At 49.9% G+C, this 57,671-nt stretch carries 33 protein-coding genes, 2 tRNA genes and 3 rRNA genes (1 of these 38 running past the window's edge); 19 read left to right on the top strand and 19 right to left on the bottom strand.

The window, feature by feature from the left end:
* A protein-coding gene (locus tag AB1756_05345; GenBank protein MEW5806753.1) for an alkaline phosphatase family protein crosses the window boundary here: on the bottom strand, positions 1-75 show its 5' end (the start). The gene continues 2,853 nt to the left of window position 1, outside the view; only the first 75 of its 2,928 coding nucleotides appear in the window; its start codon is at positions 73-75; the stop codon falls past the left edge of the window.
* A 258-nt stretch (positions 76-333) separates the two neighbouring features.
* Between AB1756_05345 and AB1756_05340 the strand changes: the two genes are divergently transcribed.
* Positions 334-2,562: a VWA domain-containing protein gene (locus AB1756_05340; protein MEW5806752.1), complete on the top strand. Its 2,229-nt coding sequence runs from the start codon at positions 334-336 to the stop codon at positions 2,560-2,562.
* Positions 2,563-2,649: 87 nt separating this feature from the next.
* Here AB1756_05340 and AB1756_05335 read toward each other — a convergent pair whose 3' ends face one another.
* The 4 genes from AB1756_05335 to AB1756_05320 all read right to left on the bottom strand — a co-directional run bounded on the left by AB1756_05335 (position 2,650) and on the right by AB1756_05320 (position 9,227).
* Positions 2,650-5,886, bottom strand: a complete 3,237-nt coding sequence (locus tag AB1756_05335; GenBank protein ID MEW5806751.1) for a TonB-dependent receptor — start codon at positions 5,884-5,886, stop codon at positions 2,650-2,652.
* Between the two features lie 110 nt (positions 5,887-5,996).
* Positions 5,997-7,241, bottom strand: coding sequence for a tetratricopeptide repeat protein (locus tag AB1756_05330; protein MEW5806750.1), 1,245 nt, complete (start codon positions 7,239-7,241; stop codon positions 5,997-5,999).
* Between the two features lie 143 nt (positions 7,242-7,384).
* Complete coding sequence (locus tag AB1756_05325; protein ID MEW5806749.1) at positions 7,385-7,987, bottom strand: hypothetical protein; 603 nt, start codon at positions 7,985-7,987, stop codon at positions 7,385-7,387.
* A gap of 22 nt (positions 7,988-8,009) precedes the next feature.
* Positions 8,010-9,227, bottom strand: a complete 1,218-nt coding sequence (locus AB1756_05320) for a tetratricopeptide repeat protein (protein MEW5806748.1) — start codon at positions 9,225-9,227, stop codon at positions 8,010-8,012.
* A 406-nt stretch (positions 9,228-9,633) separates the two neighbouring features.
* On the opposite strand from AB1756_05320, the gene AB1756_05315 reads away from it, so the two are divergent.
* The 15 genes from AB1756_05315 to ruvB all read left to right on the top strand — a co-directional run bounded on the left by AB1756_05315 (position 9,634) and on the right by ruvB (position 29,359).
* Positions 9,634-10,266: an outer membrane beta-barrel domain-containing protein gene (locus AB1756_05315; protein ID MEW5806747.1), complete on the top strand. Its 633-nt coding sequence runs from the start codon at positions 9,634-9,636 to the stop codon at positions 10,264-10,266.
* 127 nt (positions 10,267-10,393) lie between these two features.
* Positions 10,394-13,120 (top strand): TonB-dependent receptor, encoded by a 2,727-nt coding sequence (locus AB1756_05310; GenBank protein ID MEW5806746.1) that lies wholly within the window; start codon positions 10,394-10,396, stop codon positions 13,118-13,120.
* A gap of 355 nt (positions 13,121-13,475) precedes the next feature.
* Positions 13,476-15,821 (top strand): tetratricopeptide repeat protein, encoded by a 2,346-nt coding sequence (locus tag AB1756_05305; protein ID MEW5806745.1) that lies wholly within the window; start codon positions 13,476-13,478, stop codon positions 15,819-15,821.
* Positions 15,802-16,764: a tetratricopeptide repeat protein gene (locus AB1756_05300; GenBank protein MEW5806744.1), complete on the top strand. Its 963-nt coding sequence runs from the start codon at positions 15,802-15,804 to the stop codon at positions 16,762-16,764. The genes AB1756_05305 and AB1756_05300 overlap by 20 nt, the downstream gene beginning before the upstream one ends.
* Positions 16,765-16,816: 52 nt before the next feature.
* Entirely contained in the window at positions 16,817-19,444 is a 2,628-nt protein-coding gene (locus AB1756_05295) for an alkaline phosphatase family protein (GenBank protein ID MEW5806743.1), read from the top strand.
* Positions 19,445-19,745: 301 nt separating this feature from the next.
* Positions 19,746-21,303, top strand: a 16S ribosomal RNA gene (locus AB1756_05290).
* 158 nt (positions 21,304-21,461) lie between these two features.
* A tRNA-Ile gene (locus AB1756_05285) sits at positions 21,462-21,538 on the top strand.
* A gap of 55 nt (positions 21,539-21,593) precedes the next feature.
* Positions 21,594-21,669: transfer RNA gene (locus tag AB1756_05280), tRNA-Ala, on the top strand.
* A 109-nt stretch (positions 21,670-21,778) separates the two neighbouring features.
* Positions 21,779-24,823, top strand: a 23S ribosomal RNA gene (locus AB1756_05275).
* A gap of 285 nt (positions 24,824-25,108) precedes the next feature.
* A complete protein-coding gene (locus AB1756_05270) occupies positions 25,109-26,122 on the top strand; it encodes an OmpW family outer membrane protein (protein MEW5806742.1) in 1,014 nt (337 codons plus the stop codon).
* Between the two features lie 19 nt (positions 26,123-26,141).
* A 5S ribosomal RNA gene (gene rrf, locus AB1756_05265) occupies positions 26,142-26,258 on the top strand.
* Together the 16S, 23S and 5S rRNA genes with 2 tRNA genes alongside form the textbook arrangement of a ribosomal RNA operon.
* Positions 26,259-26,399: 141 nt before the next feature.
* On the top strand, positions 26,400-27,146 hold the full coding sequence (locus AB1756_05260) for a YebC/PmpR family DNA-binding transcriptional regulator (protein ID MEW5806741.1): 747 nt from the start codon (positions 26,400-26,402) through the stop codon (positions 27,144-27,146).
* Entirely contained in the window at positions 27,147-27,686 is a 540-nt protein-coding gene (gene ruvC / locus AB1756_05255) for a crossover junction endodeoxyribonuclease RuvC (GenBank protein ID MEW5806740.1), read from the top strand. It begins immediately after the preceding gene.
* Positions 27,683-28,321, top strand: a complete 639-nt coding sequence (gene ruvA, locus AB1756_05250; GenBank protein ID MEW5806739.1) for a Holliday junction branch migration protein RuvA — start codon at positions 27,683-27,685, stop codon at positions 28,319-28,321. Before ruvC ends, ruvA begins: the two co-directional genes overlap by 4 nt.
* A 6-nt stretch (positions 28,322-28,327) precedes the next feature.
* A complete protein-coding gene (gene ruvB / locus AB1756_05245) occupies positions 28,328-29,359 on the top strand; it encodes a Holliday junction branch migration DNA helicase RuvB (protein MEW5806738.1) in 1,032 nt (343 codons plus the stop codon).
* Between the two features lie 65 nt (positions 29,360-29,424).
* On the opposite strand, the gene AB1756_05240 is transcribed toward ruvB, so the two are convergent.
* Positions 29,425-37,407 carry a MopE-related protein gene (locus tag AB1756_05240; GenBank protein MEW5806737.1) on the bottom strand — a complete coding sequence of 2,661 codons (7,983 nt, stop codon included), beginning with the start codon at positions 37,405-37,407 and terminating at the stop codon, positions 29,425-29,427.
* Positions 37,408-37,759: 352 nt separating this feature from the next.
* On the opposite strand from AB1756_05240, the gene larE reads away from it, so the two are divergent.
* Complete coding sequence (gene larE, locus AB1756_05235) at positions 37,760-38,572, top strand: ATP-dependent sacrificial sulfur transferase LarE (GenBank protein MEW5806736.1); 813 nt, start codon at positions 37,760-37,762, stop codon at positions 38,570-38,572.
* Here the strand turns inward: larE and lepB are convergent.
* The 8 genes from lepB to AB1756_05195 all read right to left on the bottom strand — a co-directional run bounded on the left by lepB (position 38,547) and on the right by AB1756_05195 (position 49,171).
* The gene (lepB, locus tag AB1756_05230) at positions 38,547-38,987 is read right to left on the bottom strand and encodes a signal peptidase I (GenBank protein MEW5806735.1); all 441 of its coding nucleotides are present in this window, start codon (positions 38,985-38,987) and stop codon (positions 38,547-38,549) included. The two genes, larE and lepB, sit on opposite strands and share 26 nt — an antisense overlap.
* Positions 38,956-39,990 (bottom strand): ABC transporter permease, encoded by a 1,035-nt coding sequence (locus AB1756_05225; GenBank protein ID MEW5806734.1) that lies wholly within the window; start codon positions 39,988-39,990, stop codon positions 38,956-38,958. The genes lepB and AB1756_05225 overlap by 32 nt, the downstream gene beginning before the upstream one ends.
* Positions 39,983-40,960: an ABC transporter permease gene (locus tag AB1756_05220; GenBank protein MEW5806733.1), complete on the bottom strand. Its 978-nt coding sequence runs from the start codon at positions 40,958-40,960 to the stop codon at positions 39,983-39,985. Before AB1756_05220 ends, AB1756_05225 begins: the two co-directional genes overlap by 8 nt.
* A complete protein-coding gene (locus AB1756_05215) occupies positions 40,960-42,696 on the bottom strand; it encodes a peptide-binding protein (GenBank protein ID MEW5806732.1) in 1,737 nt (578 codons plus the stop codon). Before AB1756_05215 ends, AB1756_05220 begins: the two co-directional genes overlap by 1 nt.
* A complete protein-coding gene (locus AB1756_05210) occupies positions 42,693-44,867 on the bottom strand; it encodes a hypothetical protein (protein ID MEW5806731.1) in 2,175 nt (724 codons plus the stop codon). The genes AB1756_05215 and AB1756_05210 overlap by 4 nt, the downstream gene beginning before the upstream one ends.
* Positions 44,864-46,681 carry a hypothetical protein gene (locus AB1756_05205; GenBank protein ID MEW5806730.1) on the bottom strand — a complete coding sequence of 606 codons (1,818 nt, stop codon included), beginning with the start codon at positions 46,679-46,681 and terminating at the stop codon, positions 44,864-44,866. Before AB1756_05205 ends, AB1756_05210 begins: the two co-directional genes overlap by 4 nt.
* Before the next feature lie 117 nt (positions 46,682-46,798).
* Positions 46,799-47,044 carry a YfhL family 4Fe-4S dicluster ferredoxin gene (locus AB1756_05200; GenBank protein MEW5806729.1) on the bottom strand — a complete coding sequence of 82 codons (246 nt, stop codon included), beginning with the start codon at positions 47,042-47,044 and terminating at the stop codon, positions 46,799-46,801.
* A gap of 171 nt (positions 47,045-47,215) precedes the next feature.
* Complete coding sequence (locus AB1756_05195) at positions 47,216-49,171, bottom strand: arginine--tRNA ligase (GenBank protein ID MEW5806728.1); 1,956 nt, start codon at positions 49,169-49,171, stop codon at positions 47,216-47,218.
* Between the two features lie 135 nt (positions 49,172-49,306).
* Between AB1756_05195 and AB1756_05190 the strand changes: the two genes are divergently transcribed.
* Positions 49,307-51,058, top strand: coding sequence for a hypothetical protein (locus AB1756_05190; protein MEW5806727.1), 1,752 nt, complete (start codon positions 49,307-49,309; stop codon positions 51,056-51,058).
* 63 nt (positions 51,059-51,121) lie between these two features.
* Here the strand turns inward: AB1756_05190 and AB1756_05185 are convergent, their stop codons facing one another.
* From AB1756_05185 to AB1756_05165, 5 genes are all read right to left on the bottom strand, one after another.
* Entirely contained in the window at positions 51,122-51,889 is a 768-nt protein-coding gene (locus AB1756_05185) for a Stp1/IreP family PP2C-type Ser/Thr phosphatase (GenBank protein MEW5806726.1), read from the bottom strand.
* Positions 51,890-52,091: 202 nt separating this feature from the next.
* Positions 52,092-53,192, bottom strand: a complete 1,101-nt coding sequence (locus tag AB1756_05180) for a hypothetical protein (protein ID MEW5806725.1) — start codon at positions 53,190-53,192, stop codon at positions 52,092-52,094.
* Positions 53,193-53,199: 7 nt separating this feature from the next.
* The gene (locus AB1756_05175; GenBank protein MEW5806724.1) at positions 53,200-53,661 is read right to left on the bottom strand and encodes a helix-turn-helix domain-containing protein; all 462 of its coding nucleotides are present in this window, start codon (positions 53,659-53,661) and stop codon (positions 53,200-53,202) included.
* A 157-nt stretch (positions 53,662-53,818) separates the two neighbouring features.
* Positions 53,819-54,580, bottom strand: coding sequence for a hypothetical protein (locus AB1756_05170; GenBank protein MEW5806723.1), 762 nt, complete (start codon positions 54,578-54,580; stop codon positions 53,819-53,821).
* Positions 54,581-54,646: 66 nt separating this feature from the next.
* Positions 54,647-55,999, bottom strand: coding sequence for a glycerate kinase (locus tag AB1756_05165; protein ID MEW5806722.1), 1,353 nt, complete (start codon positions 55,997-55,999; stop codon positions 54,647-54,649).
* A gap of 143 nt (positions 56,000-56,142) precedes the next feature.
* Here AB1756_05165 and AB1756_05160 point away from each other — a divergent pair.
* The coding region (locus AB1756_05160) for a M28 family peptidase (protein MEW5806721.1) at positions 56,143-57,671 on the top strand (1,529 nt) is incomplete at its 3' end.

Genomic DNA, 57,671 nt, shown 5'->3' with positions numbered 1-57,671 from the left:
GACAAAAGAGAGGTATGAAGAAATCAGGATAAGTGCACATATGATGATGATCAGGGTGATAATGATCTTTTTCATACTTGCCTATTATTAAATCATTTAATTTTTCATTTAACAATAGCCAGAAAAATGATCAAGATTTGTCCGGGTATATGTGGCATGTTATAATCGAAAAAAATGAAAATGCATGCCCGCAAAGGACGAGATGCTCCTGTTACTATATTGCTGATTACTCTTTTTCTACTTTTATTCTTTGCCTTTTCAGCGGCGAGTGATCAAAAGAAAACTTCCGAATCTCAGAAGGACAGGCCGATTAAGACAGACCTGACGGAGAAAGTGGATGTCAGTCTTGTCCTCCTCGAGGCGATAGTTCATGACAAGAAGCGAAACCATGTCCGCGGCTTGAAAAAAGAAGATTTCCAGGTTTTTGAAGAAGGAAAGGAACAGAAGATCGCTGTTTTTGAAGAGGTGGACCTGACGAGGAAAGAGGCCTTTGAAGAAGCCGTGGAGAGCAAAGCTCCCGGTGCTTTGAAAGAAGACGTGCAGCGGGATTCCGCTGAAATAAGCTCTCCACTGGAGCACAAGGGGCGCGTCTTCCTATTCCTATTCGATGTTTACAACAGCCCTTCCGCCCTCTTTGTGAGCCAGGCGAAGAAGGCGGTCAGGGATTTCATGGAAACCAGGTTCAATCCCGGCGATATTGCAGCGATCTATGAACTGACTCCAGAGCTGATGATGACCTGCGAGTTCACATCTGACTGGAGGGAAGTGATTGATTCGCTGGAAAAGGTGCGCTTCTTCCCGGGGAAAAATATTGGAGAGCAACTGCTCGAAGAGGCAGCAAACTTCAGGATCCCCTCGAAGGAGGATTCCCAGTGGAGGATCGCTCAGGCTGCTGCTTTGAAAAATCAGATCTTTCGCCAGGAGAGGCAGAATTTCTATCAAAATCTCGGCAGCCTCTCCTTCACTCTGGCCGAGTTCCCGGGAAAGAGGATGATCGTTTTATTCTCAGGTGGCTTTCCGATGACGGTTCCTGGTGATATTAACGACGATTTTGGAGGCTTCACCCCTGCTTTCCGCGATCTCATTGCCAATATGGCTAAGAACAATGTCTCCATATACACATTTGACGTTGGAGAGACGCTGAGCTTTGCCGATGCCACGCAGAGCGTGGATTACAGGATTGCCCTCGGCAAGCTTGGGCTTGGCGAAAATTTCTTAGAGGAGATCGGGCTCGGAGGCTCCTTCTTCAGAGATTCCACGCAGGTGCGGAAGCAGATCCTTGCCGTCTTCGGAAATGAGACGGGGGGAGCCTTCATGATCAACCCCGATTACAAGGAGGGACTCGCCAGCCTCGATGACGATACGAATCATTACTATCTGATTGGATATTATCCAGCGGAAAAGGTTGAGAAGGAGAGGTACAGAAGGATAAAGATCAAAGTCTCAATGGAAAACACGACAATCATTTCGAGAAGGGGAAGATTCGCGACGAAAGGGGAGCATGATAATAAGAAGAAGATTGCTCCCGAATCCACTCTGCAGGATGTCAGGAAGCTCCAGATGGATATAAAAAGATCGGAAGATACAGTCATCCCCTGTGCGATTTCGACGATATTCTCTCCTGCAGAAGAGGGGAAGACCAGAGTCACTTTTGCCATCCAGATCCTTGACCGGATCGAACCATTCATCAACGAACAGGGAAACGGAATCGTGGACATGACCCTTAGGATATTAGCCAGCTCGGGGGAAGTGACGATAGGCTCTATCGAGAAGGATATCAAGGCGATTCTCAAGCCTGAAGGAGCTTCATCTCTATCCGGAGGTTTTCGCATCTTGGAATATATGGATCTCGTTCCAGCCATCTATGATTTTCAGGTTTTTCTGAGGTTGAACGGGATGGGGAAGTACATGCTCTGGTCCAAGGCGCTTGAAGTTCATAGTTTTAAGAGTGGGGATCTCGATCTGGGCTCCTTTTCTTTCGCCTTGGCGCAGTCGTCCCCTCTCCTCTTTGATTCCTACGCGGATGAAGTGGCAGCCGTGAAGAGACCGGAAGAAGCGAGAGAAACAAAGGAGGCAACCGAAACAGAAAAGATGAAAGAAGAGGCTGGCGAGACGAGAATAACACAAGAAGCCAAAGAGACAAGAAGAGTATCTGAAGCGGGTCAAAAGGCTGTCAGCCACCCCTTCGAATTGAGGAATGGGTTCAGGATTGTCCCTGTAGCGATCCGAAACTTCCGGAAGGGAGAAAGCATCTATCTCTTCTACAAGATCATGAATGCCCAGCGCCTGGAAGGGAACGGAAAACCCGATCTTGATCTGGATTTTAAACTTCTTGAGCAGGAGGGGAGCCAGCCGCCAGCAGGGCTGAAGCCATATGCGGATATTCAGGCGACACTTCTCTATTTCGGACCAGAGAAGGAAGGGACGAACTTAGATGCTCTCATCGAGTTAAAGATTCCAGGACAGGAATATAACCCCGGTTTCTACCGGTTGCGGATCACCGTAAAGGACAGGAGATCCGGCAGCACTATCACCCATGAAGAAAAAATTCAGCTCCTGTAAAAAAGAGATTCATCCTGTAAGAAGAAGTTCAAAGGGACAAAAAAAGGGGCACCTGAGTGCCCCTTTTTAATAGCCTCTAATCCGCAACTACCAGGACCACCTTGCACTGAGCCTTACCGTCCTTGGTGACTGATATTCTATAGGTACCAGATAATCCGGGTCGGTCAGACCGGCCTGATATTCCACGTTATCGTTGAAGCCTGTTACGGCCTGTGAATTGAAGAGGTTGAAGACGTCGAGCATGACATTCAGGTCAGTCTTTCCGATCTTGAACGGGTAGGCGAGATGGAGACCGAACGTGGCAGTATCTGGCGTCCTTCCGAGATAACCTCTCGACACTTCCTTGTAATCCTTCAGGAAGACCCAGGAGGAGTAAGCATCAGGATCATTGAAGTAGTCGTAGAGATTATCGGTTTCTCTTAGTCTCAAATCATCAACAGTGCCATCTGCGTCGGCGTCTATCAATACCCAGTAATTGTAGATCGGATCGGCACCGGGGATCTCCCCGGAGTTCTGATAGTTCGGATGCGCGAGGAACGGAGTTCTTGGCGTACCGGATTGCCAGTTGAAATTGACACCTATGGACAGGCCGATCGGAAGCTTATAAGAAGTGTAGATGTTCAAGGTGTGCGGCCTGTCGGTGTTGAGGTATCCAGGATTGAACTGACCCCTCATCATGTAAGAGTTGGGGAAGTCGAAGAGCGATGTGATGTTGGGGTCGCTCTGGCCATTGTCGTTCCTGAACAGCCCCTCATAGTTACCGATCAGTTTGGCATACCGGTAAAAGGCATAGAGCATCCAGTTATCGGAGAACCTCTTGTTGAGGATGAGCTCGAGAGCTTTATACTCCCTCTCAGGATCGAAGACTGCTGCTGCTGGAGTGTTTTTCCCTGGATTGGCGAGAACATACTCTCCGAATGGAGCGGCAGGGAACGTTGTGCTTTCAGGGCTTGAGAGAGAACCTCCAAATGGGTCGTATGGATATCCATAAGAATATCCATAGTACCAGTTCTGGATCGATTCCAGTGGCGTGTACTGGACATCCTCGAGGACGCGGCCCTGCTTCCTGAATATGGCTCTCGCTTCCACGGCCAGATCTGGAGTAAGCTGCTTGGCATAGCCGACGAGGACTTCATCGACATACGGGAGCTTCGTCCCATCCTCGATCCTGGTCTTTTCTAATCCCTGGAAGTAGATCGTTCTACTCCTTCTGGTTGTCAATGCCTTATCAGTGAACTCCATTCTGCTGATGCCGACTTCATTGCTCAGAGAGCGGACAGCCAGGTCATTCGGGATCCTTTCATAGTATCTGGCCATATTCGCGTAAATCTTATCCTTGCCATTGGCAAAGAGGTCCCAGGTGAATCCTGCTCTTGGCGCAAATGCCCAATCGAACTTATAGCTCGATGGCTCATAAGTCTTTGGTATCGGGCGGAGAGTGTGGACGACCGGATCCTGTGAAAATGGAAGGGTGTAGGTACCGGCACCGGTGATCTCCTGCTGGGTCGCTCTCAAACCGAGTTTGAGGTTGAAGTGGGCGCCAAGCGCTAAGGTGCTCTGAACGAATGCGTTCCACTCTTTTGTCGTTGTGGCCGGTGGTTCCGGGTGCAGACGGCATCGGGTGATCCTGTAATAAGGCGATGCCCAGCTCCCCCTGATATCCACGTAGGCGCCCGTTGTCGATTGAACGATCATATCCGTCAAATCATCGGTGTAAGACCCATCCCCGTCAACATCCATCGGGAGCGGAAGGTTGAGATTCGGACCGGAGTAGTCAGGCTGATCGGTGTAGCTGATGTCATCGTAAGTTACTCCGTATTTCAGCTCGGCGATACCCAGAATATTCGTGAACTTGAGGGCGTACTGTGTGCTTTCGTCCGTATCGTTGGAGATGAACCCGACTCCGCCTTCATAAGTCCTTATTGGAACCGAGGTGGAACCAAAGAACCAGTCGAAGAACCCTCTCTGGTCTCTGTATCTCCACAGACCAGTCGTATCCGTTTCCTCAAATTTAGCGCTGCGATCCGCTATCATGAATTCCATGAAGAAGTTGGAATAGAATATGGCGTCATATTTGATAGAGAAATTGTTTCCGCCATATTTCGTCTCGCTCTGGCCGCCGCCGATTGTAGCGTAGTCTGAATAGAGCAACGAAAGTGAACGCTGAGGTCCTTCTTTTCCCTTTGACGGATCGCCGAACGCCGTGAACTCCAGCCTGTGGTTTGGAACCACATACCATGTCAGCTTCCCGGCATAGTTGTAGTTCCATCTCTCTCTTTCCTGAAGCCCCTTATCCCACATCGGATAGACATGGGTTCCTGCGGCATATGGACGACCAGATACATCTTCTGGCCATACGGTGTCAGGAGCGATGAAGGAATCTGTCGTCACGATGGGGTTGATGGCGGCAAACCAGAAGAGCTTGTCTTGAATGAAGCGGCCGCCTGCCGAGAAGCCCAGGTCGCTGTTATCGCGTTCTCTGAGGTTCACGGATCCGGAGGCAGTCCTCACCCACTCTCTGGACCCTTCAAGGCCGCTCGGAGTAGCGTAATATCCGATATTCCCGTGGAACTCATTGCCACCCGTCTTGACGATCGTGTTGATGACACCACCGGTTGCCTGTCCATACTCGGCCTCGAAACCGCCCGTTTTTACCTGGACCTGCTCCAGGAACTCGGATGTGACTCCCGTTCCGAGTGAACCATATACGATGTTGTAGGCGCCTATCCCACCGTAGCCGGTATGGGTGACATTGACGCCATCAATCAGGTAGCTGTTCTCGAGACCGGATGATCCGGAGATGGAATAGTTGCCAGCACCTGTACCACCGCCGCTCACAACGCCTGGAGAGAGCGTGAAGAGTCCCATATAACTTCGAGGAACAGGGACATAATCCACGAACTCAGCCAGGTTGATCGTGGCACCTGTCGATGTCTGTTTGAGGTCAACCATGGGAGCCTGAGCGGTTACCGTGATGGTCTCCACCTTACCAGCAGGAAGAGCGAAAGGCACCTGTGTTCTCGTGTTAATCGAAACCAGGATGTCGCTCTGAACCATCGTGGCATATCCGGAAGCCTCGGCCTTTACATCATACTTCCCACCTTTGACGAAGGGAATGATGTAATACCCCTTTGCATCGGTAGTCGTCGTAAGGACTCCGCGGGGCCCGGCAACCGTGATAACGGCGTTGGCTATGGGATTCCCCTTTTCATCCGTAACCTTTCCTTCAAGGATTCCAGTCGTCGTTTCCTGTGCCAGGGTTACAGATGCCATTCCCATGGCAAGCAGTGCCAGTGAGAATAAGATCAGTAATCTGTTTTGCATCTAAAACCTCCTCTTTTAAAAGATTAATACTTCCCTAAAGAGCCTTCCGTTTCTCTAAATATCACCCCCTTTCTTTCCAGGAGCTATCTAAAAGCCAATCAATAGCCGTTCTAGTTTGATTCCAGATTTTTAATGATCTGCTCTATGTCATCCCTGTCGGGTGCATCCAAGGCAAGTTCGAGATATTTTTTGAGATGAAGGATTGCCTTTTCGTTCTCACCCATATTGAGCATTGAAGAAGCCAGAAGCTTATAGGCAAGAGCATAATCTGGCTTGATATCGATGACCTTCTGAAATTCCTCCGCAGCTTTTGGATAATTCTTTCTGTTGTAGTAGCTTACGCCGAGGTTGAAATAAATGTCAGGGTTTTGGCTTCCGATCTCTTGGATCTTGCTAACGACCTCTTCGGCTTTCTCCGGCTTGTTGAGCAAGGTATAGATGGTGGCCAGCTCGCTATAAGCGCTTATCTCCTTGGGATTGATTTCGATAGCCTTTTCGAACGCTCCTGCTGCTTTTTCCAGGTCTTTGAGATCTCTGTAGATGATCCCGAGATTGAGATAAGTGGGCGCTTTGACGGCAGGATTATCGGTGGAAATCTGGAGCTCCTTGTTGAATTCCTCGATGCTTTCGTTCATCTTCCCGCTGTTGTAATAGATCTGTCCCAGGCTGAAGTGAGCACCTTCCTGATCGGGATTAAGCGCCAGCGACCTCTTGAGACAGGTCGTGGCTTTTTCGTTGTCTTTGAGATAGAGGTAAGCGCTACCCTGAAGATAATGAGCGGTAGAGTTGTCAGGATCGGTCGAGAGAATCTCTTTCGTGATGTTCAGGACCTCTTCGAATCGTCCCTCATTCAGAAGGCTGCGGGCCTGCGAGATCTTCGTATTCGCCAGTTCCTGGATGACTTCTGCCCTTGGCCGCATGGTCAGGTTGAGTGTGATGAGGACGTCGGACTCGACCCCGATCGGAGGAGGAGGAGTTTTTTCAGGAGAGATCATTCCTTTGGCTTTTTCCTTGACCTTCTTCTCGTCATCCATGATGACGATCTCTGCTTCCGAGAGGACGTACTCTTCTTTTTCTGCCGTGAAGCCATAATTATCCGGCTTTACCATCCCGAAGAAATAGGTGCCGTTCTTTTTCGACTTTACTTTTAAGGTTGGCAGATTGTGTTGCTCGGGCTGCAAAGTGATTTCCACTCCTGCCAGACCGTTTCCGTTCTCATCAACCACTTTTCCCTGGATCTTTGCATCGGCCGCTGTTGCCGGGAAAGAGATAGTCACGAGAGACATTGCCAGAAGAAAGATAAAACAGATCGAAAGGGAATCCATGCTTGTTTTTTTAAGAAATAATTTAAACACAATGCCTCCTTGAGAGGCTAGCAATTTCAATACCATATTTTTTCATAAAAATACTTTGTAAAATCAAATGGTTACACGCTCTTCTCCTTTGGGACTTTCCATTAATTCATAATATTGGTTTGGCATTCAAAAAAGTGGATTGATCAATCGATACTGCGCTCAATCATAAAGCGGACTTCTATCGGTTTTTCAAGACTTTTTGATTGATAACGAAGAGTCAATATTCTGCCCAGAAACTTTTCGGGTCTCTTGAAGTAGAGCAGGTCTTTGACCCATTCGAATTTTCTAAGTGTGATTTTATCTATGGAAACACCTTCGGTCGTGGCAGGATATAGGTTCAGGTAAGCACGGTAATAAAGGTCAAAGACCATGCCTTCAGGGAAAAATATTCCATCCAGCCGTGCCTTATCGCTCTCAAGCTGCCTGTACTTCTCTTTGATCTCGGACAGGGGGACGACTGGATGGTTCTTTCCTCTTTCATCGATAAGCGTGAAATTTTCGGCATTAACCGGCAAGCCTGCGTCGCCGGAATTCCCCAGCGCAAACAGGATGGGAAAATAATCATCTCCGGCATGAAACCTTGCCAGCTCAATATTGATCAGCAGGATGGTGGTTTCCGTCTGCTCTTTGAAAGTGAAGCGGCTGTACTTGGGGCTTAATTTCTCCTTCCTGGCCGCAAAAACAAAAGCGACAAGTGAAAGAATCATTAGAAACAACACTGCGATCCTTATCGATCTTTTTTTCATGATCCTTGAACCTCACGTAAAGTCATTTTAGTAGCTCACCGAGCCTCTTCCGGATGGCCGCGGCGTTGGGTGCATCTGGATTCAATTCAAGATACTTGCTGAAGTTTGCGGCAGCTTCCTGTTTTTTGCCGAGCTTTTCCTGAACGTGCCCGACTTTTTCGTAAAGATTGACGATCTCCGGGTCCATGGAGATGGCTTCCAGGAATAACTTCTCCGACTTTTCCCATTCCCCTTTGTTTGCATAGTAAGAGGCTACTTTGATGATCATGTTGACATCCTTAGTTCCGACTTTTGCCGATCTTTCAATGAACTCAAGAGATCTGTCTGGATCGTTTGCCTTCAGGTAGAGATCCGCGAGTTCGCTGTAGACCGTAAGATTCTGCTTGTTGATCTTTAAGACGTTTTCGAAAGCTTCTATTGCCTCTTTGGCATTTCCTCTATCCCTGTTGATGATGCCCATGTTTATGTAGCATCTCTCGAGCGTGCCCTGATCTTTCGAGATGCCAGCCTCTTTTTTGAATTCTTCCAGGGCCTTATCGTTTTCCTTCATCTGGCTGTAGGCGAGACCCATGGTGTAGTGGACCCCTTCTTTATCCGGCTTCAGCTCGATGGCTCTCGTGAGGGGATCCATCGCCTGAGCCGGCTCTTTCATCGCGACATGGGAATAGCCGAGATAATAGAATGCATCCACATTTTCAGGATCGACGATCGTGATTCTTTCAAGCAGGGAGATTGCCTCGTTGAGCTTCTGGCTGTTGATCAGGTTGATAGAATTACTGAGCTGCCTGGATATCTCGCTCATCACCGCTGGTTCTTTCTCGGAAAGGACAAGGATAACTCTGGCCTCACATCCCTCTTTGATTTCAAAGGAGGGGAGGTCCTCTTCCAGGGAGATCTGTTTGTTGATTTTAGAGATCTCATCCCCCGCCGAATTCTTCAAGACCATGTTGGTGGAGGAAAAGATAAAACCGCTCTTTGATGGGATGATGTGGTAGGTGCCATCTTCCACGTTCTCGAAATGATACTTGCCTCTGAGATCCGTTTTTGTTTCGAGAACTATCTTACCGTCGATTGACTCGAGAGCGACATTGACGTCAGACAGGGCATAAGCCTTCGAGTCGCGGGTGGCTCCGTTTATCTGAGAGGCGGAGAAAAAAGAATGCGGGAAGAATAAGAGCAACAAGAAAGAAGAGAAGAAAGCTGGCAAGAAAAAAGATGAGACATATTTTTTTATTTGCATGGAATGCATCCTCCATATCATCGAATGATATTGCTAATAATAGCATAAGAGTTGCCAGCGAGCACAAAGATTTGTCTGAAGAACTCGAAGAGTCTTGAATCCTGAAATTATGGATGACTGATTCCCTGCTGTAGATAAACAAAAAATTGGATAAGAACCATAAAAATGGATATTTCGCAGAATCAGGATAAATTTCCACAGCCTAACATATTGAAAATATAAAGCAATATTAATAAGAAGCCATGGTACGGATATTGCTCAAGCATCAAAAGAGCCTATGTGTTTGCATTTGGGAAAAATCAACATTAATCTGCGAGGGGGTGATGCAAGAGAAAAGAATCTAAGGAAGCAGGCAACTTGGATCTTCATTAACTCTTTTTGAAAATTTCTTTAGGAGAAGAATGAGATGAGAAAAAACATTCTATTCATTCCGCTTTTAATTTTCCTGGCCGGAACATTTGCCTTTGCCGAGCAGAAAGAAATGAGCTTTGATGTGAGTCCCTTCTGGGGCTGGGAGAAGTGGGATTCCAAATTCAGCACCAATGAGGATATGATCGGGGGGCTGAGATTTGCTTGGAACATCACAAAGAACATCGGATTGGAAGCTCATTACGATCTTGCAGAAAGCAACATGTATCCTGTCAACTATAGCGTCGGGGGAGATAAGTACAAAGAGGAAATCGATTACACCCTAGCGACCTATGGAGTGAACTTTCTCTGGAATTTTGAAACAGAAATCGAGAAATGGGTTCCCTATGTCACTGTTGGAGTCGGCATGGCAAACGTCGAGGGTGATTGGAGCCTCTCGATAAATGGCACGAAAAGTGATGCATTATCCGATGACGATTCGGGCTTCATGTACGATTATGGAGTTGGTGTGAAGAAGTTCTTCAACGACTGGATTGCTTTTCGGTTCGATCTGAGAGGGTTGACCTACAAGGTATGGGATAGTGCTGATGCCGTTCTATATCAGTGGGATGGAAACACGAGGAACCTCCAGGCCTCCATTGGAGTGACCATCCAGTTCGGTGTAAAGTAAACATGTTCAATGAAAAAGAAATGAAAAAGAAAGGTAGTTTTCAAATGATTTATGAAAGGAGGTGGGCAGGGAGAAGAAAAATCTATAGGATGAACCTGTTTAGTATTATAAATGGGAGGAAAAAGTAATGAAAAAATTTCTAATAACAATAGTTTCAATTTTCCTGTTATCATTTGCCTTTGTCCCGGCAGATGAGACGACAGGAAAACTGACGGTCACGGTTACGGATGAGGCCAATGCGGCGCTTCCGGGTGCAACCGTATCGGTTACGAGTAGCAAGTTGCCAACAGGGCGAGCAATCATCACGGATGCTGATGGAGTGGCACGCTTCATTCTGCTTCCACCCGATGACTACGATATCAAAGTCCAGATACCCGGTTACTTCGTAATTGAAAAGCAGAAGGTTGGAGTCCGCCTGGGTGGCAACACGACCATAACCGTTGTGCTTCCCAAGGGTGTCCAGGAGCAGGTCACTGTCTATGGCGATAGACCGCTCATTGACGTGAAGGATGCCACGATCGCGGAGAATGTTGATTACAGTTTCATGGACAACTTGCCAAATGCCAGGACGTTCCAGGAGGTCATGAACCTGTTGCCAGGTGTAGTTGCCGGGAATAACCCGAATGTTAAAGGGCAATCCGCTTATGACAACCTCTACCTCATCGATGGTACCGACACAACGGATCCCAGGACGCAGACATGGGGTTCCATGATCAACTTCGACCTCATCGACCAGTGGGAAGTCCAGACCGGCGCTTTCAAAGCGGAATATGGAAGAGCAACAGGTGCCGTTGCCAACCTGATCACGAAGTCGGGAACCAACGAATTCGAGGGAACGCTGAGAGTTGAAATGCAGGACACAGATTGGAACTCCAATGGAGATCCGGGTAAGCCGGCTGGAGTCCGTAGCACAGAAACAAGGCCAGCTTTGACTTTCGGCGGGCCCATCTGGAAAGACCGCCTCTGGTTCTACCTGGGCTATGAGAAGAGGGACAGGTACCAGGATTACCAGAGACTGGACTGGCTGGGGAATGCCACAGAGTCCAAAAGCAATTACAACGGAAGGTATCTCTTTGGAAAGCTGACATGGCAGATCAATGAGACGAACAGAATCGATTGGTCCTACCAGGAAGATCCGATCGACATCCCGAACGCTTTCTCGAGATACTACTATTCTTACGTATCACCTCAAGCAGATCAAACTCAGATCCAGGGCGGTTACTTCTGGAACCTGAGATGGCATAGCATTTTCTCCAAGAAATTCTCTCTGGAAGCCTTCTATTCCAGGTACAGAGGGAACATAGATTTCGTTCCTCAGACAACGACCAGAAGCGATGGCTCCCCGATGCCCACATTTGTCCATAACGGGCTCTACTACTATGGCGGAAACTTCGAAACCTATATGTCCGATAGGAACAGAGACGATCTGAGAGTCGCCCTTAACTATATCGAGGACACCAATCTCGGCACGCACAACTTCAAGTTCGGAGTTGAATCCGTCCAGCTCGAAAACAAAGTCTTGGATAACTATTACGGGATCGGTACGGGCGTTTCTTACTTCACCTATGGTGCCGCACCTCTGGATGTCGATGCACCAGACTTCGAATTGGGCGATATGGCGCTCGTGCTGACCAATCAGCCTGGGCAACTGGTGACCAAGCCAAAATATTATGCTTTCTACATCCAGGATGATTGGGAGCTGGCGCCCAATATCACGCTGAACCTTGGCTTGAGATTCGATCAGCAAAAACTGGAAAACAATCTTGGTGATACGGTCGTGGACTTCGGCTTTGCAGATCAGATTGCTCCAAGAATCGGATTTTCATGGGATCTCAAAGGCAATAAGATTCATGCATCAGCCTCGCGGTATTACGATCTGATATCCGATTATGTGGCTGCGGATCTGAATGTAGTCGATCCCGTAACTCATACCTGGTATTACTATGTTGGCTATCCTGACTACTGGTATCCGATTTATTATTATACAACAGGAGCCAACCATACCGTCAGCCCCGACCTGAAGCCGACTTACACGGATGAGTTCACCGCAGGATACGACTGGAAGATAACAGATAACCAGGTTCTGAGGACCAATCTCATCTGGGCCTATCAGAAGAGAGGGATTGAAGATCTTGATAACGTGGAATTCGATGTTGATGGCGATGGAGTGGCAGACAATCTCATCAATGATGGGAACTACCATATCGACAATGTTCCAGGAAAGATGAGGGAATACAAGGCGATCATGCTCTCGTATATGAAGACCAAGGGAACCTCGAACTGGGACATCGCAGCCAACTACACCTATTCTAAGACGGAAGGATGGATCTCCAATTCGCAGCTCGATTCCTATGGTGATACCTCTCTATCCGTTCATAACAGGTATGGAAAAATGCCTTATGATCTGACCCATCAGCTCAAACTTGCTGGCAGTCTGTATCTCCCCTGGGATATCAGAGTCGGGGGTATCTTCCAGTATCAGTCAGGTGTTCCATGGACGCCCGTCATCTATGTCAGAAACTTAGGACCTGCTGGTTTGAGAGGGTCGGTCTATTACAATGAGCCGAGAGGGAGCAGAGAGCTGCCGCGGAATTTCACTCTCGATCTTGAGCTGTCCAAGATTTTCAAACTTGGCGCCAAGACGGAAGTTGAGTTCTACCTCGATATTCTCAATGTTCTCGACAAGCAGAAACCGATATCTGTTTACTCAAGGTACAATGCGACCTCGTACAATGCTTACGGCGGAAATCCAACGGAGATCACCTACACGGGCTCTGTCCACTCTTCATTCGGCAGATACACCGTTTATCAGACTCCAAGACAACTCAGGCTTGGAATGCTGCTCAAGTTCTAATTCCAGATATCAGTTCACAGCACGAACGGGGGCGTTCTCACGCCCCCTTTTTTATTTCTGCCCGACATGCAATTTTCTCCTTACGCTTGATCATCTTTGAATGTGCGGGATATGGTAATATAATGAAGGGTAAATGAACGGTGAGCGAGAAAAATAATAAGCATCCATCAAATCATCATTTGTAGAAAATAATTCATCATTATCACCAGCAATGCTTCATCCTGGCAAAACGAAACTTCTGGCTATTTTAATTCCTTTACTGGTTCTCGCCGCACTTTTTTTTATCTCAGGAATCGGATTCAACGGAAAAGATGCAGTTTCCATAATCCGGGACTCATCTGGAAAGTGGATTTCATTGAAGGATTCGAGAATCTTCTGGCGGATTCCTTTCCTGACATCCAGCGAGAGGATAAATCTCAATCAGTATGCCGAGGCGAAGCATATTGCCGTCACGTCGCGGGAAGGAGTTCGCGGGGCCGTAGATGTCAGGACATCGGCCGCTTTAAGATCAGGGTTTATTGAGGGGTTTCTATCGCGTCAGCCTGGACCCGGAGCTTCCGGACAGGAGATGATCATTCAGGCCATATCTGCTGCCGTCCGTGATTCGTTTCTGGAATGTCCTGTCGTCGATTATCTGTCCTCAGGAAGTGAGCAGGATTTTCAGAAATTGCTCTATCCTGCACTGTTCAAGATCCTGGATGCACAGGGGATCTCGATAAAAAGCATCTCCCTCTCAAACGTCGATTTCTCCGCTGATCGGAAGAGGATAGAAGAGATCTCGAGACTTAAGAAGCTCATCAAGAAGAAAAAGGTTCTCTTGATCGGGATCGATGGAGCCGATTTCGATATCATGAATTCCCTCATCGGAATGGGAAAGCTTAAAAACATTTCGATTCTTGCAAGTAGTGCCGCTTTTGGCGAGATCGAGACCATCAAACCGATAATCTCCCCCATCATCTGGACGTCGATAGCGACAGGAATGCCTCCCCTCAGACATGGCATACTCGATTTTCTCTCCCTCGACCCTGAATCGGGCAAGAAAGTCCCCGTGCACAGCTCCAACAGGAAAGCACCGGCACTGTGGACGATCTTCAATGCTCTCGGCTTGAAATCAGGCGTCGTGGGGTGGTGGGTGACGACCCCTGCCGAGAGGATCGATGGATACATGGTCTCCGATAGTCTGGTCTCGGCGCTGTTTGGCTCAGCGGGCAGAGAAGCCAGCGGCACGGTCATTCCGCAAGATGAAGAATCTGCTGTAAAGGGCATGCTTCGAGACTTTCGTTCCGTGACTTATGATGAAGTTAAGAGATTTATTCATATTACTGAAGAAGACTATATCAAGGTGATGTCCGGACCCGGAGAAGGAAAATTCAGGGTCCCGGTTAAGGGATTGGCCAGCATCATCGCATCCACCAATTCCATTCACAGGATCAATCTATACCTTTACGATAAATACAGACCGGACTTCAATGCGGTTTACTACGAGGGTGTGGACCTTGTCTCTCACCTCTTCATGGCATATGCTCCTCCCAGAAGAGATCATATTCAAAAGGATGATTTCGAGAGATACCGCGATGCCGTGGAAAGATTTTACGAGTATATGGATCTGCTGATCGGCGACTACATAAAGAGAATGGATTCGGAGACTTTCATGATCATCGTCTCCGATCATGGTTTCAAGAAAGGCGACGACAGACCTTACGAGATATCATCCGTTTACACGGATACGGCCTCGTTCTGGCATAGCGATAAAGCCATGATGCTCATTTCCGGAGGAGAAGAAGGGACATCGGGCAGAGAGGCAATTGGAGGAACGAATAAAAAGCATGGAGCTTTGTTGGGATCCGTCTATGATGTTGCGCCGACCATCCTGTCTATATTTGGACTTCCAGAAGGATCGGGGATGGGAGTCTCACTGGTAAGACATGAGAGAGGAGAAGCAGTTGTTGACTACGACGATCTTGTGCAGCCTCTCGTGGAACCAGCATCGCAGGAGAAGGTAGATGAAGAGTTCATCGCCTCCCTGAAGGCCCTCGGGTACATATCGGATGGTGCCTCCTCCAGGAAGGGAATGGCTCCTCAACCCACGCATGCCAGTCGCTCAGAAAGCGATGCCGGGGATACAAGAACGGCCGCTTATTACAATAATCAAGGAATCGTCCTGAAAAATGAGGGGAAGATCGAAGATGCCATCAAATCTTTTCATAAAGCCCTTGAAATCGACCCCCGATCCCATACGGCTCTGTACAATCTGAGCAGCCTTCACTTTTCAAAGAAGGAGTACGATAAGGCAGAAGAGTATTTCTTTCAGGCTGCCGCCATCATGTCTGCCCAGGAAAGAGAGATGGAGATAGTTAGATTCGCCGTCGTTCTGGAGGAGAAGGGGCAACGCGAGAGAAGCAAGAATGTCCTGAAGAAGGGTATGGAGGGAATGCCCGATTCCTATCTGCTGAACGTAAACCTCGGCACTGTTCTTGCCAGAGAGGGTCGGTATCAAGAAGCAAGCATATCTTTCTCAAGAGCTCTGTCTCTCAAGCCGGAATCGACGATCGCCTTGAACAATCTGGCCCTCTGTGAATATAATCTTGGAAACGTCCAGAAGGCGATCGAATTCTGGGAGAGATCCTTGCGGATTGACCCTCAGCAGCAAGAGATCAGAAGGAATTTGAAAGGAATAAAAAATGATGAAACGATCGATTAGAAGGGGAACCTTTAGCAGGATTTTCGTCCTCGTGTTCCTCATGAGCTTTCTATCAGTCTATTATCTCTATTGCGGATCGGTAACGGGAACATTGAAGGGAATAGTGAAAGATGAAGAGGGGCATCCCCTCGAAAATGCCACAATCACGATGCAGTCAAAGGTGAAGAGCATCGTCAAGCTGACGAGAATCACCGACGAGAAAGGGTTTTATTCTTTTATAGGTCTTCCGCCGGATCTCTTCACGTTCAGCATAGAAAAGCAGGACTACGTCAAGACCCAGGGTGAGATCAAGATCAGGGCAGGGTTCAGTTTGACGCAGAATTTCACTCTTCAGAGCGCCGAATCCTGGGCTCGAAAGATGGAAGGTGGGGAAAAGCATGTCGTCAATTTCAATAGAGCCAATGATCTCTTCAAGAAAAGAAAATATGCTGAGGCTCTTCCACTCCTTAACGAGGCCATCTCCGAAAAGAGCGATATGTGGCAGGCCCATTTCCTGAGCGCCCTGATCAAGTATAATATGAAGGACTACCCGGGCGCATGCGAGGGCTTTGAAACCGTTCTTTCCCTTCAGCCTGGGCACGAAGGTTCCCTCTACTACATAGGAATGACCGCTTTCAAGGCCGGAGAGAAGAAAAAGGCTCTGGATTATTTTAAGAGATATCTTTCCATCAGGAGCGATTCTTTTGAGATTGCGAATAGGTTGAGTGTCATCTATTACAACGACAGCAACTACACCGAGGCTATTAACTATTCCAGAAAAGCCATTGAGATCAATCCGGGATACGGTGAAAGCTACAGGATCCTCGGGCTCTCCCTGGTGCAGACCGGAGACATTCCTGCTGCAATCGAGGCGTTGAAGAAGTATGTGGAACTGACTCCTGAAGGTGGCGAAGACGTTGAAATGGCAAAGCAACTGGTAGAAGCCTTCGGCTCCGTGAAATGATCCGCTTGTTTGTGTATATGTATCTGAACGACTTTTTGGTCTGATTGCCTGTATGTCCATAAAAAAGAAATTCCTTATCTTCGGCGCAATCGCCGTCGTGCTACTCTTTGCGATAATCGATTCCATCTTCTTCATCCCATCCGGGCAAACAGGTAATGTCTATTCAAGACTGACCCGGTCGCATCCTTCCTCGACCTACGGAGAAGGACTGCATTTCAAGATCCCCTTTTTTCATGGAGTAAGAAAAGTCCCGGCGGAGACCGTGGATACACAGGCAATCATAGAACATGGTTTAATCCCTCCCACAGCTCTCTCAGACCTGGAGATTTACAAGCAAGTGGAGGAGAAAAGAAAGGATACGAAACTGCGCCTTTTCCTCATTGGCTGGGATGCGGCGGACTGGTTCATCATCGATCCGATGCTGGAGAAGGGCAAGCTCCCCAATCTGAATGCTCTCATCAAGAACGGTTTCCGCGCGAATCTGAAATCTACGCAGCCGATGCTTTCTCCGCTTCTCTGGACGACGATAGCCACGGGAAAGATGCCCGACAAGCATGGCATAAACGACTTTCTCGTCATCGACACCGCATCTGGCCGGAAGGTCCCAATATCGAGCGCTTTCAGAAAATCGAAAGCGCTCTGGAACATCTTCTCGGATTTCAATCTAAGGAACGCCTTTGTGGCCTGGTGGGCCACCTGGCCTGCGGAGATCATTGATGGTTACATGGTCACGGAGAGGCTCTCCTACTCCCTTTTTAACATTAAGAAAGAGGAGCTTTCAAGGCCGGGGCTTGTCTATCCCCCGAGTTATCTCGGTGAGATCAAGGGATTTCTCATCGGCGAGGGCGATGTCACATTCCACGATATCGGAAGATTCCTCCACATGGACGAGGGCGAATTTCAGAGCATCATGAGCTCTTCAGGTACTGACGAGCAGGCGGAGTTCAAGACGCAGCTACAGCACCTCACCAAGATCTATTCCAAGACTATGAACTATCACAGGATCGCTCTCGACCTTCTGGAGCGCGAGCCTTTCAAATTCTTCTCCGTGTACTACGAGGCGATCGATGAGGTGGGGCACAGGTTCCAGCATTACATGGAACCGAAGATGGAGATGGTCGCGCGAGAATCTTTCGAAAAGTTCAAGGATGTCGTTCCGGAATATTACAGGTTCCAGGATGAACTCCTCGGCGAGATTCTCACAAAGGCAGATAAAGATACGGTCATCATGATCCTCTCTGATCATGGCTTCAAGTCAGGAACGGGAAGGCCTAGAGATGAACCTCCCTTCGTGGAAGGCAAGCCGGGCCTATGGCACAGGATGTACGGCATTTTCGTCCTAAGCGGACCAAACGTGAGAAGAGGACAGGCCGACGTGGTCGATATATACGATGTCGCCCCTACGGTGCTTTACATTCTCGGGCTACCGCAGGCAGAAGACATGGAAGGAAGGATAGTCAAACAAGCTTTCGAGGATTCTTTCCTGGCCAGCCATGCGCCGGCAAGAGTGAAAACATACGAGAGCGCATCTTTCAAGCCTCAAGCGGTGGAAGGGGTCGATTCAGCGATGGGATCGGACGATGAATTCATTGCCAATCTGAAAGCGCTCGGATACATCGCCGCTGGCGATGTCGAAGAAGCTTCACAATCCAGGCCGCCAGGACAATCAACCGCATCAAGAAAGAGTTCAGGGGTAAAAGAGGAGGGATTTGAAAAGAGTGAGACCTATCATGTCAATCTTGCCGGCACCTATCTGAAAAATAAGGAATACCAGAAAGCGGAAGAAGAGATTCAGAAAGCCATCAAGAAGAATCCCAGATATACTCCTGCTTACACTCTTCTGGCGAACATATACAGGGAGTCGAAGAGAGAGGACGAAGCAATCAAGGTCTATGAAAAAATCTACAGCGACTCCAGGGGCGAGCGTGAAGGCATACTCATCACTTTGATGGATCTCTATTTGAAGAAGCGGAAAATGGATGAGGCGGCCGGTTTCGCATCGAGAGTGCGCGATGAGTTCGCAGAGAAGTCTGTCTCATTCACCTGCGAGGCGATGCTGGAAGAAGAGATGAATAGTATCCAGGAAGCTTCCGCTCTTTATCTCAGGGCGCTTTCCATCGACCCAACCTTTGTCGAAGCGATGGTGAGGCTTTACGGAATCCTTCACAAGCATGGCGACATCACGCAACTGGAGAGTCTGCTGCGAAAGGGACTATCAATGAATGAGAATCTAGGTCTCTATCACAACTGGCTGGGAGCCGTCCTCATAAAGAAACAGGCTTACAATGAAGCCTATCAGGAGCTGCTTCTAGCAAGAAAGATGGTTCCTGAAGCGGCGGCTCCTCTCGTCAATATGGGGATTCTCCATTCCAAGCGAGACCAGCCGGATGAAGCCATAAGGATTCTGAAAGAAGCCCTTTCCAAAGAGCCTGAGTATCCGGAGGCCTGGCTCGAGCTGGGAATCAATTATGGAAAGAAGAAGAAGTTCCAGGAAGCGTTCGATGCTTTTGAGAAATCGAGGAGGTTTGGAGGCAGTGAAGATCTCATAACATTCGCCGAGATCGTGACTCATGTGCAGAAGGGGGATTATAGGACAGCCATTTCCAGAGGGGAAGAATCATTGAAGCGAAATCCGAACCAGCCCAAGCTCCGGAGCTTCCTGAACGAGATAAAGGAATAAATGGCCTGTACGGCACGATAAGAACAGATTTACGCAATCGGTTTTAAAGTCCAGAAAAAAGACTCTTGAAAAATGGAAAAAAGTTGTTATATTTAGATATGGCAATCTTTTAAAAATTATAAGAATTTTTAAAAATACTTGACAAGAAGAAATCGTCTTTTTATAATGACAGTTTGCCAAAAAGGGATGTTCTTTGAAAACTAAATAGAGCGTGCCAGCCTTGTAAACAAATCATCAAATTCTAAACGCTTGAATGAGCGATTGAACTATCCTGAAGAATGAGCCTTCGGGCTTAAGTCTTTAATTGGAGAGTTTGATCCTGGCTCAGAACGAACGCTGGCGGCGTGCCTAACACATGCAAGTCGAACGCGAAAGAGGGGCAACTCTCAAGTAGAGTGGCAGACGGGTGAGAAATGCGTGGGTAACCTACCCTCGAGTGGGGAATAACCTTCCGAAAGGAGGGCTAATACCGCATGACATCATGGGGACTTCGGACTTCATGATTGAAGCTGGGGCTCCTTCGGGACCCGGCGCTCGAAGAGGGGCCCGCGTCCCATTAGCCTGTTGGTGAGGTAATGGCTCACCAAAGCGACGATGGGTAGCCGGCCTGAGAGGGTGACCGGCCACACTGGGACTGAGACACGGCCCAGACTCCTACGGGAGGCAGCAGTGAGGAATATTGCGCAATGGGCGAAAGCCTGACGCAGCGACGCCGCGTGGAGGATGAAGGTCTTCGGATTGTAAACTCCTGTCGAGCGGGAAGAAAAGCATGGAAGCGAATAACTTTCATGTTTGACTGTACTGCTGGAGGAAGCTCCGGCCAACTACGTGCCAGCAGCCGCGGTAATACGTAGGGAGCAAGCGTTGTTCGGAATTATTGGGCGTAAAGCGCGTGCAGGCGGTCTGGCAAGTCGAGTGTGAAATCCCATGGCTTAACCATGGAACTGCGCTCGATACTGCTTGACTTGAGTCCGGGAGGGGGAAGAGGAATTCCTGGTGTAGCGGTGAAATGCGTAGAGATCAGGAGGAACACCGGTGGCGAAGGCGTCTTCCTGGACCGGTACTGACGCTGAGGCGCGAGAGCTAGGGGAGCAAACAGGATTAGATACCCTGGTAGTCCTAGCTGTAAACGATGGGCACTTGGTGTTGCGGGTATCGACCCCTGCAGTGCCGAAGCTAACGCATTAAGTGCCCCGCCTGGGGAGTACGGTCGCAAGGCTGAAACTCAAAGGAATTGACGGGGGCCCGCACAAGCGGTGGAGCATGTGGTTCAATTCGACGCAACGCGAAGAACCTTACCTGGGTTTGAACTGCAGATGAAAGCTCCAGAGATGGAGCCCTCCTTCGGGACATCTGTAGAGGTGCTGCATGGCTGTCGTCAGCTCGTGTCGTGAGATGTTGGGTTAAGTCCCGCAACGAGCGCAACCCTTACCCTTAGTTGCCATCGGGTCAAGCCGGGAACTCTAAGGGGACTGCCTCGGATAACGGGGAGGAAGGTGGGGATGACGTCAAGTCCTCATGGCCTTTATGTCCAGGGCTACACACGTGCTACAATGGGCGGGACAAAGGGTTGCGATGCCGTGAGGTGGAGCAAATCCCAAAAAACCGCTCTCAGTTCGGATTGCAGTCTGCAACTCGACTGCATGAAGTTGGAATCGCTAGTAATCGCAGATCAGCACGCTGCGGTGAATACGTTCCCGGGCCTTGTACACACCGCCCGTCACATCACGAAAGTCGGTTGCACTTGAAGTCATCGAGCTAACCCGAAAGGGAGGCAGGTGCCCACGGTGTGATCGATGATTGGGGTGAAGTCGTAACAAGGTAGCCGTAGGAGAACCTGTGGCTGGATCACCTCCTTTCTAAGGAGTAACATAGCATTTGCTGATGTTATCCTATGGTCGATTTTGTTTATAAGGGCAGGTCACGCTCTATTTAGCTTTTAAGGAACACTGGCTAAAAAGCAGGCCTGAATGCCTCCATCTGGGAGGCCAGAAACCTATAGCAAAAAGGCTATGAAGGGCCTATAGCTCAGATGGTTAGAGCGCACGCCTGATAAGCGTGAGGTCAGTGGTTCAAATCCACTTAGGCCCACCATTGAAGGCGGTGCAGCCATCAGGCCTGTGGGCGTGAGTCTTTTTATTTGATAGTTGGGGGTATAGCTCAGCTGGGAGAGCGCCTGCTTTGCACGCAGGAGGCCAGCGGTTCGATTCCGCTTACCTCCACCATGATCTTTTCAAGTATTTTATCCTCGGGAAGGAGAGCCTTCCCGCAGGCTAAAAGTTCTTTGACAATTTATATAATTAGCGGCTATTCGCTGAGTAAATGACTTTTTATGGTCAAGCTACTAAGGGCAAACGGTGGATGCCTTGGCGAAGAGAGGCGATGAAGGACGTAGCAAGCTGCGATAAGCCCCGGTTAGTCGCAAGCAGACTTCAACCCGGGGATTTCCGAATGGGGCAACCCGATCCGAGTAATGTTGGATCACCTGCCTCTGAATAAAATAGGAGGCAAGGAGCAAACGAGGGGAATTGAACCATCTTAGTACCCTCAGGAAGAGAATGCAAACGCGATTCCCCCAGTAGCGGCGAGCGAAAAGGGAACAGCCCAAACCGGCTGAATGCTAAAGCTCCTGTGCGTTGTTCAGTCGGTGTAGCGGGAGCAGGTTGATTCCGGCAGGACGGGATCAAAGAGTTACAAAATGCCGTGTTATCTGAATGATCTGGAAAGGTCAACGATACAAAGTAACAGTCTTGTAAGGAAAAACACAGCATCTCTTGTCTGCTTCCCAAGTACCACGGGACACGTGAAACCCTGTGGGAATCCAGGAGGACCATCTCCTAAGGCTAAATACTACTCTTCGACCGATAGTGAACCAGTACCGTGAGGGAAAGGTGAAAAGAACCCTTTTTAAGGGAGTGAAATAGTACCTGAAACCGTTTGCTTACAAGCAGTGGAAGGGCTATGGCTGAAGCGCACCGTTGTTTCGACTTCGGGAAGCGAACGGCAATGCCTGACCGCGTGCCTTTTGCATAATGAGCCGGCTAGTTAATCTATGTAGCAAGGTTAAGCGATAAGCGAGCCGTAGCGAAAGCGAGTCCGAAATGGGCGCTCGAGTTGCATGGATTAAACGCGAAGCTGAGTGATCTACCCTTGGCCAGGGTGAAACACACGTAACAGTGTGTGGAGGCCCGAACCAGTGTTGGTTGAAAACAGCTTGGATGAGCTGAGGGTGGGGGTGAAAGGCTAATCAAACTCAGATATAGCTCGTTCTCCCCGAAATAGCTTTAGGGCTAGCCTCATACGTTTGCTAAAGGTGGTAGAGTACTCGATGGACTAGGGGCCTTACAAGGTTACTGAATCCAACGAAACTCCGAATGCCTTTAGCTCAAAGTATGGGAGTCAGACAGTGGGGGATAAGCTTCATTGTCAAAAGGGAAACAGCCCAGACCGTCAGCTAAGGTCCCCAAATATGAGCTAAGTGGGAAAGGATGTGGGAACGCAGAGACAACCAGGAGGTTGGCTTAGAAGCAGCCATCCTTTAAAGAAAGCGTAACAGCTCACTGGTCAAGCGGTTCTGCGCCGACAATTCAACGGGGCTAAAGCTCGTTACCGAAGCTGCGGATTTGATTCACTTTGAGTGAATCGAGTGGTAGGGGAGCATTCCATACAGAGCGAAGCTGAATCGCAAGGATCAGTGGACTGTATGGAAGAGACCCTGCCGGCACAAGTAGCGATAAACGCTGTGAGAATCGGCGTCGCCGAAAGTCTAAGGTTTCCTGAGGAAGGTTCGTCCGCTCAGGGTTAGTCGGTCCCTAAGCCGAGGCCGAAAGGCGTAGGTGATGGAGAGCAGGTCAATATTCCTGCACCACCAGGAGAGCGTTACGAGCGATGAGGAGACGCAGAAGGATAGGCATACGGGCGAGTGGAAATGCCCGGCCGCGATCGTAGGAGGGTTTCTCAGGCAAATCCGGGAGACCAATAACTCCGAGGAAAGCGGGGAAGTGCGACTTCGGTCAAACCAACTTGCTGAATCCACACTGTCAGGAAAATCCTCTAGCCAGCTCTTCGGGTGACCGTACCGCAATCCGGCACAGGTAGACGAGGAGAGAATCCTAAGGCGCGTGAGTGATCCCTCGTTAAGGAACTCGGCAAAATGGCCCCGTAACTTCGGGAGAAGGGGTACCCCATCGGGTGAGGAAGCTCGCCTTCCAGGCCTGAAGGGGTTGCAATGAAATGGCCCAAACGACTGTTTACTAAAAACACAGGACTCTGCAAAGCAAAAAAGGCGAAGTATAGGGTCTGACGCCTGCCCGGTGCCGGAAGGTTAAAAGGAGGAGTTAGTCGCAAGGCAAAGCTCTGAATTGAAGCCCCGGTAAACGGCGGCCGTAACTATAACGGTCCTAAGGTAGCGAAATTCCTTGTCGGGTAAGTTCCGACCTGCACGAATGGCGTAACGAGTTGGGCGCTGTCTCAACGAGGGGCTCAGCGAATCTGTAGTACCGGTGAAGATGCCGGTTGCCCGCTGCAAGACGGAAAGACCCCGTGCACCTTTACTATATCTTAGCAATGGATTTTGGTATTGTATGTGCAGGATAGGTGGGAGGCTTTGAAGCGTGAGCGTTAGCTCGCGTGGAGCCAACGGTGAGATACCACCCTTATGATGCTGAGATCCTAACTCTGGGCCGTGAATCCGGTCCGGGGACATTGCTAGGTGGGTAGTTTGACTGGGGCGGTCGCCTCCTAAACTGTAACGGAGGCGTGCGAAGGTTCCCTCAGGCTGTTTGGAAATCAGCCAGAGAGTGCAAGAGCATAAGGGAGCTTGACTGCGAGACCAACAAGTCGAGCAGGTGCGAAAGCAGGCTCTAGTGATCCGGCGGTTCCACATGGAAGGGCCGTCGCTCAACGGATAAAAGGTACGCCGGGGATAACAGGCTTATCTTGCCCAAGAGTTCACATCGACGGCAAGGTTTGGCACCTCGATGTCGGCTCATCGCATCCTGGGGCTGAAGTAGGTCCCAAGGGTTCGGCTGTTCGCCGATTAAAGCGGTACGTGAGCTGGGTTTAGAACGTCGTGAGACAGTTCGGTCCCTATCTGTAGTGGGCGCAGGATACTTGAGGAAGGTCCTTCCTAGTACGAGAGGACCGGAAGGAGCGAACCTCTAGTGTACCAGTTGTCCTGCCAGGGGCAGCGCTGGGTAGCTATGTTCGGATAGGATAAACGCTGAAGGCATATAAGCGTGAAGCCACCTCCAAGATTAGGTATCCCTCACCGTAAGGTGACTGAAGACTCCTTGGAGATGACGAGGTTGATAGGCTGGATGTGTAAGCGCAGTAATGCGTTGAGCTTACCAGTACTAATCAGTCGTGAGGCTTGACCATAAAATTTGAAATTGTTGCCCCCGTCAAGGGGGCAACATTTTTTTATGTTTATTTTAACCCAGAATTTTTTAATCTCGCGAATAGCAGCAATATCGTTTATTAAGGGTTCTCACTCTTACTTATCTGGATCTGTTCCGGTCGCGGATGATGGTTTCTTAATATTTTTATATGATGCAACTATGCTGTATCTAATCAGCAATAATGCATATTTTAGGTTGACTCCAGGCTCTTTGTGGTGTATAAAATCAAATCCATTTTTACGAAAATATAAGTTCCATGGAGAAAATGATGATGAAAAAATTGAGCTGTTTCATGGGAGCCATGATCCTTGCGGGATTTCTCCGCTGTCCTATTTTTGCAGAAGATATTGAAAAGAAATTCACTCTCTTTGCACTCCTCAATAATTACACGACTAGCGACGAGATAAACAGCGATGCCAGCAATAGAGCATATTATATCCGCGGCGGCTATCTGGAAGCCGTGAGACCCGATCCCCGGCCAGACAACGCCTCGAGCAATTCGCTCAAGATCCAGGATGCCTATCAGATGATGTTCGGCGCAAACTACGGGATCACATCCTGGTTCCTCATCGAGGCCAGTATCGGCTATTCAAAAAGCGATGTTGGAGATCTGGAAGTATGCGTGAGATTTGAGGATGAAGTGGACCCTGAAGCAGCAAAACTGTACCAGGATAAGAACGAGCATCTCTTCAGGTTGTATCTATTGCCAGTCGGCGAACTGACGAGGGTACCCATTCAGACTTCCGGCATCATCCGGTTCCGGCCAAAGAGCAACTTCAATCCATATATAGGAGCAGGCATAGGGTTCATCATGGTAGAATTCGATTCATCATCCGAGCTGGATCAGTTTTCCTCAAGAATCGATCGGTCCATTGGAACATTCATGTCTGCCTATCAATCAGAATACCTGAACAGAGATCTGGGCCCCGTAACGGTGGAAGCGCCGGACTCGCTCGAATATCATGTCGCGGGAGGTTTTGATTATACTTTCAAGAAGCATTGGGCAATCTTCATGGATGCGAAATATGTCTTTGCATCAAAAAGGATGAGCGTTAAAGTTGACGGAGTAGAAAAATTTGGGCGCGGGTTTCCTAACTTGGAAGTAGAAGATTGGGAAACTGTTCCACCAATATATGGTGAGCCATATGGCATATCTTCGGGAGGGGCATTTGATTTCAATGGTGATGGGATCCTGGATGGTGGCATGTATTATGTCAACGGCGGAAATATCAAGTACGGTGGATTTTCTCTGGGAGTTGGGATAAAATATACATTCTAAAAAAAGGGAATGAAAGCTTCCCGGTGATCTTAGCGAAGGGGAAACACCCGTTCCCATTCCGAACACGGAAGTTAAGCCCTTCAGCGCCGATGGTACTGCATTGGCAACGATGTGGAAGAGTAGGTCATTGCCGGGATAAATTTTATAGCCCCTGTTGAAGAACAGGGGCTTTTTATTTGGTGCGCCCGGCAGGGAAGGCCTCGTCGGATCGAGAGGACAGTTTTCAAAATGATAATCTCTTATGATAAAATGATGCACTAATAAAAGGGAAGAAGAGATGTCAGGACATTCAAAGTGGAGTTCCATCAAGCATAAAAAGGCGGCCGCTGATGCCAGGAGGGGAAAAATCTTTACGAAGCTCATCAAGGAGATCACCGTAGCGGCAAGGTTAGGGGGAGGAGACCCCGGCAGCAATGCGAGACTCCGAGCCGCTATCACCGATGCCAAGGCGGCCAACATGCCTGCTGATAACATCAAGAGGGCCATTCAAAAAGGAACAGGGGAGCTTCCCGGTGTTTCAATTGAAGAAGTCGTTTACGAGGGCTATGGTCCCGGGGGTGTTGCCATTTATGTGGAGGCCATGACGGACAACAAGAACAGAACTACGCCGGAGATCAGGCATCTCTTCGGCAAGCATGGAGGGCATCTCGGAGAATCCAACAGCGTCTCATGGATGTTTGCAAAGAAGGGGTACTTCGTGATCCAGAGAAGGAGCATTGACGAGGAATCCCTTATGGAAACGGTGCTTGAAGCCGGAGCAGAGGACATGAGGATCGATGGAGAGAACTACGAGGTATTCACTGACCCCGGGAACTTCGAGGCAGTGAAGATGGCCGTTGAAAAGAAAGGGATACCCGTTGAAGTTTCCCAGATTGCGATGATTCCTCAGAACAGGGTCAGGATTGAAGGAAAGAAGACCCAGCAGCTCCTGGGCCTGCTCGAGATCCTCGAGGATCATGATGATGTCCAGCATGTCTTCGCGAACTTTGACATTGACGAATCTGAAATCGTGGATGAGTCCTAAGTGAAGATCCTTGGCATAGACCCCGGGACCCGCGCGACAGGGTTTGGCATCATTGAGTTCCAGAATAACGCGATCAGACATATCGAATCGGGAACCATATTCAGCGCTACGAACGATGGTTCTTCCTCTCTGACGAAGATATTTGCTGGAATAGAAACAATCATTCAAAAACATAGGCCTTCTGCCATTGCGGTGGAGGAGGTTTTCTTCGCAACAAACGTCAAGTCGGCTTTGAAACTCGGACAGGTTAGAGGAGTCATCCTCCTGGCCGTGCTCCGATCCAGGACCACTTTCTATGAATACAGTCCATTGGAGGTCAAGAAAGCAGTGACGGGATATGGAAGAGCCGACAAGAGGCAGGTTCAGCTAATGACCATGAGGCTTCTCCATCTAACAAGCTATCCGCACACGGCCGATGCATCCGATGCCCTTGCCGTCGCCATATGCCATGCTCACAACATGAGAAGATGGGAGAGTGCTCACGGAAAAGAAGAACTCCATGGGCAAGTCAGACAGGAGAAAAATAAGAGAAAAATATGATCGGGAGATTGACAGGAGAGATAGTTTTTCGAAAACCGAACTTTCTTGTAATCGATGTTAACGGGATCGGCTACGATGTCAGCGTTCCTCTTTCCACCTACTTCAAGATCGAGGATGGAAAACCTGTCTCTCTGGAGATCTATACTCATCTGAAAGAAGATTCAATCAATCTTTATGGATTTCTCACAAGGGAGGAGAAGCTTCTGTTCGAAAGGCTCATCTCCATCTCCGGGATAGGTCCCAGGCTGGCCATCAACATCCTGTCGGGTATTGACTTCATGGAGCTGGTCAGGGCAATCCGAGGCGGCGATTCAGAGAAGTTGAAGACGATCCCCGGGATAGGAAAGAAGATCGCCGAGAGGATTGCTCTGGAATTGAAGGACAAACTCGCCGAACTTCCCGTTGATGAAGCCGGGCAAGCGGAGGATTGGAAATGGAGAAAAGTGGATCCAGGGGCGCAGGCTCTCTTTGATGATGCCATTTCCGCCCTCTCAAATCTTGGATTTCCCAGAGCAACCGCCAGGAAGGCGGTCGAGGAATCATTCGCATCATTCAGCAAAGACCATCCTGAGGAGCTGCCTGTCTTTGAGGATCTCTTCAGGAGATCGCTGAAACAGATAATGATAAAGAGGTGAGAAGAGATGGACGATGAGAAGGAGCTCACGACATCCCGGAGAACGGAGGAAGACCAGCAGTTCGAATCAACCCTCCGCCCACGCCTCCTCTCGGAATTTATCGGGCAAGTGAAGGTCAAGGAGAATCTGAAAGTCTTCGTCGAGGCAGCCAAGAAGAGGAAGGAACCGCTTGACCATGTCCTGCTGTACGGACCTCCAGGGCTCGGAAAGACAACCCTTGCCTACATCATAGCCAACGAAATGGGCTCCGGGATCAAGGCGACATCAGGTCCCGCCATCGAGAAATCAGGAGACCTCGCAGCCATTCTCACCAATCTGGAGGAACACGATGTTCTCTTCATCGATGAGATTCACCGGCTGAGCGCTGCGATCGAGGAGATCCTGTATCCTGCCATGGAAGAGTACAGGATTGATATCATAATCGGGCAGGGGCCCAGCGCCCGCTCCGTGAAGATTGACATACCGAGGTTCACTCTCGTCGGGGCATCTACAAGAGTGGGGCTCCTGACATCTCCTCTCAGGGATCGATTTGGCATCATCCATCATCTTGATTTCTACAATTCCGACAACCTGGCAACGATCGTCCGGAGGTCTGCAGGAATTCTGTCTATCCCCATCGATCCAGATGCCTCCATGGAGATAGCGATGAGGTCGAGGGGGACACCAAGAATCGCCAACAGGCTCCTGAGAAGGGTCAGAGACTTCGCCCAGATCAGCGGGGATGGGAGGATCAGGGCTGGAAGAACGAAGGAGGCTCTGGAACGACTCGATGTCGATTCCTACGGGTTGGATGAGATAGACAGGAAGCTTCTCCTAACAATCCTCGAAAAATTCAGCGGTGGGCCGGTTGGACTCAACACCCTGTCGGCGGCCATCGGGGAAGAGAAAGACACAATCGAAGAGATCTATGAACCCTACCTGATCCAGATCGGTTTCCTGGATCGAACTCCCAAAGGAAGAAAAGTCACCGAGCGTGCCATCAAACACCTCGGCTTTCACAAATCCAGCAACAAACACAAACAGAAGAATCTCTGGTAATCCTCGATAGGCGATAAAAAAAGGGGGCTGAATTTCAGCCCCTTGGATTAGCTGCCATCACTCTGTTACGGGCAACTCTCTGGATCGCTATTGATCTCGGCGTCTCTGTCTCCAATCTGCTTTGCCGTTTCGGTATTGTATGTGCCGTTGCCATAGCTGTTGACCGCTCTTGTCAGATAGTAGAATCCCTCACCGTTCGCAGGCGGATTGTTTGTATCCGTGGCCTGAGTATCCGTATCATCATTCTCGAGGCAACCCGTAACGGTTGTGCTGAAATCGCCCTTCGTGCTTCTCAACAGTTTGAGATCACCCTTAACCGTATCATATGCAGTTCCGCAGAGAGCAGCATTCCAGCCGAAGGTGTTCTTGTTCTTGGATAAGAAGGCAAGGCCGGTGACTTTCAACGGCAGTGCTCCTTCATCGATGGTGACGTCGCAGTCGTTGTCCTTGCTATCGCAGATTTCGGTTGCACCTGGATAGACTGTATTGTCGTTGTCGTCGCAATCATCCTTGGTGCCGGCGCAGGAGTCAGGCGTTGAATGACCATCAGCATCAACATCGAAAGTCAGCCCGTTATCGACTGTGCCGTCACAGTCGTTGTCCAGACCGTCGCAGATCTCGGCGAAGCACCCCTCGTAGACATCCACGAGAACGCATGCTGTATCTATGCATGTCTCCTTATCCGAAGAACAAACCGCTTTAACACAGTACCATGTGTCGGCAGTTGGTGCATCGAAGTAGTAGTACCTGTCGCTCCAGTCGTACAGCATCGTGTCGGTTCCCTCGATCGTACCGTCTCCGTCATTATCGATCCACCACTGATACTGGAATGTTCCATCAACGCACTTGTCGGCTGACGTTCCGGAGGATGTCAGCGTAACTTTATGACCGGGAGCCAGCAGTTTGCAGTTGTCTTCGCCTGTTTCATCGATCGTGCCATCCTGATCATTATCGACGCCATCATCGGCACATTTGATGTCAGGCGTGATTGTCGTGCAGTTCTGCGATGGATCTAAGGGACAGGTGGCTGCAGGCGGCGTATCGGCATCAGGACTCATGGTGAAAGCTGTCGTGACGGTATTGGTGATCTTGACATCGTCGATGTACCATCCGTCATCGAACCAGGTATAAGGTTCAGAGTAGCCTAATTGAGTTCCAGTTTGCATCGGGTAGTTCTCGATAGATGTAGCAAGGAATCGGAGTTTGATCCTGTATCCCTGGAGTCTTTCCAGGTTGAACTTGCTCTCAACCCATGTTCCGGGACCCGATGATCCCTGAAGACCCGGGCCGTCGCCGTTTCCGGTGTCCTCTGGATCGAAAGTCGCCCTGTAGTTGGTTTCACCCATCCAGGAAAAGGCGAATTCCGGGAAGCAGGTGCTGCTTGGACCGAGCCTCAGGCTGTTCGGGAAGAAGTCATCCTCGGTAGAACCGTCATCCGTCGGATCGAAGAGGCAGTTAACGAAGTTATCCGTTCCCTGGAAGTTGTAGACATTGGTGAATGGAAAGATCTTGATCCAGTTCCCCTGAACGTTTCCGCTGGCATCGGTTCTTGCCACCATGACGACTGCCCTGTCCGCGGTCTCCATCCATGGAGTGTTGGTGCCTCTCGAATCTAGCAGGGAGCATTGCTGCTTGAAGGATAGAATGGCTTTATTTGTGGCGTCGTTGAGCCCGAGATTGATGTGGTTGATGGTTCTGGCAATGTTCATTTCCGCCAAATGCTCCGTATCCCCTGAAGCGCTGGCAGGGTTTTCATGGTATCCCCAGTGCAGCGAGTTTGAACCCAGGTAAGCTCTTCTACTATTTGATGGGATAGATGCAGATGTGTCATGAATGTGCCAGTCTTGATCTAAGAACACGGTGTCGATGTTGCAGTTTTCTCTTCCATAGCTGTTGGAGTTTGGATTGGCGGGATCGTTGTACTGACATCTCTGTCCATCTGCTGCCGCCACTCTTACAAACTCAAACTTGGATTCGCCTGATTCAAAACCCGCCGTCCATGTAATATGATCCGCCGAGCCTCCGGACGCATCGAGGTCTAACGGAACGGTTATCTTGAGAGGCATGTATGTTCCGTCGATCTCGTTGGAGGTGACTGTCAGCAGGAACTCTGCGTCGAGGTCCTGATAGACTCCACTTCTATTCACGTCTTTGACCTGGAACTGGAACCTGTCGGTGGAATTGGTTCTGGCCTCTCTTTTCGGGATATCACCGTAGCTACCGGAGCTATCCGTGATGCAGTCAACGTTGATCGTGCCGTCGTTATTCAGATCGGAGGCCTGGATCTTTGCCACTACATTCGTCAGATCTATGAATTCCCCCTCGGCTCTTGCAAGGTTTCTCAACGTGACTTCCATCGTCACAGTTTCGTTTTGATCGGCAAAGCCGTCATGGTCTCCATTGTCATCGACGATGGTGACGAGTTCCACGGACATTCTTCCGACGGGGTATGAGATGGAAGAGCCGTAAAAGATAGGATTGATCGGGCAGCCGCAATTGTCATCTCCGTAAGGCCTCAGGTATCCACCGCCGGCAAGCGGACAATGCTCATCGGCTTCGTCAGTTAGATTATCGCAGTCATCATCGCCGACGGGGGTTCCGCCCGGACCCATGCACCACTCATCAGCCTCATCCACCGTTCCATCTCCATCGTCGTCGTAATCTTTGGATCCCGGCGCCCCATCGGGTCCATATTTGTCATCGTCAACGCCGCATTTTCCGGGACATCCATCGGTGCCATGGTTGTAAACATGCACACCATCACTCTTATCCACATATTTTATGTAGAGAGTCGGGAGATCGGTTCCATCAACCTTGACGAAGATGACTCCATCCTCATCAAATCCCGTGGATATCGGGACGTTTCCAGTGTACTCGAAGGAGCCGGATGCTTTCTGTTCGAGCCAGAAATATTCCCCATTCGGCTCGGCTTCCGAGTAGGCAAGTATCCTGATTTCTTTGAGACCATCACTGTCGGCATCCTGTATGTCAACCGAGGATGTGTCATCCTTATCCCAGGTTGGACCCACGCCCTGTGTGGTTTCGGCATTGACGTCCAGTATGCTTACAGGAACCAGAGACAGGCCTTCATACATGTAGATGGTCTTGATTGACATCGAGGCGCACTGTCCGTTCGTGCTGCAATCCGTCTGATCGGCGATGGGATGCATCTCGTCCCATTCAATTGCAACGTCGTCAATGGCTAATCCATAACCATTTCCTACTGGTGTATTGGACTGGCTCCCTTCATATACCCAGAAACCGAAGGCGGCTGCAAACTTCTTTCCGGAATCGCCGTAATAGTCTTCGAAGGTTTCTCCGGGCCGGAGTCCATTTGTCCTGGGCCAGCCGGTGCCGAAGTTCTTGTAGGGTCCATTGGCCGTTACGAATTCATCCGTGGAGCCGTCGCAGTCACTGCTGTTGATCGTGCCGTCGCCGTTGCTGTCCCAGTCGCAATCGTTATCAGCATCATCATCCGGCGGTTTGGCAAGTCCATGAGGTTGGTCTCGCTGGTCCGCGGTGAGGTCTTCAAAGGCGCATCCTCTTCTTCCCACTCTGTTATTGCCGACGGTCCCGTTTGTCTGATCGCCCACTGCGTTTGATGGAGCAAAGGCAGAGAAGCCGTCGATCAAGTTTCCGTTACCACCGGACTTGAGCCCCATCTTTCCCGAGAAGCCGTTGAATACCCAGTCATCGATGAAGCTGATTTCATCGTCTGATTCCGTATCTGTATCGAGTTCCCAGGTGACAACCGTCAGCGTATCGTTAAGATCGACCTGCTGGTTCCACTGGACGGCATCGTAACCGAATTCAACGTAGTACGAGAATCCATTGGCATCGTTATTGACATGGACCTTATTGATGTCCGGCGTCTTGAGGAATTCCTTCCAGTAATCCGCATTGTTTGTTCCAGATCTTGTTTCATAGGGCTGGCATTTTATTGCTCCTCCTGGTTTCGTTGGTGTGAGACATCCTACTTGTCCTGTTTGCTGGTCATTGAATATTGTTCCTGTATGCCATGCACCACCCTTCCATGCTTCTGGCTCGGATCCTTTGGTCTGGAATCCGCAACCTCCTTTGTTGGCCCAGTTCTGGCTGAGTGTATCGTCAGCGGGCTCCCTGTCTTCGCCCGTGTCTAGAATATCATTAAAGTTTTTATCTTCTCCCCAGTTCGTTATATAGTTGGTTCCCTCTGTTGATTTCGGGTGAATGCCTGTCCGGAAATCTTCCCCGTTGGTGTTAAAGTCCCAGGGACCATTGAAGCCTGGGTTTCCGCCGCCATATGCGGTGGTTGTCATGTCGTCGAACTGGACTCTCTCATACCAGAGGTCAAAATCCTCTCCAGGAGCATCGAGCTGTCCACCCTGCTTCTTTCCTGTATCGAGTGGCCCGACATACTCGTTGTTGTCGTAATCTTTGGTGACCGTTCCACCCGTCGGGAAATCCGTTGAGAAGTGGAGAACCTCGTCGTCTGCATCGAGTTGATGTGAGAATGCCTGGTACTCCTTTACCGACTTTCCATTCTTGGTTGCGCTGATACCAAGAACCATTTCGATTTTGTCCGATGGGAAAGTCGGATTTCCTACGACTTCGATCTCGAATGGTATTATCATGGCTGAGCCGGAATCGAGCTTTCCAACGACTTTTTGCGGATTCAGGATGTTTATAAAGGATGATAGACTGTTATTCAATCTTCCTGGATCATCATTGTTGTCTGAATCAGGCACAACGGCTCTCAATTCGGCTTCGAGATCGACAAGGTCTGTTCCTTCGCCGTTGAGAATGGCGATCCAGTAAACGATTTTTTCTTCTTTATCCGGGTATTTGTCGGGCAAGGACCTGCCTATGCCGTTGACTTCGCAACCTCCGTCCAGGTAGTAAGCGTAGTTTCTGCCCCACTGCCAGATCTTTGTTCCGCTCTGCAACCTTACCGTGCAGTCCGCTTTAATCATGGAGAATCTCTGGTCAGAAACATCCTGATATACTGCCTTCAAGTAGTACCCATCTTCCAGATCCAGAATCCCGTTGTTATTGCCCTGCGTCGAAGAGCTGGATGTCGGGAGATCCTCAGACTTGAATTTCAGCGCCGCGCCTTGCTGGATGAAAGAGATCCCTGTTTCGGTATCTACCGTAACGTCGTCGGTGGTATCAATCTGACGGTCCGGTCCTGGATCGATGACGTAAACAGTCGTTCTTCCGCTGATCACGCTGGGAGTAAGGCCGCTTCCGGGATCGCCTGCCTCGTCCACCTCATTGACGATCACGTGGACGATGTCGTTGCAGACAACCGGGCTCTTATCGAATCTGATGCTGCTTCCAGCAACGCATCCTCCCGCAATGGCGGCCGCATACTTTTGCGCTTCGAGATTAGCCAATTTGGCACTGATCTTCAGTATCCACGTTCCTGATAGCTCCTCATCGATGGTGCCATCGCTGTTGTTGTCTCTGGCCAGGTCACTCGTGGAAACGAATATTCCTTCATTCACGTTGAAGGTATCTCTGGAGGCATTCGCACCGCTATTCTTGACCTCGAGCGACCATTCGCTCTGGTCTATCGTGCCGTCGCCGTCGTTGTCTTCGCCTGAGTCGAGCGTACCATCTTTGTCCTTGTCTTCAGTGAAGTAGTTCCCCCAGTAGAGATGCTCGTTCGAATCCAGGGATCCGTTGCCATTGGAGTCAAACCATAGCTCGAGATCAAGATCGTTGATGAGATCTTCACCGTAAGGGCTCGTGCTCGTACCATCGATCCAGGCTACGGCGGCTTTCAGAGGAATGGTCGTATCCGTGACCTGGAACTCAATTATGACAGAATCATTTGGTGATATACCCTGGCCTGTTGATAATCCCTGATCATCGATGATGAGGCCTACGGGGGTCGAGGGATCCGTTATGAGCGGGAGGACATTGCGCAACTCGATTCGACCGTACCCTATTTCGTTATTGAATCTGTATTTCTTCGAGATATAGGCGCCATCCATGAATTCGGCAGAAGCTATGAGGATGGCTTTAACAAGAGCTCCTGAAATGACCGGTACCTTGTCGGCGTCGTTTCCCGCATCGGATGATGTTCCGTCAGGATAGAACCCCTGAGCGAAGTAATCCCTGACGATGGCAGAAGCTCCCATTGCCGCCGGCGAAGAGAAGCTGGTCCCGCTGTTATTGTTTGTACTATTGCAAACAACGGTGCCGGTCTGATCGTTATCCTGGCTCTTGCAGGAATATTCTGACGAGATACCCTGCAGGCCATAATCGACGGCGGGAGCCATTAGCAGAGGAGCAACCCTCGGCTTGCTTGTCGATCCTACTGGACCGACGCTCGAGAAATCGGCTCTCCAGTTAGTATAACCGGCATTGCCTGAACCTCCGACTACGATGGCATTCTTACTGTTGGCCGGACTGCCAATCGTCCTTTCGTCGGCCGTCCCATCGGCATTTGTATCGGAGCTTGAATTGCCCGCCGATATGAATACCATCGCTTCTTGATTCTCAAACAGAAATTCATCGATCTGCTGCGGGTGCGCATCGTAAACCTGGCTATCTGAGCCAAAGCTGTAGTTGGTGCCTCTAGCGCCATTGGAATAACCATCACCAAGGATACCGCTTCCTGGCGTTCCGCCATAGAAAGATTTGGTTGGGCTGCCTCCTTCATCACAGGCTCCTGAAGCAGGAGTAATATAATCATCGTAGAACAGAAGCTTCGCCCCTTTCGCAACGCCATCAATCTTCCATGGGTTATCGTTGGAGTCATAGAAGTACCATCCTTCACCATAGCTGGGATCCACATCGGAAGCGTTTCCGAGAGCCGTTGCCGATACAACCTGTCCGTGTGTATAGCCGCCACTCGCAACATCATCACAGCTCTTATAATCACCACTTCCGCCCCATGAGCCTGTGGTTTTATAGAGATAGATTTTCCTGTGGGAAGGATTTGGTATCGTAGGATCGGCAGGATACCCCGGATCCGATCTCGTATTGGAAAGGTCCCCGGCATCATAGCTGGCGCCTGTATCGACAACCTGGAGATACTGAGGATTGGCTATCCCTCCTCCTCCGCCTCCGTCAACTCCCACGTCGAAGTATGGAACCGCGCCCTCGTTATAATCCCCTGTCTGCATGACTGTCGTCGTTTCTTCACCATGGGGGAAATGCGGGGCTACTTCAAAGACGCCTCTGACCGCCTCTAAACTGGCGATTTCTCCGATCTTGCTTCGATCGATGTCTACATAGATTGTGTTGCCGTAAACGAACTTGATCATTCCACCCATCTGGGAGATCTTCTGTGAGGCTACAATCGCTGGTTCATTCGGGAAAAGCATGACGACAAGAGAATATACAGGAGAAATGGCCGCAACAGGGTCGGGAAGAGGTATTTTCCCAACGTTGGGGGCTATTTTTAAGGCAGGGTGGTAGGGTTCCAGAAATTGAATCTTGGGAGAAGAGGCAACGATCGGATAATTGCTGGAATTGAGCAGGACGATGTGAGCGCGATTGGACAGATAATCAAAGAACTGCACCCCCAGGTTTTCGAACTCTTTTCGCGTTACCTCAAACTTCCCATAGTCGAAATAATCAGGATTGAACTGTGCTATGAAATACTGCATCGTATCCGTTGTCTGGAGGAGGATTCCCTTCTTCAATTCTCCTGGAATGTCGAACAGGCCGCTGCGTGTATCGAAAGAACCAACCATCGTTTTCAGATAGTATGGAGAAGAGACAAATTCTGGTGGAACCTCCCCATAGTAAGGTCCTGTCAAGTATGGCCATACATAATTGCTTCGCTGATAGAGAACGGGTTTTTTCATAATGACCTTATTTGGATCCTCCGCGGAGTTCCCGGCGGTCACGGACGCTGTTGTTGCACCGGAATCGTTAGGTTTTGCTTGATTGGTGTTCCCCACGGTCACGGAGATGGTGCCGCTGCTGCTGCTGTTCAACTTCTTCTTGACATCCGGGACGTTCTCCTCGGCTGCCGAAAAGGTGGTGATAGAGAGTGCTATCAGCGCGAGGATAACAGAAAAGATTCTCCAAAAGCTATACCTGTTTTGCATGACCTCCTCCTATGCATTTTTTAAGACGCAATAGTTTATATGATTGATTACACATTTTCCCCATGTGTGTAATATCTACGGTGATATCGCCTTCTTGTCAAGGATAAATTCTGCAAAAAATGAAATGATTTTTTCATTTCGGTTCCTCTTATACATATTTGCATGGGCAAAGTCAATCGACGGAAAAACTATTTGCTGATGGATCTGCAAAAAGAGCCTCTGCATATCTGCAGCACCATACGGAGGGCTGCTTCTCCATTGAAAATTTAGTAAGGAATTTCCGGTTTTGCGCCGATATTCCGGGAGCGAGGAAATATGCTATTATTTCAAAATATGGAAGGGACTCGAGACGATGAAGGCTTTCGATAAATATGAGAAGCTGAAGTCGATAGTGAAGGAATGCGAATCGCTCCTGGTGGCCTTTTCTGGTGGAGTCGACTCTTCTTTTCTCGCAAGAGTGGCCTGCGATGCCCTCAAAGGACGGACGCTTGCAGTTACGGCCGTATCGGAGAGCCTGCCAAAATCGGAAAAGATCCAGGCCAAGACCATAGCTCTAGAAATAGGAATCCCGCATCTTTTTATAGAATCGGGAGAGATGGGAAATTCTGAATTTCTGAAAAACAGTTACACGCGATGCTATTTCTGTAAATCCGATCTCTTCGAGAGGCTCCGCTCTATCGCCAGGGAAAAAGGTTTCAAGTTTATAGCCTACGGCGCCAATGCAGATGACGAGGGGGATTTCAGGCCGGGCTCCCGGGCAGCGCTGGAGTTTGGAGCCATCGCCCCTCTGAGGGAAGCAGGGCTCACCAAGGAGGAAATAAGGCTTTTGAGCAGGGAACTGGGGCTTTCGACATGGAATAAACCTTCAAAGGCCTGTCTCTCCTCGCGGATACCATATGGAGAAGAAATTACGGCTGAAAAACTGAGGCAGATCGAGATGGCAGAAGAAGCGCTGGAAATGCTGGGCTTCAGGCAGTTGAGAGTCAGGCATCATGGAAGCATCGCCAGGATTGAATTGGGGGCGGAGGAGCTCGACAGGATAGGCAACCCTCGGATGAGAAATGAGATCGTCCGGCTTGTCAAGAAAGCCGGCTTTAAGTTTGTCACCATCGATCTCGAGGGGTACCGGATGGGTCCCTTTAATCCCGGCAGATCTCCGAAATGACCCGCAGGGGCCACAGAATGATGATGGCCTTGCCTATGATTCTATCTCCTGAAACGGTTCCGAAAACTCTGCTGTCGATACTGGATTCGGCATTATCGCCCATTACGAAATAGCCCTGCCCGCAGTCCTCCTTCACGCGCTTGATGAGAATTCTCTTCCCATCTGCCGGATCGAAGAATGCCACGATATCGCCTGTTGCAGGCCTCTTTCCTGAGAGAAGAGAGACTTTACTGATGAGGACCAGATCTCCGTTTCTGATGGTCGGAAACATGCTATTGCCGTTTATCTTGAATGGCTGGGCGATGAATCCGGTCACCATATATACAATGATGGAGAGCAGTGCATAAACGATCAGCAGATTTTTCAGGAAGGCGTTCATCTTCTCATTTTTCAAACATCCTCGGATCAAAGGCATCTCTGATCCCTTCGCCGAGGAGGTTGCAGGATAGCACCGTAAGAAAGATAGCAAAGCCGGGGAAAAGCGCAAGCCACCATGCATGCTGCATGTATCTCTGCGCCTCGGAGAGAATGCTCCCCCAGCTTGGCGTGGGTGGCTGGACGCCGAGCCCGAGGAAGGAGAGGGAAGATTCGGCGAGAATGGCTCCCGCGATGCCGAAAGAGGCTGAGACGAGAACGGGCGCCAGAGAGTTGGGAAGGATGTGCCTGAAGATGATCCTGAGATTCTTCGCCCCCACGGCTCTAGCGGCATGTGTGTAATCGATCTCCTTCAGCTTCATGAACTCTCCCCTGACATAACGGGCGATCCCGGTCCAGGAGATCAGGCCGATGACGATCATGATCTTGAAAATAGGTTCGATCTCTCTTATGAACGGAGGGTTGATGGCCATGACGGCCAGTATCAGAAAGAGGGTGGGGAAACAGATTACGATTTCGATTATCCTGGAAATTACGACATCGATGACCCCCCTGTAGAAGCCTGCCAGCGATCCCAGGATGAGGCCAATGATGAGAGAGATTCCCATGGCAATGACACCCACCTTGAGAGATATTGTAGTTCCATGGATGCATCGGGAGAGAACATCCCTCCCCAGGCCATCCGTTCCCATGAAGTGGCTCCAGTCTGGTGATCTGAGGACGGAGTTAATATCGGTCGTTTTGAAACTGTACGGAATGGGAGCCGATAGGATGAAACATCTCTTGCCTTCATGGAACTCTTTCCACCCGTCTTCCGGAGTTTCGGGAAGCTTGATGATCGGTTTTAGAAGAATGTAATCTGAAAAAGCTGGAAAATACACCCTCCCTCCTCCGATGAGGATGAGAGGTTTATCATTGGCGATGAGAGGCGCCAGGAGGGAGATCAGACAGAAGATCAGGATGATCCAGAGACTGAGCAGGGCGCTCCTGTTCCGGCGGAGATTGTTCCATCCAATCTTCCATGTGGAATGCTTCTCATTCATACCGAACTCTCGGGTCAGCAATCGTATACAACAAGTCAGCCACCAACGTTCCCAGCAGGGTCAGAACCGCAGAGATCAGCGAAAGACCCATCACAGTCGGGTAGTCGCGCTGGAAGACGGCCTCGAAGAAGAGCCTTCCTATTCCCGGCCAGGCAAATATCTGTTCTATGATGATCGAACCGCCGATCAGGGATGGGAGCATAAGCCCGAATAGGGTGATCATCGGGATGAGCGAATTTCTCAGCCCATGCTTGAACGTGATAACTTTTTCGTCCAGACCCTTTGCCCGTGCCGTTCTTATGTAATCCTGCCTGATCACTTCCACGAGACCTGCCCTTGAGAACCGCGAGAGGAAGGCGAGTCCAGCGTAGGAAAGGCAGATGGCAGGCAGCAGGAGATGAACGGCTCGGTCCGTGATCCAGTGGATGATGCCGAAACTCTCCGCACCTTCAGATTCTATCCCGTAGAGGGGAAGAACCTTCAGATAGACCGCAAATATTAACTGAAGTGAAATCGCCACCCAGAAGTTCGGGAGCGAGTAAAGCATGGATGAGATGACGCCGCTCGCCCGATCGAATCTTGAGTTCTGCCGCGAGGCAGACAGTGCTCCCACAGGAATGGCAATGATGAACATTATGAGGATGGCGAAGAGGTTCAGAACGATTGTATTTGGAAGTCTCTCCAGGATCTTTTCCGAGACGCGGCGGTGATCCGAGAACGATTCTCCTAAATCCAGGTGGATGAGATCATTGAGCCAGAAGAGATACTGTTCCAAGAGGGGTCTCTGCATATGATAGATCTTTTTCATCTGTTCATATGCTTCCGGAGGAAGCGTTCTGACCGTTCCTTCATCGGATAGCGCTTCCAGGGGACTGCCCGGGGCCAGATGAATGATTACGAAAACGATGAAGGTGATTCCAAGCAGAGTGACAGCAGCAATACCGACCCTTTTAGCGATGTATCGATACATTATTTGTATTTCTGTTCGCCGGCGGGAACCCACCAGGCTATGACGCCGGGATAGAACTGCCATATCCCCTTGGGCGAGGTCTCGATGTCCCTGAATCTCTTATCCATCGCGAGGCATGCTGCGGGATGGAAGAGATAGGTGTAAGGCTGATCCTCGTGCAGTATCTTTTGCAGCCTCCGGTAGATCTCCTTTCTCTTTTCGAGATCGAACTCCCTCCTCCCCTCGAGCAAAAGCTTATCGGCCTCTGGATTGGCATAGCCGCCATAATTCTGTCCGTTGAGGTACTGGGAGGAGTGGTAAAGTTCGTACGGGTCTGGATCGATGTCTTTCCGTAGCCCGGACATTGCAGCTTCAAAGAGATGGTTTCTCTTGCGTTCTTGGAAAGTGGACCATTCGAGCTTCGTGAGGTTCATCTTCACGCCGAGCCGGTCGAGGCTTTCCTTGAAGAGAGCCGCCATCTGTTCGGATGTCTCGGGACCCGCCGGAAAGATCATGGTGAATTCGAACTCTTGTCCGTCCTTGTCCCTGATTCCGTTACCGTTCGTATCTCTCCACCCCGCTTCCTCCAACAGCTTCTTTGCTTTCGCGGGATTATAGGCGTGAGCCTTCAGTGTCTCATCATTAGCCCACGTGTCAGGCTGGAAATCCGTCGTAGCCACGCATCCAAGCCCGAAGTAGATGTTCTTGAGAAAGCCCTCGCGATCCATGGCATGGGTCATGGCTCTCCGTACTCTTCTATCGGTGAAGAATCTGTTGCTTCCATCCATGTTCCAGCTTATGTACCAGAGATAGATGGGATTGTAGACCAGTGTCCTGAGTCGCGTTTTGAATTCACTCCTGTCTGTATCTTTCTGGAAGGTGAGAGGCGGAAGATTGGTGTAGTCGATGTCCCCCGTGAGGAGCGCCTCGAATCTGACCTTCTCGCTTGGGATGATCTTGAAGATGATCCTGTCGAGAAAGGGTTTAACGTCCCAGTAGTCCTTGTTGCTTTCCAGAACGATCTTTTGTGAGCGCTCCCATTTTGCCAGTTTGAAAGGACCGCACCCTATCGGGCTTTCGTTGTACTTCGACTTCAGGAAATCTGGCTCTCCGGCATAGATGTGCTTCGGAATGATGCTGATGCTCCACGTCGAGAGGGCAGGAGAAAAAGGCTCTCTGTACTTGACTTTGAATGTGTGTGGATCGGGAGCCGATATTTCCGCTACATCCTTGAACATCCCTATCTTGTCTTTTGCCATGGAGGCTGGATCCATGATCCTCTCGAAGGTAAACCTGACATCCTCGGAAGTGACGGGAACCCCATCATGCCATCTGGCATTATCTTTCAGATGGAAAGTGATGGTCAGTCTGTCCTCGGAGATATCCCAGGATCTTGCCAATCGCGGGATGATGTTAAGGTTCCTATCGTGATAGACGAGGGATTCAGTGACGAGTCGCGCGATTATGTCTGATTGAACATCACCAGCGGAGACGAAGTTCAGTGACTGGGGATCGGCGGCAAGCGCGGCGACAAGTGTGTCACCTTCCATCCCGGCTCTGCCCAGAGATTTTTCGGCGACAGAAAATTTTTCGCCGACGTGAGTACCCTTCTCACTCCAGCTCCAACCAGAGAGGGATGCAATCATCAGGACTAAAAGAAGTAATGATAAGCATCTCAACAGGAAATGGCCGGAGTATCTTGCCCTAGATCGGGATTTGTCGGGCATGCTGCTTGATCCATGAAGATTGAAGGTCATCTGGTGATTTCCAGTGAGGATTCATTCATGGAGTCATCGAGGCATTTCAGATACACCCTGTCCGATTCCTTAAGATCGACTGAGAAGCTGAATGTCTCCTCCGGAGAATCGCAGATTCTATCTTCCGGCTTTGCCAGGCTCCAGTCCTTTCGATCAATGGAGTAAAGGACTTTCTGAACCTTTCCCGTCGCATCTTCGACATGGAGATCAATGAAAAGCCTCTGCCCTTCGACGCTCTTCCTGACAATCTTCATTTCCGGGGGAGTGCCATCAACGGTAAAGGGCTCTGACTGGATCTCGAAAAATCTTTCTTCACCTGCAAAATTGGAAGGGGAGTCGTCTGCCCTGACCTTTATCCGGTACAGACCATCCGGCACTCCCGAATGGTTCCATAGATAAAAATTCTTCCCTCGGACTTCGTCTAGTTTCGTCCAATCATCTCGCGTCTCCGGCCTGAAAAAGATGGTGAAGAGAATGGAATCACCGTTGGGGTCGGATGCCTGCCAGGAGATTCCCTTCTCACCCCTTTCTATCTTTCTCTTTCCTTTCTCAGAAGAGGATCCAGGAGGCGGTTCCTGCTCGGCCTCGAGGAATTGCCCTGCCTTGAGGATCGATAGCGACCCGATCTCGGGCGCTGCATTGAACTGGAGATAGGGTATGGTTACGCTGTAAAGGATGGGAGACTTCCCCGGGTCGATCCTCGAAAGATGAGCCTTCCACTGGACGAAGCGCGCGGGAGGCGATTCTATCTTTCCCGGAGCAAGAGGATTCATAGATCTCGACCATTCGCTCCATCCGGAATCAGGAGTCTCAGTGTTCCCGGACCTTGTATAGATCTCGATCCTCGTTCCATCTTTTTGTTCCACACTGCATCGCATCTTTCCCCATTCGGACCGCATTCCCGTATCGAAGGGTCTCGAGACGAAGGTACCCGAACTTTCCAGTTCCTGGCTGAGATGGTAGGCTTTTCCCATGTTGCTCGTCACCATAGAAAGCCCGGAATTCCTGGAGGGTATTATGGAAATCACTTGGGCTTCCGGGAGCTTGAAGAGAAGGGTTGCTCTTCCATCTTCTTCCAGCCGGTAGATCCTCCCGGGTTCTCCCGTTCCAAAATAGATCCTGCCATCCTTTCCCGCGCATAGCGTATAGATATTTTCATGGTCGAGCTTGAGAAGAGGCCGCGCGTCGACTCCCCTGGAGATGGCATGGATGACAGATCTCGGCCTTTCCGGCCCCCTTTTCTTTTCCGGAAGAGGGAATCCTTCCACGACAGCCGTGAACTTCTTGCCGGGAGTTTCCTCCATCGTTGACTCGGCGACCTTCCTCTCGAACTCAGATGCCGGGATAAGCTCCTGCAGCTTGAATAGCAGGGGAGGCGAAGGAGGCTCAAGTTCGAGATGGGAGATCATCGATGCGTATACAGTCCCGTCCTGTCCGATTGTGATAGAGGAAACCTCGCTCCTGTCCGAGGCCAGGAGGACGTTGGCTGTTCCTTCAAGGCTGATCTTGTACAGAATCCCTTTCCTGTCGGAACCGGCAAGGAGATTGCCATCACCGTCGATGGCCAGCGAAACGATGTGAGACTCATCGCTGTCAAAGAAAACCTGGTACTCTCCATTCTTTGAGATGTTGAGGATGAGACCTCTCTCTCCTGTGGCTGCAAAGAGGTTCCCCCTGGGATGAAAGGCCAGAGACCAGATGTACCTCTCCTGAGGTTCGGAGAAGATTTCATGGTTGCCGCTTTTGGTGATCCTGTATATCTTCCCCATCGGTGAAGTTCCCGCATAGATGTCCTCATTGTCATCCATCGCCAGGGCTGTCACCTCGCTCTCGTCAGCCTTGAAGAATATGGAGACTTTCCCCTCTTTCGTGATCTTATAGATGATGCCATCATTGCCGCTTCCAACGAAGATGTTTCCCGCAGAATCGACAACCTGGCACCAGAAGAAAGGGGACAGACCATCGGGCAGCGTCGTTTCACCGAGGGGTTTGACTCGGGGAGAAAGCATCATTCCGCCGGATCCCGGAAAAGAAATCCCCTGATGCGTTCCCTTTTCAAGATGGCCGCGTTCCGATTCCGTCCAGAATTTCACTTCGGAGGATTGAGCCGGCTGAAATGGAAGAGATATAGAGATGAGAATGATCGGATAGAGAAGAATGCTCTCTTTCATTTTTCCTCGACGTCCAGAGCGATCTTTTTGTAACCCTCGATGGTATAGTCCATCTTGATCGATTCCTCCAGGACCGCTCGTTCGTCCATGACGAGATAGTTTCCCTTCGTCTGCGGCCTGATGATGATGGAGGAACGGGAGATGGGAAGATTTGGAAGCCTGACCCCGCGTATGAGGATCCCGCGATCTTCCCTCATGAACAGGAGGTAGATTTTGTCATTTGTCCTGAGGTTGTTGAGAAGCCAGAGAAGATGGTCGAAATCTCTTGGAACGAACATCTCTTCCTGAGCTTCCATCCTGCTCAGTACATAGGCGTCGCCTACCTGAAGATAGAGCTTCCCGGGAGGAATCTCTTCAGGAATCTGCACTTCCTTCACTTCGGTGATCTCTCTTCCGCGATAGGGTTTGACTGAGATGCTGACCTGGAGCTTCTCGCCCGGCTTGATCCTGCTCCGATCGCACCAGACCCTCCCGAGCCTTGCCATCTTCTTGGAATGAAAATAGTCAAGAAGGAGGTTGATCCCTTCGATGCGGGACTCCGAATATTCATTGTCCATGAGCAGATATGTGATGAATGCCAGCGTGGCCGTGGAAATGAATTTCGAGTAATCACCGGAATAGAGGTTGACCAGATTCACGCTTCTCTCTTCCGAGAGTCTGATCATTGACCCTTCCTTGAAGCCGATAGTCGCATCCCCGTACTCTTTTTCTGCGGAAGAGAGGATGCTGTTGAGGGAGTGGAATAGGAGGACGGGGGTGAGAAGCTTGTGATCGATGACGTCAAAACTGTAAGAGATGGATTTTTTGTTCTCGGTTGAGATTTCCACACGCACCGGGATCGTTTTCGATTTCTGACCGAGCCTTCCTGCCATGCCCGATGCCCTGTCTTCCGTGAATGTGCCAATCTCTGTCGTAGTGTCCGCTATCTTGAAGGATGCGGCCAGATTGGGAAGAAGCGTCTCCACTTTTGCCGCAGTCATCGGTATGTCGATCCGTCCGATGTTGAAAAGTGGATGTCCGAAAGCCAGAATCCTGTCCCCGTCGACGGCCGTTACCGTACCCACTGCGGAAAGGTTGATATCCCCTTTTATGAGCTGGATCCCCACGGCGGACCCCGGCTCCAGTTTAGGTTTGACATCCGTTGTATTTTTCGAACTTCCTCCGACCTGCATCGGAGAGAGGATGGTTCCTGACAGCGTTTTCTCGAGCTCAGGGATGTAATTACTGTTGAATCCGGAAACGACCAGTGGCATCCCGATGGGAGAGAGGCTTCCGGGGATCATCCCGGCCTCCATGTTTGAAAAAAAAGAGTTTTTCAAAAAGCTCTTCAGTCGTTCAGGATCAAACAGTGTCGATATCCCTGCAGCCCGGGATGAAGAGATGCTAGTGTGTACCGCTCCTCCTGGACTTTTCTCTATTTGAAGCATCTCCTCGATGGGCGTGATACCTGCGATGGCCTCCTTTGAGAATCCCCACATGAAGGCAGTGGCTCCGACAAGCTTTCCATCGATGTAAACCGGGCTTCCGCTCATCCCGCTCAAAACACCGGTCTCTCCCAGTGGGCCTCCTGAAAGTCTTGCCAGAATTATGTTCTGTTTTGGTCCGACCTTCTCCAGTTTGCCGAGGATTTCGACCTGGAACTCTTCCACTTTAGTTCCACCAAAAACCGTCTTTCCGACACCCTTCATGCCAGCTCGGACATCTTCGAATTTGATGATGTCAATCTCTGCAAAGACAGAGGCAGAAAAGAAAAGCAAGGTGAAGATAATAAGAGAGAAGATCCATAATTGGAGCAATCGAATTCTTAAAGGCATCGGGTGCATCTGAAGACTCCGTTTGAAGATAGTAACATAGGGAATAAGCTGTATCAAGAAAGGCAGTTGCATCGATGCAGCGCGGGAGTTTTTTATTCAATAGAGTTGTTTTTGGCGCTATGAATGGGTTGCTTTATATTTGGCTTCGAGTTGCTCCCGGGTTTCCTCGTGATTTGGGTCTTTCACGATGCAGTCTACCGGGCAGACGGAAATGCACTTCGGGTCATCGTAGAAGCCGACGCACTCCGTGCAGAGATCCGGGTTGATGATGTAGATGTTCTCTCCTTCTGAAATGGCCTGGTTGGGACATTCGGGCTCACAGGCCCCGCAGTTGATGCATTCCTCATTGATCAAGAGTGCCATTTGTTCCTCCCTGGTCTTTGATTGCAGTTAAAGAATCATTAAAAATAGCATAACGCATCCAGACGGTCAAATCATTTCCGCAAACAGCAAAATTCCTAAGAGGCTGTGGAGCGAAGGGATGAAAGATTCCAAAAAGCCAATGGACACTCATTAGGGCGTTGCGATTGAGCGTTACATGCGGGAAGGCACTGCGATGCCCATCAGTTCGAGGGCTTTCGTAAGCCTTATGATGAATAGATGCGTGATGATGATACGGAGCTTCTTAATCGCGGGGTCCTTCTCCTTCATGACGGGGTACTTCTGGTAGAAAGAGTTGAATTTCTGTGCAAGCATGAAGCAGTATTTTGCGACTGCGGAGAGCTCAAGGGTGTTCGTGGAGCACTCGAGGATTTCATCCATCTTGGAGATAAAAATCACGATCTCCCAGTGATCCTGTGATCCGGCTGGATCAAGAGATTCGAAACTGATCTGATCGGCCATCCTCTCGATCTCTTTTTCGTGGAAGCTCTCTCGCTCTTTCATCTTGTTGAAGATGTTCCTTGCCCGGACGGCAGAGTACTGAATGTAGGGACCGGTCTCGCCATCGAAATTGAGGGCATTGGCAAAGTCGAACGAGATCACCTTATTCCGCGTGAACTTGAGCATGAAGTAGCGCAGAGCTCCCGAAGCAACATTTCTGGCGATGTTCTCGATGGCTTCCTGTCCCATATCCGGATTCCTTGACTTGACCTCCCTCAGGGCTCCCTCGAGCAGTTTGTCAAGGAGATCATCGGCCTTAACCCCCTGTCCCTTCCTTCCCGACATCTCGATATAAGGCCTGGCCTTATCTTCTTCGGAAACTTCAAATCCCATCTCGAGTGCGCATCGGGGGCTCAGGGCTACCATCTCGTAAGAGAAGTGCACGGAGTTCTCTCCCTCTTTTGTAAACCCGAGAAGCATCAATCCCTCCTTTACAATCCTCTGGAGGTAGGACTGCCTCACGTCGATGACATTGACAACTTGATCGGCCTTGCCGAAGCCGGGATGTGAAGCCTCGATGAATTTAGGCGACGTTGACCAGATGGCTCTTTCCGCGTCGTAGCTGCGCCATTTCCTGTAGAGGAAGTCTTTTCCAAGGAGTCCGAATTTCCAGAGTTGATAGGCGATATCCTTCCCCACGTAGGTGGCTGTGCCGTTGCTCCGGACGATGATCTTCTCAGATTCATCAACCATCTCAGAGTCGGAGAAGACGGGAAAGTTCATCACCCAACACCCGCTGTTCTTCCCCTCCTCGCAGAAATAAATGGCCTTCTTTTCCTTGAGCAGCTGGAGCGCTTTCTCCCAGAACTTCATGGAAATGACATGGCTTTCCCAGACGAGCAGATCGTATATGACTCCAATTCTTTCCATCGTTGCGAGATGATGATGAACGATCCGATTGGCAAGATAAGAGGCAAGGCGGGCCGTTTCGTTGTTCCCCTCCTCGATGGCCTTCAATGCTCTTTCGCGAAGCTCGATCTTATCGGGATTCTCTTCGTAGTAGGCAGTTACTCGTGAATAGAGATCCCAGCAGAAGTAGTCGAATTTACCGTTGATGGTCATAATCTTTTCAAGGTCGTAATTCAGAAGATGCTGGAACCCGACGACGAGGTCCGCCACCTGGACTCCAGTATCATCGATGTAATTCTGCACCTCGACGCAGTATCCGAGGTGGCGAAGGACGCGGCTCAGAGTGTCCCCGAGGACGGCATTTCTCAGATGTCCGATATGGGCGGCCTTATTGGGATTGATGTTGGTGTGCTCCACGACGATCTTGACAGAGCCTCGGCTTTCATCCGTCTCTGGCGCCGCAGTGCTGGCGAAGAGCGACTTCGTAAATTCCGTCCTGTTGAAGAAGATATTGATGTATCCCCCTCCGGCGATTTGGACTCTGTCGATCTCTGGAGGTTTCTCCAGGGTGGCCGCGATCTCCTCGGCTATCAGCCTTGGTGCCTTTTTAAGCGTTCTTGCGATCTCAAAGGCCACTGGGGTCGCCATGTCTCCGAAATCGGGTCTTGGAGGATACTCGATGGCGGCATCGATCTCTAATCTAAATTTCTTCCTGATCGCATCGGAAAGGATATTTTTTACGACCGCTGCCGTCAGCATTATTGCTCCCGAGCGCAAAGTATATAAAATTCCCACCCTTGCTTCAATGACGCTATCATTCCATAATAAATGAATAGTTTCCTTGACGGAAAAGGGTTGTCACCATATAATTTAAAATAAATGGGCAACGTGCAGATGAGCGGACGGAATTGCACTTTATTTTTTTCTTTCATATTTCTCGCCTGTTCTGCGTTTATCGGTTCCCTTGCATCTAATCTCAACGCCGATCCGGGGTATTACCCGGCACCAGAATTGAACAGAGAAGAAGCGGCAAGACAAGTCATTGATTCAGTGGCTTACGCGATTAACAGCCCGGACCCGCCCGTGGATTGTGCCACTATCTCCATCCTTAACGTGAAGGAAGCGGCTTCTGCAGATGATTCCCGGTTCAATCCTTTTCTGAAATACCTTATGACAAAGCCATCACTGCAGGATGAAAGCATCCACAGAACCCCGGAAGGGAACTTCCTCATCCACTACACGAAAGATCGTGGCACGATAGATGCCGTGCCCCTGCCGGATCACAACAAGAATTCCATCCCGGATTATGTGGAGACGATTGGAGAAGCCCTGGAAGAGGCAAGAAGGTTCTACATCGAGATGCTGGGTTATCGCAATCCTATCGATCGGTTCGCTCCGGGAAAACCCTGCGAGGTTTTCGTCCTCAATCTTGGAGGAAAGGCAACAGGAGCAACCATTCCTGTTCAAGACGTCTCATCTTCCAGCGAAAATCGGGCAGCGAGCTTCATCATGATCGACAACATGATCCTTGGTGATAGCATCATCCTTAAATCTTCAGCAGCCCACCAGTATGCGCACGCCATTACGCTGGCATACTCCTTAAAAAATGAATCCTGGTGGACCGAGGCTGCGGCAATATGGTTGGAGGACAGGCTCTATCATACTCTTCCTAAATATCTGGATAGCATTGCCTTCCGATTGCACTCGAAAGGAAAGGCGTTGAACACTGATGACATCAGATTATTCCAGGGAAACACCCTGTGGACTTTCTTTCTGGGTGAGAAGGATGTGAATCTCGTAAGAAAGATCTGGGAAGAAATGGAACTCTTTCCGGAAGCTTCTCTCCTGGAAGTCTTCGCGAAGGTACTCGAGAGGGAAGGGCATGGCACCCTTCAGGAAAACTTCTCAGACTACGCCATCTGGAACCATTTCACGGGAAGCCGCGATGACGGAAATCATTTCCTTTTTGCTGGACTCCTTCCCGATCCGGAATTTGATTCTTCGTATTCCTGCTATCCTGTAGCCGGGATCCAAGTTGATAACCCTCTGGAATCTCTCGGGATGTCCTTCATAAGATTCGAGAGCGAACGAACACGCGGAGCGCTAATCGTGAGCTTCGATGGCGACCAGAGCTGCCGCTGGGATGTGGACATGCTCATCGTGTCCGATAATCCGCCTTACTATTTCAAAGCGAAGATGGATCTAAGTCCAGCAGGATATGGAACGATCGGGGTTCCATGGGAGAGAGTTTCTGAAGTGATCATGATCGTCAAGAATATCGATTGCAAGGATGAATCCAGCGGAAAATACAGCTACATGGCTTCCCACGATCCGTCTTATCCTTTTGAGTTCAATTTCTTCAACACCTCTGAAGAAGATGGAAAGATCGCGATACTCTGGGAGACCGGTTCCGAGACTAACCTCTATGGATGGAACGTTTACAGAAGCGTTGAACCGGAAAAGAACTTCTCCAGAATCAATGAAATCATCATACCGGCCTTGGGAGACTCTTCCACTCCTATCATTTACAAATTCATCGATGACAGCGCCAGAGGATCTGTGAAGTATTATTACTACGTCGAGGGCGTTACTTGCGAAGGATTGAGCAGCCGCTCTTTCGTCTCCTCAACACAGATCAAGAAGTAAGCCTCAAAGAACATCAATTTCCTCAGATGATGGCTTTTAAAAACTATCAAACAGGACGAGATACTAAAGGATGTAGATAAGGATGATTGTTGTGTTGTCCTCGCCGCCGTTGGAGTTGGCTTTTTCTATGAGGTCGTGGCCGATCCGTTCTATGTCTTTGTTGTGTCCTTTATGAGCGATGACTGAGTCCAGAATCTCGTGATCGGAGAGGGATGTATTCAAGCCATCCGAGCATAGGATCAGGATGTCATCGTGTTCGAGCTTCTGGTTCGTCACGTCGACTGCGACATTCTCGTTGATTCCCAGGGCCCTTGTAATAACGTTCCTCAGGGGATGTCCTTCGGCATCGCTCTTCCTCATCAATCCGTTCTTGATCTGTTCATTCACCCAGGAGTGGTCCGTCGTGATCTGAGTAATCCTGCCCTTTCTTATCAGATAAGCCCTGCTATCTCCGACAAATCCAACAGTAAGTGTGTCACCGCTGATCTTGGCGGCAACTATTGTCGTCCCCATCCCCCTCAATTCACCATTAGAGCGGACTGATGAGATGATACTCCTGTTTGCATTGAGGATTGCCTGTTTCAACAGGGTGGTGTCCCTGGGCAGGCCAGGAGTGCAGGCAGCGTTCCCCTCTGAGGAAGAGTCGATGTGATTCTTAAAGAAGTCGTAAGCCGCATCTACGGCAATCCTTGATGCGACCTCTCCGGCAGCATGGCCTCCCATACCGTCGGCGACGGCAAAGAAACCAATGTTCGGGTCTGCGATGCAAGAGTCTTCGTTATGTTCTCTCTTGAGCCCGGAATCCGATATTGCAAAACACTTTAATTCCATCGATGAGCTCTTTCTCTTACTTATCTCTTGCCTGGCAGCTCTGGAAGATGCATCTCTTCCTCATGCTGTAGAGAAGAAAATTTTAGGTATTGCCTGCCTCTCTGTCAAGCTCATTAACTTATATGGCTAGCATCTTAAAAGTGTTTTAAGATAATTCGTATGGTTGAAGGTTTACCTCGCTAAGGCTTTATACAAGAGGGTATCATTTCTTTTTCAAAGGCGAGGCCTGCTGTGTCCTGGAAGAAAGAACCTTCTTTGCCATCCCGCGGATTAACTCGGGAACGTTTTTATCATTCTGCATCTGCTTCAGGTCCGTGTTCGTGAGCCTGTGGATCAGTGACGTGGAAATCCCTGGGGGTGTCTTGGGGTTCTTCACGAGATTCAGCAACACACCATAATGCTTCGTCCACTCTCTGGATCTTCCGACTTCCCTGAGGATCTCCTCATCTACGTTCTTTGCCGCTGCGATGATTTCCACTTCCTGTTCTGAGAGTTTGGGATTCTGAAGAACGGTCAGGGAGACGATCTTGTTGGAGTCGCGGACGAGGATCCTCCGCTCGGCGAGCGACCCTTTGAGAGCCCTCATGATCTTTTCCGGGACGCTCATAGTCATGATGTTTTTATAGACATTCCGCACATCCTGTGGCTCTGATTCGAATTCGTATCCATCAAGGATGTAGCTGTCGCCGATGACTGCATCGACATCGATCTCGGAGAGTTCTTCCACAGACTCTTCGGTGGTCTCGACAACCGGTTCTGCTCTGGCCTCTCCTTTCAGGAATTTTTCCTTCAATTCTGTGAGCTTCGTCTTCAACAGGTCGTTTAGCCGTGGATTCTTCTCGATGGCATCGACAAGGGATGGAGAGGCGATAAGCCTCTGTTCGTTCGTGATGAGAAGCTCCACGACGTCGGCTGAAGCCGTCTCCGCGATCCGGGCGAGGGTCCCGTCATCCGCGGAGGGGTTCTGAAGTATCACCTCGAGGAATCTTTTATCGTCTCTTCTATCGATCGCAAAATGAAGAAGGACCGATGGATGGCATCTCTTTTCCGCGAGCATCCTGAAGAGTTCATCTTCGGAATAAGCTTTCAGTTGCCTGGAGGCTTCCGCTTTCACGGAGCTGTCCGCATCGCCGAGGAGAAAGACTTTGAGGCGGAGAAGAGAGAGGGGGGGTAGCGGTAGAGCTCCCTTTGCTGCGGCCATCCGGATGTGGGGCGGAGCCTCACCGTCGAGAATTAGTTTCTCGATAAGATCAAACCCCTTCGTCGGCTGAGTTTCCTTTTCCCCGATGCTTTCTTCCATCATTGACCTGTCACTTCGCCGGGTATGATCTTGAATCTTCTACTCTTCCATCTTCAGCCGATGGAATATCGGAAATCTCCCCGGCAATACTCCATTGTCGGTACCGCAGGAGTATGAGAGCCGCAAGGGCGGCAAGGATCACAAGGATTATGAAGATGAGTTTTGATCTCCTTCTCTTCGGCTTTTCAGATTTCAGAATTGGAGCGAACTTCATCTGGCCCTTTTCCTTTTCTGCCTGCCTGGAGAGTTCCAGCAGATAGCTGTTTACCATCCTCTCCGGATCAAGCCCGATATGAGCGGCGTAAGCCCTCACGAACCCCTTGTTGAAGATCTCTCCTGGAAGATGCTTGAAGTCGTTGTTCTCAAGAGCTTCGAGGAAACGGATGTTGATCTTTGTGCTGTCGGCAATCTCTCTCAACGTGATGCCCCGCAGCTCCCTTTCTCTCCTTAGCTCTTCACCGAACGATGACATTCTCTATTCCTGTGAGACCGTTTCATCTCTGCCATGAGAAATGCAATGTTTCACACGGACCGGTGCCCTCCTTGAAAAATGATATCCATGCCTGCCAATGATTGCAAGAAAATTATCAGCTATTCTGTGCAAGGGGTTGTGGGATAATGATTCTATTTTAGCGAAGGTTCTCCAGGCGTCTCGTGGCGGCAATCTTGAGGATAGTCCTAAGCTTCTTGTTATCCCTGAGATGCTCCAGGTCTTTCCTGAGAAGTCCGTTAAGAGATCTCAGGGAGTCATGGACGGGAGTCCTATCATTCATGAGAATGGCCATCCTGACGGGATATTGCAATCCCCATTTCTGATCCCGCGCGATAATGGAAAGAATCTCCGGAGAAACATTCTCGTCATTCGCGATAGTCACCACGTCCTCTTCGACGGTTCTCCAGTTCTTCAGGAGGGCTTCTATGATCCTCGGCTCCCTGCTCTCCCGGAGCTTCGCAATGAGCGGACGGGTGGCTGCCCGAGCGAGGGAGATCTTCTCTCCCAGAGCCATCTCATCCAGCCTCGCCTTGATCAATTCTTCTGCGATCCTTCTCAGAGGAGGAGACAGGCGGTAATTATCGGCGACGCTCAGGAGGTCTTTCCAGAATAAAAATTTGATGAGGTTCAGCCCATGATGCCTGGGAGTATGGGGATGATTCACGATCCCCACCTTGATTCTGTAAACTTTCGTCCATCGGGTATTATTGCAGATCCTTTCGATAAGAGAGCATGTAAGTCTTGGATTCTTGAGGAGCATTGTGACGTGATTTTCATCGATCGCCGGATTGGAGAGTGCGCCATCTGCATAAGACGGGGCAGCCCTTTCGAGGTTTGCGTAAAGCTCTTCGGATGTAGCCGTCATCCCTTTCTGATGCAAAGTCTCATCCTGAGACATACTAACCTCAGCCGGCTTTTTGTCCTGTATTTTATCGAAACTGCCCGCTCATTGCGAGGAGCCGCATCAATCTTCCTTATCGATGAGCATAATGCGGATGTCCATGACGTTAGTGCCTGTAGGACCTGTTACGATGAGGTCGCCCAGCTCTTTGAAGAAATGGTAGGAATCGTTGCTATCAAGATACTTCCGGGGATCCATCTTGAGTCCGCAGGCTCTCGAGACCGTGAAGCCATCGGCGATCGCTCCGGCAGCATCGGTAGGACCATCGGTTCCATCGGTTCCAGCGCTCAGCACCACAGCGTTCTTCAACCCGTCGATCTCAATAGCCGAGGCAAGGACGAACTCCTGGTTCCGCCCGCCGAGTCCTTTGCCTCTAACGGTCACGGTCGTTTCTCCTCCAGAGATGATGCAGGCTGGGCTCCTTACAGGGTTTCCAGATTTGAGAACTTCCTTCAGCATCGATGCATGGACTCTGGCAGCTTCTCTTGCTTCTCCTTCCAGCATCGTCGACAGGATGAGTGCGTTGTATCCGAACTCCTTCGCTTTCTGACGAGCAGCTCTTGCCGATTTGAGATTGTTCCCCACGATCAGGTTCTGTGTCTTCAGGAAAGCCGGGTCATCCTCTTCAGGAGTTTCTTCGATCTGCCCGCTCATCCCCTTTTCGAGAAATCGCAGGATGCTGGCGGGGGTTTTTCTCTCGATTCTGTATCTCTTGAGGATTTCCATGCAATCCTTAAACGTCGTTCGATCTGGAGCGGTGGGTCCAGATGCGATTGAATCGATCGGGTCGCCAACGATGTCGGAGAGTATGAGAGATATCATTACGGATGGGTAAGCCCGCATGGCCAACTGGCCCCCCTTCAACATCGAGAGATGCTTTCGGACAGTATTGATTTCGCGGATGCTTGCCCCGCACTTGAGAAGGATGTCGGTCAGTTTTTGTTTGTCCCTGAGTTTGATCCCTTCACGGGGAGCGGGAAGGAGGGCGGAGCCGCCGCCGGAAATAAGAGTGATGACCAGATCCTCTTCGCTGGTGCGACTGAGAAGCTCAAGGATCTTTTTTGATGCAATCAGACCCTGGCGGTCGGGAATTGGATGTCCGGCCTCGTGAATCTTTATCTTCTTCAGCGGAGCCGAACAGCCATACTTGACGACGATGAGTCCTTCCGTCACCCGTGAAAGCAACCGATGACCCAGGACATCTTCGATAGCCTGTGCCATCCTGCCGCTACCTTTTCCTGCTCCGAGGACAAAGATATTTCTGAATTTCCTGAGGTCATATCGGCGATTGCCTACGGTAAGCTGGCTTCCATCGCGGCAAAGTTCGCCCTTGACCGCTTCGTAGGGATCGGCGGCCTTCAATGCTGCCCTGAAAATGATCGCCGCATCTTCTTTTAATCTTTCAACAACGTTCATAAGCTGTTCAATTATATTCCCTTAACTGACGTGAACTCAACGTCTTAGATAGTATCAAGAATTCTCCTGGACTGGAAGTGAATCGCAGAGTATACTTAATGTCGAAACGCCATTTGTAACAGGTTGTAGCGAAGGAGGAATCAATGCAGGTTAGGAAAGTCTTTACTATTATTGCCATAGTTTTTATTTTTATGGCTTCTCTTTTTTCGACTTCTGCTTTCGCGGCTGCGGAGATTCAAGAACGAAAGGATGGATCGGGTTTATATTTGCTACGTGTGGAGAGGCAGGGAATGGAAGACCTATCCACATTCCTCGCCAGCGGTGTTCCGGTTGTCATGGAGATGCGATTATCTCTCTTCGTTGAAGGGAATGATGAACATCTCCGATGGCTTAACGAAAATGGATATCAAACCACGATCCTACATGACGACCCAGCGTCTTCGGATTACTTTGTGATCGGTCTGCGGTCAGATTCGGACATGGATGCTATCCATGCTCTGGGAACCATCCTCCACGAAGAGGAGAACTGGATTCTCGTCCGTGTGGACAGGGATACATCCTTTGAGACTCTTGAAGGAGCGAGAGTCTTCGTGAGCAGGATGCCCCATGAGGCGATGAAAACTCCTAGAGAGAATGATCGCTGGAACAAGTGGAAGAGTTCCAGGCAATCCGGCGATCCTGCGGCATCGGCCGAATCTTCTCTCGGGCCTGCAAATCCGCTCGTTCAGAAGATAGTCGATCAGGTCAAGACGGCTGACATCGATAAGTTCTGGCAGGATCTCACGGACAATCCGCCGACCGGAACTCGTTATTCCACGCATCAGGGCTGCAGGGATGCGGCGGCATACTGCAAGAACCATTATGAGAGTAAGAAGTTGCCCGTGATCTATCAGGACTGGAATCCTTCTCACGCTCCCAACGTTGTCGCCACCCAGGAAGGGGGACTCTATCCCGATCAGATCTACATCACCGAGGGGCATCTTGATGATCTCCCTGCCACTCCGCCAGCACCGGGAGCAAATGATAATGCATCCGGCAGCGTCACCGTCTTAGAGTCATCACAGGTGATGAGCTGCTGGGCTTTCAAGAGTACGGTGAAATACCTCAACGTCACGGGCGAAGAGCAGGGTCTTCTCGGCAGCAACTACTATGCAGACGATGCTCTTGCCAAAGGCGAGAACATCCTTGGCGTCATCAACATGGACATGAACGGCTGGGAGGGGGATGGCATCCCGAATCCAGAGAATCTGGATGTGAACTACAACGGGCCATCGCAGTGGCTCGGAGAGCTCTTTGACGAATGCTCAGTGAAGTACAATACCGGTCTTGTGGTCGACGACTTCTACTGCCCCAGCCTTACCGTATCCGATCACTACCCCTTCTGGCAGAACGGATACCCTGCCATATGCGGGATCACCGATAACGAGGGATACTGCGGCCACGGCGGCAACTATCCTTACTATCACCAGTCAACGGATACGATAGCCAATTGCGGTGATCCCTCTCTGTTCTATGCTGCCATCAGAACCTCCATCGCGACGTTGTCGGAGATGGCGGAACCGTTCAAGATCACGATGACCAAACCATACTACGCCTGCGGAGCAGACATCGGGTTGCTCGTCGGCGATCGCGATCTGAATGCCGATCCAGGCATGCAGGAAACGGTGACCGT

Source organism: Acidobacteriota bacterium (assembly GCA_040752675.1).
Taxonomy (GTDB): Bacteria; Acidobacteriota; Polarisedimenticolia; order JBFMGF01; family JBFMGF01; genus JBFMGF01.
The sequence above is the reverse complement of the archived record's forward strand: the minus strand, read 5'-3'. Positions and strand labels throughout refer to the sequence as shown.

What these genes read in the sequence shown, in the direction of transcription:
- AB1756_05335 (MEW5806751.1), bottom strand. Translation starts at nt 5,886, where the DNA reads ATGCAAAACAGATTACTGATCTTATTCTCACTGGCACTGCTTGCCATG.
- AB1756_05325 (MEW5806749.1), bottom strand. Translation starts at nt 7,987, where the DNA reads ATGAAAAAAAGATCGATAAGGATCGCAGTGTTGTTTCTAATGATTCTT.
- AB1756_05320 (MEW5806748.1), bottom strand. Translation starts at nt 9,227, where the DNA reads ATGCAAATAAAAAAATATGTCTCATCTTTTTTCTTGCCAGCTTTCTTC.
- AB1756_05315 (MEW5806747.1), top strand. Translation starts at nt 9,634, where the DNA reads ATGAGAAAAAACATTCTATTCATTCCGCTTTTAATTTTCCTGGCCGGA.
- AB1756_05310 (MEW5806746.1), top strand. Translation starts at nt 10,394, where the DNA reads ATGAAAAAATTTCTAATAACAATAGTTTCAATTTTCCTGTTATCATTT.
- AB1756_05300 (MEW5806744.1), top strand. Translation starts at nt 15,802, where the DNA reads ATGATGAAACGATCGATTAGAAGGGGAACCTTTAGCAGGATTTTCGTC.
- AB1756_05295 (MEW5806743.1), top strand. Translation starts at nt 16,817, where the DNA reads ATGTCCATAAAAAAGAAATTCCTTATCTTCGGCGCAATCGCCGTCGTG.
- AB1756_05270 (MEW5806742.1), top strand. Translation starts at nt 25,109, where the DNA reads ATGATGATGAAAAAATTGAGCTGTTTCATGGGAGCCATGATCCTTGCG.
- AB1756_05260 (MEW5806741.1), top strand. Translation starts at nt 26,400, where the DNA reads ATGTCAGGACATTCAAAGTGGAGTTCCATCAAGCATAAAAAGGCGGCC.
- ruvA (MEW5806739.1), top strand. Translation starts at nt 27,683, where the DNA reads ATGATCGGGAGATTGACAGGAGAGATAGTTTTTCGAAAACCGAACTTT.
- ruvB (MEW5806738.1), top strand. Translation starts at nt 28,328, where the DNA reads ATGGACGATGAGAAGGAGCTCACGACATCCCGGAGAACGGAGGAAGAC.
- AB1756_05240 (MEW5806737.1), bottom strand. Translation starts at nt 37,407, where the DNA reads ATGCAAAACAGGTATAGCTTTTGGAGAATCTTTTCTGTTATCCTCGCG.
- larE (MEW5806736.1), top strand. Translation starts at nt 37,760, where the DNA reads ATGAAGGCTTTCGATAAATATGAGAAGCTGAAGTCGATAGTGAAGGAA.
- lepB (MEW5806735.1), bottom strand. Translation starts at nt 38,987, where the DNA reads ATGCCTTTGATCCGAGGATGTTTGAAAAATGAGAAGATGAACGCCTTC.
- AB1756_05225 (MEW5806734.1), bottom strand. Translation starts at nt 39,990, where the DNA reads ATGAATGAGAAGCATTCCACATGGAAGATTGGATGGAACAATCTCCGC.
- AB1756_05220 (MEW5806733.1), bottom strand. Translation starts at nt 40,960, where the DNA reads ATGTATCGATACATCGCTAAAAGGGTCGGTATTGCTGCTGTCACTCTG.
- AB1756_05215 (MEW5806732.1), bottom strand. Translation starts at nt 42,696, where the DNA reads ATGACCTTCAATCTTCATGGATCAAGCAGCATGCCCGACAAATCCCGA.
- AB1756_05210 (MEW5806731.1), bottom strand. Translation starts at nt 44,867, where the DNA reads ATGAAAGAGAGCATTCTTCTCTATCCGATCATTCTCATCTCTATATCT.
- AB1756_05205 (MEW5806730.1), bottom strand. Translation starts at nt 46,681, where the DNA reads ATGCCTTTAAGAATTCGATTGCTCCAATTATGGATCTTCTCTCTTATT.
- AB1756_05200 (MEW5806729.1), bottom strand. Translation starts at nt 47,044, where the DNA reads ATGGCACTCTTGATCAATGAGGAATGCATCAACTGCGGGGCCTGTGAG.
- AB1756_05195 (MEW5806728.1), bottom strand. Translation starts at nt 49,171, where the DNA reads ATGCTGACGGCAGCGGTCGTAAAAAATATCCTTTCCGATGCGATCAGG.
- AB1756_05190 (MEW5806727.1), top strand. Translation starts at nt 49,307, where the DNA reads ATGAGCGGACGGAATTGCACTTTATTTTTTTCTTTCATATTTCTCGCC.
- AB1756_05185 (MEW5806726.1), bottom strand. Translation starts at nt 51,889, where the DNA reads ATGGAATTAAAGTGTTTTGCAATATCGGATTCCGGGCTCAAGAGAGAA.
- AB1756_05180 (MEW5806725.1), bottom strand. Translation starts at nt 53,192, where the DNA reads ATGATGGAAGAAAGCATCGGGGAAAAGGAAACTCAGCCGACGAAGGGG.
- AB1756_05175 (MEW5806724.1), bottom strand. Translation starts at nt 53,661, where the DNA reads ATGTCATCGTTCGGTGAAGAGCTAAGGAGAGAAAGGGAGCTGCGGGGC.
- AB1756_05170 (MEW5806723.1), bottom strand. Translation starts at nt 54,580, where the DNA reads ATGTCTCAGGATGAGACTTTGCATCAGAAAGGGATGACGGCTACATCC.
- AB1756_05165 (MEW5806722.1), bottom strand. Translation starts at nt 55,999, where the DNA reads ATGAACGTTGTTGAAAGATTAAAAGAAGATGCGGCGATCATTTTCAGG.